The sequence below is a fragment of the Streptomyces sp. NPDC127177 genome (assembly GCF_042672475.1).
Classification (GTDB): Bacteria; Actinomycetota; Actinomycetes; order Streptomycetales; family Streptomycetaceae; genus Streptomyces.
This window is the reverse complement of record NZ_JBHXUW010000048.1, coordinates 1-57671: the sequence shown is the minus strand read 5'-3', so window position 1 is coordinate 57671 and position 57671 is coordinate 1. Positions and strand designations below refer to the sequence as shown.

39 protein-coding genes and 1 tRNA gene (1 of these 40 running past the window's edge) are annotated in these 57671 nt (G+C 70.7%); 24 read left to right on the top strand and 16 right to left on the bottom strand.

Features of this window, described 5'->3' with window-relative positions; translation table 11 throughout:
- From ACFVJX_RS26525 to ACFVJX_RS26500, 6 genes are all read right to left on the bottom strand, one after another.
- Positions 1-907, bottom strand: partial view of a DUF2264 domain-containing protein gene (locus ACFVJX_RS26525; protein ID WP_384131110.1) — the beginning only. It extends 995 nt beyond the left edge of the window; the window shows 907 of its 1902 coding nt (coding positions 1-907); its start codon is at positions 905-907; its stop codon lies off the left edge, out of view.
- The gene (locus tag ACFVJX_RS26520; RefSeq protein WP_384131107.1) at positions 904-1935 is read right to left on the bottom strand and encodes a hydroxyacid dehydrogenase; all 1032 of its coding nucleotides are present in this window, start codon (positions 1933-1935) and stop codon (positions 904-906) included. The genes ACFVJX_RS26525 and ACFVJX_RS26520 overlap by 4 nt, the downstream gene beginning before the upstream one ends.
- Before the next feature lie 39 nt (positions 1936-1974).
- Complete coding sequence (locus ACFVJX_RS26515; RefSeq protein WP_384131104.1) at positions 1975-2850, bottom strand: carbohydrate ABC transporter permease; 876 nt, start codon at positions 2848-2850, stop codon at positions 1975-1977.
- Complete coding sequence (locus ACFVJX_RS26510; RefSeq protein WP_384131102.1) at positions 2847-3848, bottom strand: carbohydrate ABC transporter permease; 1002 nt, start codon at positions 3846-3848, stop codon at positions 2847-2849. Before ACFVJX_RS26510 ends, ACFVJX_RS26515 begins: the two co-directional genes overlap by 4 nt.
- A 48-nt stretch (positions 3849-3896) precedes the next feature.
- Positions 3897-5258: an ABC transporter substrate-binding protein gene (locus tag ACFVJX_RS26505; RefSeq protein WP_384131099.1), complete on the bottom strand. Its 1362-nt coding sequence runs from the start codon at positions 5256-5258 to the stop codon at positions 3897-3899.
- A 102-nt stretch (positions 5259-5360) separates the two neighbouring features.
- Positions 5361-6515: a substrate-binding domain-containing protein gene (locus tag ACFVJX_RS26500; RefSeq protein WP_384131096.1), complete on the bottom strand. Its 1155-nt coding sequence runs from the start codon at positions 6513-6515 to the stop codon at positions 5361-5363.
- A 139-nt stretch (positions 6516-6654) separates the two neighbouring features.
- Between ACFVJX_RS26500 and ACFVJX_RS26495 the strand changes: the two genes are divergently transcribed.
- Positions 6655-7422 carry a sulfite exporter TauE/SafE family protein gene (locus tag ACFVJX_RS26495; RefSeq protein ID WP_384131094.1) on the top strand — a complete coding sequence of 256 codons (768 nt, stop codon included), beginning with the start codon at positions 6655-6657 and terminating at the stop codon, positions 7420-7422.
- Between the two features lie 57 nt (positions 7423-7479).
- Here the strand turns inward: ACFVJX_RS26495 and ACFVJX_RS26490 are convergent, their stop codons facing one another.
- On the bottom strand, positions 7480-9009 hold the full coding sequence (locus ACFVJX_RS26490) for an amino acid permease (RefSeq protein WP_384131091.1): 1530 nt from the start codon (positions 9007-9009) through the stop codon (positions 7480-7482).
- Positions 9010-9070: 61 nt separating this feature from the next.
- On the bottom strand, positions 9071-10078 hold the full coding sequence (locus ACFVJX_RS26485) for a hypothetical protein (protein ID WP_384131089.1): 1008 nt from the start codon (positions 10076-10078) through the stop codon (positions 9071-9073).
- 321 nt (positions 10079-10399) lie between these two features.
- Between ACFVJX_RS26485 and ACFVJX_RS26480 the strand changes: the two genes are divergently transcribed.
- The 3 genes from ACFVJX_RS26480 to ACFVJX_RS26470 are packed head-to-tail and all read left to right on the top strand — an operon-like array spanning position 10400 to position 14482.
- Complete coding sequence (locus tag ACFVJX_RS26480) at positions 10400-11833, top strand: FGGY family carbohydrate kinase (RefSeq protein WP_384131086.1); 1434 nt, start codon at positions 10400-10402, stop codon at positions 11831-11833.
- Between the two features lie 19 nt (positions 11834-11852).
- Positions 11853-13265, top strand: coding sequence for an NAD(P)/FAD-dependent oxidoreductase (locus ACFVJX_RS26475; RefSeq protein ID WP_384131083.1), 1413 nt, complete (start codon positions 11853-11855; stop codon positions 13263-13265).
- Complete coding sequence (locus ACFVJX_RS26470) at positions 13262-14482, top strand: NAD(P)/FAD-dependent oxidoreductase (protein ID WP_384131081.1); 1221 nt, start codon at positions 13262-13264, stop codon at positions 14480-14482. The genes ACFVJX_RS26475 and ACFVJX_RS26470 overlap by 4 nt, the downstream gene beginning before the upstream one ends.
- A gap of 18 nt (positions 14483-14500) precedes the next feature.
- Here ACFVJX_RS26470 and ACFVJX_RS26465 read toward each other — a convergent pair whose 3' ends face one another.
- Positions 14501-14845 (bottom strand): hypothetical protein, encoded by a 345-nt coding sequence (locus ACFVJX_RS26465; protein ID WP_384131078.1) that lies wholly within the window; start codon positions 14843-14845, stop codon positions 14501-14503.
- 172 nt (positions 14846-15017) lie between these two features.
- A complete protein-coding gene (locus ACFVJX_RS26460) occupies positions 15018-15563 on the bottom strand; it encodes a DUF309 domain-containing protein (protein ID WP_384131075.1) in 546 nt (181 codons plus the stop codon).
- A 109-nt stretch (positions 15564-15672) separates the two neighbouring features.
- On the opposite strand from ACFVJX_RS26460, the gene ACFVJX_RS26455 reads away from it, so the two are divergent.
- Complete coding sequence (locus ACFVJX_RS26455; RefSeq protein WP_384131072.1) at positions 15673-18306, top strand: ATP-binding protein; 2634 nt, start codon at positions 15673-15675, stop codon at positions 18304-18306.
- Positions 18307-18356: 50 nt separating this feature from the next.
- Positions 18357-18430 (top strand) — tRNA-Pro (locus ACFVJX_RS26450).
- Positions 18431-18503: 73 nt separating this feature from the next.
- On the opposite strand, the gene ACFVJX_RS26445 is transcribed toward ACFVJX_RS26450, so the two are convergent.
- Positions 18504-19574, bottom strand: coding sequence for an ABC transporter substrate-binding protein (locus ACFVJX_RS26445; RefSeq protein WP_384131069.1), 1071 nt, complete (start codon positions 19572-19574; stop codon positions 18504-18506).
- Between the two features lie 908 nt (positions 19575-20482).
- Between ACFVJX_RS26445 and ACFVJX_RS26440 the strand changes: the two genes are divergently transcribed.
- The 15 genes from ACFVJX_RS26440 to ACFVJX_RS26370 all read left to right on the top strand — a co-directional run bounded on the left by ACFVJX_RS26440 (position 20483) and on the right by ACFVJX_RS26370 (position 36353).
- Complete coding sequence (locus ACFVJX_RS26440) at positions 20483-21277, top strand: ABC transporter ATP-binding protein (protein ID WP_384131067.1); 795 nt, start codon at positions 20483-20485, stop codon at positions 21275-21277.
- Positions 21278-21431: 154 nt separating this feature from the next.
- Positions 21432-22088: an SRPBCC domain-containing protein gene (locus tag ACFVJX_RS26435; protein WP_384131064.1), complete on the top strand. Its 657-nt coding sequence runs from the start codon at positions 21432-21434 to the stop codon at positions 22086-22088.
- Complete coding sequence (locus ACFVJX_RS26430; protein ID WP_384131061.1) at positions 22085-22945, top strand: HpcH/HpaI aldolase/citrate lyase family protein; 861 nt, start codon at positions 22085-22087, stop codon at positions 22943-22945. Before ACFVJX_RS26435 ends, ACFVJX_RS26430 begins: the two co-directional genes overlap by 4 nt.
- A gap of 62 nt (positions 22946-23007) precedes the next feature.
- Entirely contained in the window at positions 23008-24078 is a 1071-nt protein-coding gene (locus ACFVJX_RS26425; RefSeq protein ID WP_384131058.1) for an amidohydrolase family protein, read from the top strand.
- The gene (locus tag ACFVJX_RS26420) at positions 24075-25727 is read left to right on the top strand and encodes a thiamine pyrophosphate-binding protein (RefSeq protein ID WP_384131055.1); all 1653 of its coding nucleotides are present in this window, start codon (positions 24075-24077) and stop codon (positions 25725-25727) included. Before ACFVJX_RS26425 ends, ACFVJX_RS26420 begins: the two co-directional genes overlap by 4 nt.
- A 5-nt stretch (positions 25728-25732) precedes the next feature.
- Entirely contained in the window at positions 25733-26644 is a 912-nt protein-coding gene (locus ACFVJX_RS26415; RefSeq protein ID WP_384131053.1) for an ABC transporter substrate-binding protein, read from the top strand.
- Positions 26645-26713: 69 nt separating this feature from the next.
- Complete coding sequence (locus tag ACFVJX_RS26410; RefSeq protein WP_384131050.1) at positions 26714-27892, top strand: DUF3500 domain-containing protein; 1179 nt, start codon at positions 26714-26716, stop codon at positions 27890-27892.
- Between the two features lie 34 nt (positions 27893-27926).
- The gene (locus tag ACFVJX_RS26405; RefSeq protein WP_384131048.1) at positions 27927-28805 is read left to right on the top strand and encodes a hypothetical protein; all 879 of its coding nucleotides are present in this window, start codon (positions 27927-27929) and stop codon (positions 28803-28805) included.
- A 53-nt stretch (positions 28806-28858) separates the two neighbouring features.
- Complete coding sequence (locus tag ACFVJX_RS26400; RefSeq protein WP_384131045.1) at positions 28859-29842, top strand: ABC transporter substrate-binding protein; 984 nt, start codon at positions 28859-28861, stop codon at positions 29840-29842.
- Positions 29843-29891: 49 nt separating this feature from the next.
- Positions 29892-30752, top strand: a complete 861-nt coding sequence (locus ACFVJX_RS26395; protein WP_384131042.1) for an amidohydrolase family protein — start codon at positions 29892-29894, stop codon at positions 30750-30752.
- Positions 30753-30819: 67 nt separating this feature from the next.
- Complete coding sequence (locus ACFVJX_RS26390) at positions 30820-31512, top strand: GntR family transcriptional regulator (protein WP_384131040.1); 693 nt, start codon at positions 30820-30822, stop codon at positions 31510-31512.
- A gap of 26 nt (positions 31513-31538) precedes the next feature.
- Complete coding sequence (locus ACFVJX_RS26385) at positions 31539-33128, top strand: carboxylesterase/lipase family protein (RefSeq protein WP_384131037.1); 1590 nt, start codon at positions 31539-31541, stop codon at positions 33126-33128.
- A 14-nt stretch (positions 33129-33142) separates the two neighbouring features.
- Positions 33143-34180: an ABC transporter substrate-binding protein gene (locus ACFVJX_RS26380; RefSeq protein ID WP_384131034.1), complete on the top strand. Its 1038-nt coding sequence runs from the start codon at positions 33143-33145 to the stop codon at positions 34178-34180.
- 32 nt (positions 34181-34212) lie between these two features.
- Positions 34213-35085 carry an ABC transporter permease gene (locus ACFVJX_RS26375; protein ID WP_384131031.1) on the top strand — a complete coding sequence of 291 codons (873 nt, stop codon included), beginning with the start codon at positions 34213-34215 and terminating at the stop codon, positions 35083-35085.
- Positions 35086-35123: 38 nt separating this feature from the next.
- Positions 35124-36353, top strand: coding sequence for a lactonase family protein (locus tag ACFVJX_RS26370; RefSeq protein WP_384131029.1), 1230 nt, complete (start codon positions 35124-35126; stop codon positions 36351-36353).
- Between the two features lie 25 nt (positions 36354-36378).
- On the opposite strand, the gene ACFVJX_RS26365 is transcribed toward ACFVJX_RS26370, so the two are convergent.
- Positions 36379-36552, bottom strand: a complete 174-nt coding sequence (locus tag ACFVJX_RS26365) for a hypothetical protein (protein WP_384131026.1) — start codon at positions 36550-36552, stop codon at positions 36379-36381.
- A gap of 267 nt (positions 36553-36819) precedes the next feature.
- Between ACFVJX_RS26365 and ACFVJX_RS26360 the strand changes: the two genes are divergently transcribed.
- Positions 36820-38712, top strand: a complete 1893-nt coding sequence (locus ACFVJX_RS26360) for a hypothetical protein (RefSeq protein ID WP_384131023.1) — start codon at positions 36820-36822, stop codon at positions 38710-38712.
- Between the two features lie 223 nt (positions 38713-38935).
- On the opposite strand, the gene ACFVJX_RS26355 is transcribed toward ACFVJX_RS26360, so the two are convergent.
- The 4 genes from ACFVJX_RS26355 to ACFVJX_RS26340 are packed head-to-tail and all read right to left on the bottom strand — an operon-like array spanning position 38936 to position 44077.
- Positions 38936-39613, bottom strand: a complete 678-nt coding sequence (locus tag ACFVJX_RS26355; RefSeq protein WP_384131021.1) for a 4'-phosphopantetheinyl transferase — start codon at positions 39611-39613, stop codon at positions 38936-38938.
- Positions 39610-40458: a metallophosphoesterase family protein gene (locus ACFVJX_RS26350; RefSeq protein WP_384131018.1), complete on the bottom strand. Its 849-nt coding sequence runs from the start codon at positions 40456-40458 to the stop codon at positions 39610-39612. The genes ACFVJX_RS26355 and ACFVJX_RS26350 overlap by 4 nt, the downstream gene beginning before the upstream one ends.
- A 42-nt stretch (positions 40459-40500) precedes the next feature.
- Positions 40501-42342 (bottom strand): ABC transporter ATP-binding protein, encoded by a 1842-nt coding sequence (locus ACFVJX_RS26345; RefSeq protein WP_384131015.1) that lies wholly within the window; start codon positions 42340-42342, stop codon positions 40501-40503.
- Positions 42320-44077: an ABC transporter ATP-binding protein gene (locus ACFVJX_RS26340; protein ID WP_384131011.1), complete on the bottom strand. Its 1758-nt coding sequence runs from the start codon at positions 44075-44077 to the stop codon at positions 42320-42322. Before ACFVJX_RS26340 ends, ACFVJX_RS26345 begins: the two co-directional genes overlap by 23 nt.
- Before the next feature lie 275 nt (positions 44078-44352).
- Between ACFVJX_RS26340 and ACFVJX_RS26335 the strand changes: the two genes are divergently transcribed.
- On the top strand, positions 44353-45387 hold the full coding sequence (locus ACFVJX_RS26335; RefSeq protein WP_384131008.1) for a GDP-mannose 4,6-dehydratase: 1035 nt from the start codon (positions 44353-44355) through the stop codon (positions 45385-45387).
- Positions 45388-45570: 183 nt separating this feature from the next.
- The coding region (locus tag ACFVJX_RS26330) for a type I polyketide synthase (RefSeq protein ID WP_384131005.1) at positions 45571-57671 on the top strand (12101 nt) is incomplete at its 3' end.

The following is a 57671-nucleotide window of genomic DNA, read 5'->3' as shown; positions in this document are numbered from 1 at the left end:
CGAGCGGGGTGTGTCCGGTCACCGCTCCGAGCCCGACCGCCGAACCGGCCGCGAACCGGTAGGTGAGCGAACGGCCGAAGTGGATCGGTGCCCCGTCCCCGCCGAACAGCAGCGACAGGCTCTCCAGGTGTTCACGCAGCCGCGCCCCGTAGTGCGCGGACAGCTCGGTGTCGCCCGACAGATGGGCGTCCAGCACCGGATACAGGTGCAGCGCCCAGCCGTTGTAGTGGTCGAAGGCGCGGCTGTCGCCGTCCGCGTACCAGCCCTGCCCCCGGTACCAGCTTTCCAGCAGGTCGAGCGCGCGCTCCCGGGCCCGCGCCGTCTCCGCGTCGCCGCGTCCCACCGACTCCAGGAAGCCGGCGACCGAGTAGGGGAAGAGGTACCAGTTGTTCGGGGCGGGAGTGTGTCGGAGGGAGCCGCGCAGCCACTCCTCCGCGCGGTCCTGCACCGCCGGGTCGAGCCGGTCCCAGAGCCACGGCCGGGTGAGCCGCAGCCCGATGGCGACCGAGGCGGACTCCACCATGGGCTGGCCGAAAACGGAGTGGTCGCGGATCAGCGGCCAGGACTCGGTATCGTCCCGGCCGGGTGTGCGGGTACCGGCCGCGAGCCCGTCGGCGTAGCGGTCGAGCCAGCCGTGCGGGTCCTTGCCGTCCGCGCCCGCGACCCGGAAGGCGGCGGCGAGAAAGGTGCGCGCGTACCCCTCCAGGCCGTCGGAGCGGACCCCGGACGCGGACGGGCGGCCCGGCAGGTCCAGCAGTGCGCTGCCGGGGGTGGCCCACTGCCAGGCGGCCTTCAGGAGCCCGTCCGCCGCCGCTTCCCAGTGGGCGCGGGTGTAGCCGGTGACCGGGCTCGTCGACCGGTCGTCGGCGGGGAGCTCCAGCGGGGAGTTCGGGTGCGGTCGGTTCATGCGAGGAATGCCAGCCTTTCGCGTCGTACGGGGTGGGCGAATCCGTCGCCCGCGGCCCAGCGTTCGCTCTCGCTCACGGCCAGATCGACGAGCCGCCGCCACTCGTTGCCCTGGGAGCCCGCCAGATGCGGGGTGATCAGCGCGTTCTCGCACTCCCACAGCGGGTGGCCGGCCGGCAGTGTGTCGGGGTCCGTGACATCGAGTACCGCCCGGATGCGGCCGGGTCGCAGGACGTCGATGAGCGCGTCCTGATCGACGACGGCGCCGCGCGAGGTGTTGATGAGCACGCCGTCGGGGCGCATGGACATGAGCAGTTCGCGGCTGACGAGTCCGTGCGTGGCGGGCAGCAGCGGAGTGTGGACGCTCACCACGTCGCTCCCCGTGAACAGTTCAGCGAGCTCCACCCGCCGGACACCGAGCGCCGCCGCCTCCGCGTCGGTCACGTACGGGTCGTGCAGCAGCACCCGCAGGTCGTAGGGGCGCAGCAGTTCGATGACCCGCCGCCCGATGAGCGAGGCGGACAGGATGCCCACCGTCCGGCCGTAGTTGCCGACCTCCGGGGAGCCGGCCAGCCAGTTGTCGCGGGTGCGCTCGACACGGTAGTCACGGGCCCGCTCCAGGGCACGTTTGCCGGAGAGGAGGATCATCGCCACGGTGTACTCCGCGACCGGCAGCGCGTTGGCGGCGGCGGCCGAGGACACCTCGATGCCCCTTTCCCAGCAGGCGTCGGTGATGTGCCCGCGGACGGTGCCGGCCGTGTGCGCGACGGCCCGCAGCCTTGGCGCGGCGGCCAGCGCCGCTTCGTCGATGGGCGGGCAGCCCCAGCCGGTGATGAGCAGTTCCGTGTCCGCGAGCACGGCGCGGGCCCGGTCGGTGGTGAAGTCGTCGAGTACGGGCAGCGGTGCGAGATCGCACACCCGCGAGAGCGCGGCCAGCGACCGGGCGTCCAGCAGGGCGGCCGCGGCATCCGGCTTCATGGCGACGGCGGCACGCGGCCGGCGCCGTGCGGCAGGGGTGGTGAGTGGCATCTTTCTCCTGGTGCGGGGGTGACGTGTGGACGGTCCGGGCTACTTGACGGCGCCCGCGGTGAGCCCCGACTTCCAGAAGCGCTGGAGCAGCGCGAAGGCGAGGATCAGAGGCAGGACCGCGAGCAGTGAACCCATGATCACCACTGGGTAGTACTCGGGCGAGACGGTGGCGGAGCTGTTCCAGGTGTAGAGGCCGAGACTCACGGGATACAGGTCCTGGTCGGAGAGCATCACCATGGGCAGGAAGAAGTTGTTCCAGATCGCGGTGAGCTGGAACAGGAACACGGTGACCAGGCCAGGACCGAGCATCCGCAGCGACACCCGGACGTACGTGGTGAGTTCCCCGGCCCCGTCCACCCGGGCCGCCTCCAGCACCTCGTCGGGCACGTAGCCCTGGCTGAATATCCGCCCCAGGTACACGCCGAACGGATTGAACAGCACCGGGATGAAGACCGCCCAGAAGGTGTTGACCAGGCCGGCCCGGGACGCCATCAGGTACAGCGGGAGCGCCAGTACGGTCTGCGGCACCATCACCGCCGCGAGGACCAGGCCGAACAGCTTCTCCTTGTGCGCGAAGCGGTACTTGTCGAAGGCGTACCCGCAGGCGATGCTGATCAGCGCGCCGAGCGCCGCGCCCAGCAACGCGTACAGCAGGCTGTTGCCGTACCAGCGCCCGTAGATCCCGCCGTCCATCGCGAACAGGTCCTTGAGGTTCTGCGTGAAGGAGAAGTGGTCGAGCGAGAGCACGTCGCTGCCGAACAGCGCGTCGCGGTCCTTCGACGCGGCGAGCACCAGCCACAGCACAGGCAGCAGTGTGTACAGCACCGAGACGCCGACGACCAGGTTGACGACGGAGCGCCCCAGCAGCCGGGGACGGCGGACGGCCGCGGTGCGGGTGGGGATCGTCGCGCTCATCGGGCGTCCTCCTCGGGGGCGTTGGAGCGGTTGGTCCAGCGGGTGACGCCGTAGGAGAGCGCGATCGTGAGGACCAGCAGGACGACCGAGGCCGCGGCGGCCAGGCCGTAGTTGTTACGGGTGAACGCCGCGTCGTAGATGTACATGCTGGGCGAGAACCGGGAGTTGATCATCGGTGTCGCCTGGCTCAGCAGCATGGGCTCGGTGAACAGTTGGAGCGCGAAGATCAGGGTGAACATCGCGACCATCACGATCGAGGAGCGCACGAGCGGCGTCTTGACCTGGAGCGCGGTACGGACCGGACCGGCACCGTCGACGACGGAGGCCTCGATGACCTCGCGCGGCACGGCCTGGAGGGCGGCGTAGAAGACCACCATGTTGTAGCCGAGATTGCTCCACAGCGCGATGTTCACGATCGACGGCACCACCGTGTGCACACCGAGGAAGTCGATCGTGATGTCGGCCTTGCCGAGCAGGTCGACCACCGGGCTCAGCCCCGGTGTGTAGAGGTAGAGCCAGATGACGGCGGCGATGATGCCGGGCACGGCGTGCGGCAGGAAGAGCCCGAGCTGGGCCCAGGACCGCAGCCGGACCACTCCGGAGTCCAGCAGCAGGGCGAGCGCCAGTGCGCCGATCACCATCAGCGGGATGTAGATCAGGCAGTACAGGACGACGGTGCCCAGACTTCCGAGAAAGGTGGGGTCGGTCAGCACGGCGGTGTAGCTGCGCAGGCCGACGAAGACCCTGCGCTCGGGGCCGAATCCGAGCCCCGGCTGGTCGTCGCTGAAGAAGCTGAGCCAGACGGCGGTCGCCACGGGGATCAGGAAGACCGTCACCAGAAGGATGAAGAAGGGGGTCATCAGGGCGCCGGCCGCGCCGAGTTCGCGACGCCGGGCCGACTTCCGGGTGGTGCCCGGGGCTGTCACGCGTTTCGGCGACGCGGCGGAACCCGGCGCGTCCACGGGGGCGGAAACCGTCGAGGTGAGCGGGCTGGTCATCGAATGTCACCTGCCTCTCTGCTGCTGGGAAGGGGGACGGGCTGCGGATCAGCTGCTGTGCTCGGTGGTGGACAGGCCCAGGGCCCTGAGGTCGGGCATGGTGCCCCGCTGGGCCGCGCGCACCGCGTCGAGCAACGATCCCTGTCCGCCGCCCACCCGGGCGAAGGCGTCCTGCATCACCTTCAGCGCTGCGGTCATCCGCGGCCCCCAGGTCCAGCCGTCCCGGATCTTGTGCGCCTCCTGCTCGAAGAGGGTGTAGATGTCCTGACCGCCGTAGTAGCCGCGGTCGAAGGCCTTGCGGCCGGCGGCTACGAGGCCGGGGGCGGCCGGGTACTGGCTGCTCGCTCCGCTGGAGAGCCTGGCCCGCAGCGCGTCGGGATGCGAGACCTGCCACTCGATGAACTCCAGGGCCGCCTCCGGGTGGTGGCTGTCCCTGGTGACCGCGAAGGTCGATCCGCCGTGGGTGCCGAGCCCCGCGTCCGACGGGTCCCACTGCGGGAGCGGTGCGATGGCCCACTTGCCCTTCTGGCCGGGATGGGCGTTCATCTGGGCCCCGGCGTCCCAGGCGCCGCTGAGCCGGGTCAGGACCTTGCCGGTGCTGACCTGGGCGTCGTACTGCCTGCTGTCCACCGGGTTCATGTCGACCAGGTCCTGGTCGATCAGCCGTTGCCAGTACGCCGCCACGCGGCGGGTGGGTTCGTCGGCCAGCGAGACGTTCCACGCCCCGCCCCCGGTGTCGAACCACTGGGCACCGGCCTGCCAGGCGAACGCGGCGAACTGCGGCGCGCCGTCCGTCGCGAAGGCGGTCAGCCACCGGCCGGGCGCCTTGCGGCGCACGGTGCGGGACGCCTCCTCGAACGCGTCCCAGGTGCGCGGGACCTCGATGCCGTACTCGGCGAAGAGGTCCGTGCGGTAGTGCATCACCATCGGTTCGACGTCGAGCGGCAGGCTGAAGACGCGCTTCTCGAACGTGGTGAGGCCCAGGGCCTGCGGCAGCAGTTTCGCCCGCAGCCCGTCGCTCAGCAGGTCGGTGAGCTCCAGCGCGACGCCGTCGATGGCGAAGCCCGGGACCTGGGGGTATTCGATCGTCGCGACGTCCGGGGCGTTGCCTGCCCTGGAGGCGTTGCTGAGCTTCGCGTATCCGCCCTGACCGCCCGTGGGGATCTGCTGGAAGTCGACCTGGATCGTGTCGTGCGTCCGGTTGAACGCGTCCACCACCTCCTGGCTGCCGCGCAGGGCGGACCAGAAGGTGATGTGCGTGGCGTTGCGGCCGGCCTTGTTGCTGACGGTGCTGGTCCTGCTCGTGCTGTCCGACCCCGACGTGCCACCGCTGCAGGCGCTCAGCGCGCCCGCCAGCGGTACTGCGGCCATCGTGCCGAGCACGGATCGACGGCTCTGTCGACCGGGCATGGGCGCCTCCCGCGGCTCCTGAATGAGGACACGGGGAATCCTGTTCGGCTGATCGGTAGCGGTCAATACATCGATCAGAAGAAAATTAAAGCGGTCAAACGGTCAGTCCGTGGTGGGGGTGATCGCCCGTGCCGAACCGCGCACCTTCAGCTCGGGCAGCAACTCCGTCCGGCGCACCGGGCCGGAGGCCCCCGCGGCACCGGAGAGACGGTGGAGCAGCAGTTCGGCGGCGGCCCTGCCGACCTCCGCCTTGGGCGGCGCGACCGCGGTCAGCGGCGTGCTGCCGAGGGCCGCGACCACATCGTCGTACGCCACGACCGAGCAGTCCCGGGGCACCTGCACCCCACTCTCGGCCAGGCGCTGCACCAGCATCAGGGCGTCCACATCGCCGTGCAGCACCGCCGCCGTGGCGCCGCGTTCGCGCAGCAGCGCAGCGAGATCCGGTGCGTGGCCGCCGGCCCCGGGGGAGACGGGGGCCGGCCCCGCGCCGGACGGGCCGGGGCCCGGCACCGCGTCCGGCGAGCTCAGCACCACCGTCCAGTCCACCACCTCCGGGCGGCCGGCCGCTATCTCGGCGAACGCCGCGCGCACGGTGCGTGCCGTCGGGCTGTCGTCGCGCGCAGCCAGCACGATCCGGCGGTGGCCCAGTGACACCAGGTGCTCCACGGCCAGGTGAGTCCCGTACCAGTGGTCGGAACAGACCGAGTCCAGTGCGTGCAGCGCGCTGCCCGGCCGGGGCCGCCGCTCCATCAGCACGGTCGGCACCCCCACGTCCGCCAGCCAGCCGTAGTCCTGCTCCTCCGACAGGGCGTTGCGCCAGCGCGGGGCGATCAGCAGCCCCCGCGCCCCGTCCGCGAGGGCCCGCTCCACCAGCGGCCGTTCGGCATCGGGCGACTGCGAGGCGATGTGCAGGGCGATCCGGATCCCGGACTCCTCAAGCACCGACCGGGCGCCGTGCAGCGTCTCGTACAGGTACGAGTGCCGCTCCGGAACGACCAGCGCCACGGCGCCGCCCTCGGCTGCCGGTTCGCCCCCGCGCGGACCCGGCAACGCCGCGAGCCCCACCGGATCGCGCAACGGCCTGGCCACTCCGTGACCGCGCCTGAGCCGCCCCGCCCGGGTCAGCTCCTCGACATCCCGCCGTACCGTGACCACGGAGACGTCCAGCTCGGCGGCGAGCACGCTGACCTTGACCGGACCGCGCGACTCCACCACCGCCATGATCCGCTGACGCCTGAGTTCAACCGGCTCCCGCATGCTGCTGGCCCCCTCGCCGTACCGCTGTGCGTTGTGCGTTTGAACGCTTCGTGTGAGCGCTTGGAGCGCAGCATAACCATGCGGGCCCGCGGGCTGGGCGCAGGCCGAGAACCATGGGGGATTACGATCTGTTCCTGGCATGGACACCCTCACCCTTTGGCAACTGGCGGCACTGGCCGCGGCATCCGCGCTCGTCGGCTTCTCCAAGACGGCGGTCAGCGGCGCCAACACGATCAGTCTCGCGGTGTTCGCGGCGGTGCTCCCCGCCCGTGAGTCCACCGGAGTGCTGCTCCCGATCCTCATCGCGGGTGATGTGCTCGCCGTGCTCACCTACCGGCGCCACGCGCACTGGCCGACGCTGCTGCGGCTCTTCCCCGCCGTCGCCGCCGGCGTGGTGGCGGGCACCCTGTTCATGGTGTGGGCCGATGACGCCGCCGTGCGGACCTCGATCGGAGGGATCCTGGTGTTCATGGCGGGGGTCACCGTCTGGCGGCGCCGCACGGCGGCCGGGAGCGAGGAGCCGGCGGCGGACACCGGGCCGCCCGCCGCCGCCGAGCGGCTCAAGGCCCGCTCGTACGGGGTGCTCGGCGGATTCACCACCATGGTCGCCAACGCGGGCGGCCCCGTCATGTCGCTTTATCTGCTTTCCGCCGGGTTCCGCAAGCTCGGCTTCCTCGGCACCTCCGCGTGGTTCTTCCTGATCGTCAACACGTCCAAGGTGCCCTTCAGCGTCGGCCTCGGGCTGATCGACGGGCAGTCGCTGCTGCTGGACGCCTGCATGCTGCTGTTCGTGCTCCCCGGCGCCTGGATCGGCCGCAAGTGCGTGGACCGGATCAACCAGACCCTCTTCGAACGCCTCGTCATCGGCGCGACCGTGCTGGGCGGTCTCCAACTGCTGCTGAACTGACGGCGGCCCTCCCGGACCGTGATCCGGAAGGGCCGGCCGCAGGCCTGGGGACGGAGGTCAGATGATGCCTTCCTCGATCTCCGCCTGCTCACGCGCGTTCCCGTACGCCGACGGCGTGCTGTAGGAACGCCGCGCGACGAACCACCACACGGTGGCCAGCACCAGCACGACGACCAGCGCGATCGACGCGTAGTTCATCGAGTCGATCGTCACCGGCGAGGACTGCGGCAGCAGGAACAGCACCGTCACGATGGCCACCCACACCACGGCGATCCAGCCGACCGGCTTCGACCAGCGGCCCAGGTGCCACGGCCCGCGCTCGAAACGGTCACCGGCGCGCAGCTTCAGGAAGATCGGGATGGCGTACGCGGGGGTGATCCCGATGACGTTGATCGCGGTCACCGCGCCGTACGCCGTCTCCGAGTACAGCGACGGCACGGCGAGCACACCGGCGACCACGACCGACAGCCACACCGCGTTGACCGGCGTCTGGGTGCGGGCGCTCACCTTGCGCCAGAGCGCGGAACCCGGCAGCGCGTTGTCCCGGCTGAAGGCGAACACCATCCGGCTGGCGGCGGCGACCTCGGCGTTCCCGCAGAAGAGCTGTGCCGCGATCACGATCAGCAGCATGGCCGTGGCGCCCGAGGTGCCCAGCGCGTCGATCAGGATCTGGGCCGGCGGCACCCCGGTGGCACTGTTCTGGGTGCCCGCGTAGTCCTGGATCGCGAACGTCAGCCCGGCCAGCAGCACGAAGCCGGCCAGCCACGACACCCAGATCGCGCGGACGATGCCACGGGCCGCGGAGACCGAGGCGTTCGAGGTCTCCTCCGACAGGTGGGCCGAGGCGTCGTAACCGCAGAAGGTGTACTGCGCCAGCAGCAGGCCGATCGCCGCCACGTAGAGCGGGTTCTCCCAGCCGGTGTCGTTGACGAACTCGGTGAAGACGAACGAGGGGGACTGGTGGTGCGAGGGCACGATCGCCAGAACGGAGACGATGACGGCGACGCCGACCAGGTGCCACCACACACTGATCGAGTTGAGCACGCTGACCAGCCGCACACCGAACAGGTTCAGCACGGCGTGCAGCAGCAGGATGCAGAGGAAGATGACCATCGTCTTGCCCGGAGTGGGCGAGAATCCCCACTGCAGATTCATCAGCGCGCCGGTGAACAGTGCGGCGCCGTAGTCGATACCGGCGATCGCACCGAGCAGTCCGAGCAGATTCAGCCAGCCGGTGTACCAGCCCCACTTGCGGCCGCCGAGCCGGTCCGCCATGTAGTACAGCGCCCCGGACGTCGGGTACGCACTGGTGACCTCGGCGAGCGCCATGCCCACGCAGAGCACGAACAGGCCGACCCCGGCCCAGCCCCACAGCATCACGGACGGCCCGCCGGTCGACATGCCGAAGCCGTAAAGGGTCATGCAGCCGGACAGGATCGAGATGACGGAGAAGCTGATGGCGAAGTTGCCGAAGCCGCCCATCCGGCGTGCGAGCACCGGTTGGTAGCCCAGCTCGCGCAGCCGCTGCTCCTCGTCCTTCGGCGCGTCGGCCTCGGAACCCGTGTGGGTCGAGGTGGGTATGGACATGGGGGGACCTCCGTGAGCGGTGACGGTGCGGGGGACAGTGAGGGGGTGCCGGGGTTCCGGCTCAGCCGTGCGGCCCACGGCCCGGTTCGCGTTCGGCGGCCAGGGCGCGGCTGCGGGCGCGGAGGAAGACCTCCTCGGCGCCGGCGGGATCCTTGGGGGATCGGGTGCGGTACGCCCAAGGCAGCGAGGTGAAATAGGGGCCGAGCTCCCTGAACACCGGTGCCGCGTCGGCGAACTGGAGCGCGCCCCACAGGGCGTGCGCCAGATGGTTCAGGTCGAGCAGGGTATGGCTGGGCGGGGGCGTGCGACGGAACCAGTGGTGCAGGGCGCGGACGGCGTCGCGTTCCGCGTCCTCGGTGACCCAGTGCAGGTCCAGCGCCTTCTCGTGGCCGCGTTCGCGGCGGTAGCGCTCGACCCGCACGTACAGCGGAAGCACGTGGAGCGCGGACCCGTCGGGCGCCGAAGAGGACGCCCACTGAACGAAGTTGACCGCTTCGGAGAGAGAGCCGCCGGCCTTGCGCGCATAGACGAACTGGAGCATCCGGTGGTAGGCCTCGCGGTTGTACGGATCGCGTTTGTCGGCCTCCGCCAGCAGACCCCAGGGGCCCGGGAAGAGCATGGGGCCCGGCGGACGCAGCCGGTGCTCCTCCAGCCGCTGGCGCTCGTCGAGCTGGGAGAGAGCCAGCAGGCACACCCAGGGGACCGGGTCCGCGGGTGAGGCGTGTGCGGCCGAGCGGCATGCCTCCCACGCCTGCTGCCACAGCTCCTGCGCGCGGTGATGCCCCTCGCGATGGGCACGGACGGCCCGCTCCACGACGACCCGGGCGTGCATCACGGCTGCCGCGACACTCCGGGGCTCCTCGACCAGCCAGGCCTGTACCGCGTCCGAGCCCGCGGCGACCGCGCCGAGCACCTGGGTGCGCTGGGTCCACAGCGTCCAGTCCGGAGTGCTCTCCAGCAGATCGCGCATGGAGAGCCAGCGACCGGTACGTAAATCCTGTAATGCGGAACGGAGTTCGTTGTCGTGGCCGGCCGGATGGTAAACCGGCCGGAAATCACTGTTGGCCATGGACGCGCTCGGGGCATGGTGTCGGTCTCATCGATCCTCAAGGACGTGGGGGGCGGAGCAGCTGTTGAAATATGAACTGCTGTAAAGCGTCCGGTTGTTGTTCGGCGGTGAGTGTAGAGCCCGTTGCGCCTAACCCCCGAATGATCCGTGGATCTTATTCAAGTCGATTGAGTAAACCGGAGGTTGAGCGATAGCGGAGAGTTCTGGACGTACGCCTTGCGGGTGCTTGACGTAACCGCTGGGCTGCACCACCCTGGGTTCCCGCAGCCGAAGATCATGATTCCGTTCAAGCGCCGGAGTTCGCGTGCCATTGGAGAGCCGATGACGAATCCGGTGCTTGCCGTGGACCAGGGAACCTCCGGCACGAAGGCGCTGGTGATCTGTCCGGAGCGTGGCGTGATCGGTTCCGCTTCGGCTCCGGTACGGCCCCGGTTCGGCGCGGGCGGAGTCGTCGAGGCGGACCCCGCGGAGCTGTTCGACTCGGTCGTCGACGCCGGGACGCGAGCCCTGGCCGAAGCTGGTGAACCGGCCGTCGCCGTCGGGCTCGCCAACCAGGGCGAGACCGTGCTCGCCTGGGACCCGGACACCGGCCGCCCGCTCACCGACGCGATCGTCTGGCAGGACCGGCGGGCCGCCGGAATCTGCGCTGAACTCGCGGACCGAGAAGATGAGTTGCGTAAACTCACCGGACTTCCGCTCGACCCGTACTTCGCCGCCCCGAAGATGGCCTGGGTACGCCGTGAGCTGACCCGCGAGGGAGTCGTCACCACCAGCGACTCCTGGCTGGTCCACCGGCTCACCGGGGAGTTCGTCACGGACGCCGCGACGGCCGGGCGTACCCAGCTGCTCGACCTCGACAGGGCCGGCTGGTCGGCCCCGGCCCTCGACATCTTCGGCCTGGGCGGCGAACGGCTGCCGTCGGTGGTCGACGCCGCCGGAGAGTTCGGCACCACGACCGCCTTCGGGGGCGAACTCCCCCTGACCGGACTCCTCGTCGACCAGCAGGCCGCCCTGCTGGCCCAGAGCGCACTGGAGCCGGGCACCGCCAAGTGCACCTACGGCACCGGTGCGTTCCTGCTGGCCCAGACCGGCGGGGTCCCACGCCGCAGCTCCACCGGACTGGTCAGCTGTGTGGCCTGGCGGCTCGGCGGGCGGACCAGCTACTGCCTGGACGGCCAGGTGTACACGGCGGCCTCGGCGGTGCGCTGGCTCACCGACCTCAAGGTGATCGACGGAGCCGCCGACCTGGACCCGGTCGGTGGCTCCGTCCCCGACTCCGGCGGCGTCACCTTCGTACCGGCGCTCGCCGGACTCGCCGCTCCCTGGTGGCGCGGAGACCTGCGGGGCTCGGTCACCGGACTGGGCCTGGACACCACCGCGGGACATCTGGTGCGCGCCCTGTGCGAGGGCATCGCCGCACAGGTCGTCGAACTGGCCGAGGCGGTGGCGACCGATCTGGGCGCACGCCCCGAGGTGCTGCGCGTGGACGGGGGACTGACCCGTTCCGCGCTGCTCATGCAGACCCAGGCCGACCTGCTGCAACGCCCCGTCGAGGTGTCCGCGCTGCCCGATGTCACCGCGCTCGGGGTGGGCGCCCTGGCCCGGATCGGCCTCGATCCGGGGCTCCCGCTCGGGCAGGCCGTACCCGCTTGGGAGCCGGCCGCGGTGTACGAGCCGCGGATCGGCCCGGACGAGGCGGCCGAGCGGCTCGCCCGGTTCCGCGCGGCGGTCGGTACTCTGCTGGAGCGGTCGTGACCGCTGACGGGGCGGGCCGATGACGTACACCGTCACACGGGCCGGCCAGCCGCTGCCCGGAGGCCCGCCGTACGACGTCACGGTCATCGGCGCCGGAGTGGTCGGCACCGCGATCGCCCGTGAGCTGGCCCGCTACCGAGTCCGTACCGCCCTCGTCGAGGCATCGGACGACATCGGCAACGGCACATCGAAGGCCAACACCGCCATCCTGCACACCGGATTCGACGCCGTACCCGGCTCGCTGGAGGCCAGGCTGGTACGCGAGGGGCAGCGCACGCTCGCCGCGTACGCCGCCGGGACGGGCATCCCCGTCGAACGCGTCGGCGCCCTCCTCGTCGCCTGGGACGAGGAGCAACTCGCCGCGCTGCCAGACCTGTTGGCCAAGGCCGAAAAGAACGACTACCACGCCGCCCGGCTGCTGGACGCGGACCGGCTCGCCGAACTCGAACCCAACCTGGGGCCCGGCGCGCTCGGCGCACTGGAGATCCCCGACGAGTCGGTCATCTGCCCCTGGACGACCCCGCTCGCCTTTGCCACCCAGGCCCTGCTGGCCGGAGTCCACCTGCACCTGGACTGCCGTGTCACACACATCGGGTCCGGGCCCGGCCTCCACACCCTGACGACCAGCCGCGGCCCGATCCGCACCCGTCAGCTGATCAACGCCGCAGGGCTGCACGCCGACGAGATCGACCGCCTCCTCGGGCACGACACCTTCACCGTCACACCACGCCGCGGACAGCTCATCGTCTTCGACAAACTCGCCCGCGATCTCGTCCACCACATCCTGCTCCCCGTGCCCACCGCGGCGGGCAAGGGTGTTCTGGTGGCACCGACCGTCTTCGGCAACGTCCTGCTCGGCCCCACCTCCGAGGACCTCGACGACAAGACCGCCACCGAATCGACCGGGCACGGGCTCGCGCAGCTGCGGGAGAAGGGCCGCAGGATCCTGCCGCGGCTGATCGACGAGGAGGTCACGGCCGTCTACGCGGGACTCCGGGCCGCCACCGGGCACGAGGACTACCGGATCAAGGAGTACCCGGACCTGCGCTACATCGCCGTGGGTGGCATCCGGTCCACCGGGCTGACCGCCTCCATGGCCATCGCCCAGCACGTCGCCGGGCTGCTCGCCCGGACCGGCCTCGACCTGGGCGCCCCCACCGAACTGCCGCCCCTCACCCTGCCCGGCCTCGGCGAGGCGACGGACCGCCCCTACCTGGACGCCGCGCTCATCGCCCGGGACCCCGCCTACGGAACCGTGGTCTGCCACTGCGAACGCGTCACCGCGGGCGAGATCCGTGACGCGCTGGACTCCGTACTGCCGCCCCGCTCGGCCCAGGCACTGGCACGCAGGACCCGGGCGGGCAACGGGCGCTGTCAGGGCTTCCACTGCGGCGCCGGCCTCCGCGCACTGATCGAGGGGACCCCGTCATGACCCGCCGCGAGCGGACGGTGGATGTGCTGATCGTCGGGGCGGGCCCGGCCGGACTCGGTGCGGCGGCCGAACTCGCCGCATCGGGGGCGCGGGTCGAGGTCCTGGAGCGGGACCGGAGCGCGGGCGGCATCCCACGACACTGCCACCACGGCGGCTTCGGCAGCCGCCGCGGCGGCCTGAGCGGGCCCGAGTACGCCCGGCGCTGCACGGCCGCCGCCGAGCGGGCCGGCGCCACCCTGCGTACCGGAATCACCGTCACCGGCTGGGCCGGCCCCCGCACCCTCGACTCCACCGGGCCGGGCGGACTGGAACGGATCACGGCCGGCGCCGTCCTCCTCGCCACCGGCGCCAGGGAACGCCCCCGCAGCGCACGGCTCGTCCCGGGCACCCGCCCGGCCGGCGTCTACACCACCGGGGAACTCCAGCAGGCCGTCCACCTGCACCACCAGTACATCGGTACGCGAGCGGTGGTCGTCGGCGACGAACCGGTCAGCCGCACAGCCGCCGAAACCCTGCGCGCCGCCGGGGTCGAGGTGGCCGCCCTGGTGACCGGCGATCCGCCGGCCCCCCTCGCGGCACTGCACCGGAGCCGGCGTGCCCCGGTGCTCAGCCGCACCACCGTGACCGGCCTGACCGGGCACGGGCGGCTCACCGGTGTCACCGTGCGCCACCAGGACGGCCGGACCACGACGCTGCGCTGCGACACCGTGGTCTTCACCGGGGACTGGATCCCCGAACACGAACTGGCCCGGCGCGGCTCCGTGCCCCTGGACCCGGGGACCCGGGGCCCCGCCCACGACGCCTCGTACCGCACCGGGGAGCAGGGCGTCTTCGCCGTCGGGAACCTCCTGCACGCCGTCGAGAGCGCGGACACCGCGGCGGCCGAGGGCCGGGCCGCCGCCGCCCCGGTACTGCGCCATCTGGCCACGGGATCCTGGCCCGCCCGGCGCCCGGCACTGGCGGTATCGGCCCCGCTGACATGGATCGCGCCCAATCTCATCGCCCCCGACGGCGACCGGCCCCTGAACAACCGCTTCGTACTGCGCACCGAGCAGCGGCTGACCACCCCGCTGCTCGTGGTCCGTCAGGAAGGGCGGGTGCTGCACCGGCAACGACTGCTGCCGCCGGCCCGGCCGGGCCACCCCTTCCACCTGTCCGCCGACTGGCTCGACCGTGCCGATCCGCGGGGCGACACCGTACGGGTCACCGTGCACTGACGTCACGGCGGCGGTGGATCAGGGAATCAGCAGCCAGTCCGAACCGATCGCCGCCACCAGACCGATCCCGAGCAGCCAACTGCCCAGCCGGGTACGGCCGTTCCTGCTGAGCTCGATCACGATCCCGCACAGGATCAGCGCCAGTCCGTAGACGCCGACCACCAGCACGGAGGACCTGCTCGCGATCCGAAGCCCCAGGACCACCGCCATCGCGGCCATCCCGACCGAGGACAGGACGATGCGCAGACGTCTCGCCTGACGCGGCGTCAGTCGTCGCTCCTCGGCCTCGGCTCCGGGTGCGGCTTCGGCCTCGGGTGCGGGTATCGGGGTGTCCACGGCCTGGTCCTGGTCAGAAGTGCTCATGAGGCGGGATGGTAATAGCTTCGCGCGGCCCTGTTCACCGCTCTCGGTCAAGGGGAGGGAAAGTGCGCGGGAGGGAAACGACGCGTACCCACGCCTACGGGACAGCTCCACGGGACAGCTCCACGGGACAGCTCTACGGGACAGCTCTACGGGACAGCTCTACGGGACAGCTCTACGAGCTGCCCAGCAGGCGCGGCGCCTCCTCGGCCGCGTCGACGGGCCGGGCGCCCGCCGCCTCCACCCGCCCCGCCAGCTCCCGGGCCCAGCTGATCAGCGCACCGACGGCGATCCCGTGCGCCGAGGGGGCACAGGAGCCGCCGGAGGAGACCGCGTCCCCCGACGCGACGGGGCCCTCGCCCCCCGTGAACTCCGCGAGCGCCGCCCCGCCCCGGCGCAGCAACCGCGCCCCGCCCGTCACATTGCCCCGGGCGGCATGGGTCAGCCCGACCGCCAGCTGGGCCAGCCCGCGCCACAACTCCCGTTCCGCGTCGGGGCCCGACTTCCACGCATCCTCGAACACCTCGTGGGCATGGAACGGCATCCCGGCGTCGAGCAGCCGCTGCGCCTCGCGCACGGTCTCCTCCGGAGTGCGGACCACACCCTCCGGCTGCCGCTCCACACCCGGTGATCCGTACGGCAAGGGGCGCCCCAGCCCGTCGCGGGGGCGCGCGTTGTGCGCCCGGCCTTCGGTGTCCCGGTCCCTGCGAGTCTCGTCCACCCCCCGATTGTGCCCCGTACCTGCGGTGAACTCCCCGAAGCACTGTTGGTGGGCCCCCGCGCACGACTATTCTCGGCAGTTGTCCGTACCACTTTGGGGGAGGGTAGGCATGAAACCGTCCCGGCCGCTGTACGAGCGCGAACCGGAACTCGCCGCCGCCGCGCAAGCCGTCGACGCACTCTGCGGCGCACAGGCGTCCGGCGGGCTGCTGATCTTCAGCGGTGACGCAGGCATCGGCAAGACGGCGCTGCTGGCCGAGATCCAGACCATGGCAGCCGACCGGTGCACCGTCTGGTCCGCACGGGGCGGCGAGACCGTCACCTCCGTCCCGTTCCACGTCGTACGCCAACTGCTCCAGCCCGCACTGGACCAGCTCCCCATCGACGACGTACGCGCCCTGTTCGGATCCTGGTACGAGATCGCCGCACCGGCCCTGGGACTCGTCGAACCGACCGGCCCGCAGCCCGATCCGCAGGGTGTGCGCGACGGTCTCGACTGGGTCGTCTCCCGGCTCGCGTCCCGGCTGAGCCACCGCCCGCTGCTGCTCGTCATCGACGACGCCCACTGGGCCGACGGCGAGTCCCTCGCCTGGCTCGCCTCGTTCACCGCCCGCCTCGGCGAACTTCCGGTCCTGGTCGTCCAGGCGCACCGCCCCGAGGAGCTCGCGGCCCGGGAGGCGGCGCGCACCGCCGCGGGCGGCCACCCGGCACAGGTCCGGGTCGCGCTGCGGGCCCTCACACCGGAAGCCACCGCCGAACTGGTCCGCGCGGGTCTGGGCGAGCACGCCGACGACCCGTTCTGCCGCGAGGTGTGGGCCGTCACCGGCGGCAACCCGTACGAGGCCGTCGAGCTCGTCGCCAAGGTCCAGGACCGCGAACTGGCGCCGCTGGAGGAATCCGCCGGTCTGCTGCGCGAACTCGGCGCGTCGGCCCGCGGCAGCGGACTCGTCGCCCGGCTCGAACGGCTCGGCACCAACGCGAACCGGTTCGCCTGGGCCGCCGCCGTCCTCGGCACCGACATCTCCCAGGACCTCGCCGCCACCCTGGCCGGCATGAGCCCCGCCGAGGCGGCCGACTGCACGGCCCGGCTGCGCGAGGCCCGCATCGTCAGCGGCTTCGACCCGCTGGAGTTCGTGCACCCGCTGATCGCCACCGCCGTCTACCGCTCGATTCCGCCGGCCACCCGCACCGCGATGCACGGCAGGGCGGCCTGGGCGATCACCCGGGCCGGTCTCGGACCCGCCGCTGCCTCCCGGCATCTGCTCGAAGTCCACCCGGACGACGACCAGGAGCTGGTCGAGCAACTCCGCGCGGCCTCGAACCAGCACCTCGCGGTCGGCGCCCCGGAGGCAGCCCGCCGCTGCCTCGAACGGGCGCTCCAGGAACCACCGCGCCACGATGTGCGCGCCACCCTGCTCTACGAACTGGGCTGCGCCACGCTGCTCAGCTCACCGCCCACCACCGTGCAGCATCTGCGGGCCGCGCTCGACCTGCCGGGTCTCGCCGACGACCTGCGGGTCGACGCCACGTTCCGGCTGGCCGCCGCGCTGTCCCACAACAACCAGCTGAAGGAGGCGGCGCTCGCCCTCGCCGCCGAGGCCGAGCGCACCGCACCCGGCCCCGGCCTGATGCGTCTGCAGGCCGCGCACTTCCTCTGGGAAGGCATGCAGGCGACCGAGGAGGACGGACCGGGCCGCTCGCGCCGGCTCGCCGCCAACGCCGACCACCTCGCCGGCCGGGACAACGCCGAGCGGGCGCTGCTCACCCTGCGCGCCTTCGACGCCATGCTGCGCGGCGAGAACTCCCAGCTGATCGTGGACCTCTGCGAGCGCGCTCTGGTCAACGGGCACCCCGCCCGCGGTCTCGGCTGGACCGATACGGAATGGGGCTTCGAGCTCCCCACCCTGCTGGGCATCACCTACGCCTTCACCGACCAACTCGACCGGGCGGAGGAGCTGTTCGGCGAGGCCGTGCGCGCCTTCGAGATCTCCGGCTGGAGCGGCGCCCACCTGGCCTTCGCCCATACGCTCCTCGGCCTGGTCCACCGCCGACGCGGCCGCCTCGCCGAGGCCGAGGGCTTCCTGCGCGAGGGCCTCCGCCTCGCCGACCGTGTCGGCAGCGGCCTGCCCGTCCACTGGGACGCCGCGTGTCTGCTCATCGACACCCTGCTGGCGCGCGGCCGGATCACCGAGGCCCGCAAGGTCGCCGACCAGTACGACTTCGGGCTGCCCTACCCGAGCGCCATGGTGCTGCCCGACGCGCCGTGCGTCCGGGGGCGCCTGCTGCTCGCCGAAGGCCGTATGAAGGAAGCGGTCACCGAGCTGGAAGCCGCCGGTCAGGCCCTCGAACCGCGCGGCAGGTTCAACGGCATCTGGGGCCCGTGGGCCGGCGACCTCGCACGCGCACTGGCCGAGGAGGACCGGGGCCGCGCAGCCCAGCTCGCCAACTCGGCGCGGGTGCACGCCGAGCGGTTCGGAACGGACACCGCGATCGGCGAGGCACTGCGCTGCGTCTCGCTCTTCGCACCCCCGGAGGAGGCGGCGCACCTGCTGGGCGAGGCGGTCCGCCATCTGGAGGCGTCCCCGTCCAACTACGAGCTCGCCCTCGCTCTCGTCGACCACGGCATCGCGGCCCGCTCGCCGAGGCAGCTCGCACGGGCGTACAAGCTGGCGACCGCCTGCGGCGCGGAATCCCTGGCGACCCGCGCCCAGCAGGCACGGGCGTCGATCCGGTCCACCGAGTGAGGTAATGTTTGTCCTGCGCAGCCGCCCGGTGACATCCGGACGATCTGTAGCGGGACGTGGCGCAGCTTGGTAGCGCACTTGACTGGGGGTCAAGGGGTCGCAGGTTCAAATCCTGTCGTCCCGACTTGCAAGAGTCGAGGTCAGGGCCGGTTTCGGAGAAATCCGAAACCGGCCCTTGATCTTTTTCGGGGAAGCCGTCACAGGTAGTCGTTGGTCCAGGCGCCCGTCTTGATCTCGGCTGATCCGGGCAGGGCGCCCAGCTCGATCACGAACTGGAGCGTGTACTTCCATGTGCCCTTGTCCATGTCTGCGTAAATGGGCCAATCGACTTCCTCGACACTGGCCCGCATCACCGGGTCGGGGATGCCGGGCATCGCTTTTCTGACCGCGGGCACGATGTCCGGGTCGTCCACGTGCAAGTTCAGGTAGGCCGAGCCCTGTTCCACCGCTGTGAGGAATTTCCTGACCGTCGGGGCGTGCTGGTCGGCGTAGGCCTCACGGGTCACCACCACCTGCCCGTAGCCGGCGTAGGAACCCGACCATTCATGCACCGTCTGCGAGTCCGCTACGACCACGCCGTCTCCGGCAGCCTGGATCCGTAACGGGAGCGGCTCCGAGGTGACGAACCAGTCGATCCGGCCGTCGGCGAGCGCCGCCCGGTCCTCGGTGGGGCTGGACAGGGACACCCACGAGACCTCGTCGAGGCCCACGGAGCGGTTCTTGAGGAACATCCCCGCCTCCGCCTTCGTGTTGGCTGAGCTGTAGCCGCCGGCTGAGCCGACGAGAGCCTGGGCCACCTTCTTGGGTGACGTGCTGGACGTGAGTGAGTGCCGCGTCGCGAACTTCTTGCTCACGACAAGGCCGAGCGGGTTGCCCAGCCCGTCTGCGCCGATCGCGATCTCGTCGTGTCCCTCTGCCTCCGCTGACAGGAAGTTGGTGGGGCTGGAGTTGAGGAACTGGAGCGAGCCGGATTCCAGGGCCGGTGTTCCGCCGGCCGCCGTCACATGTACGAACGTGACCTTCAGTCCCTGCTCACGGAAGAAGCCGCGGGCATCCGCCACCCGCAGGGGCGCATCGAAGATGTTGCCCGCCACGCCGACAGTGACCTGTTGCGCTTCGTCGGAGCCGGGACTGCTGGAACCACCGCACGCTGCCAGCAGGACCCAACCGAGCGCCACGGTGGTCGCGACCACCATCCTTCCGGGGGAGAGCGGCACCGGCCTGCCGTCGGCGGAGGCCGAGGTGGCCTGTCTGAGGCGGTACTCCATGCTTCTCCTGTCACCAAGTCCTGTGGATGGGGACCGGCCGTCGGTGCCCGGGGGAACTGGCGAGCTCACGTCCGGCTCGCTGCCCCGGGCGATCCGTCCGACGGCGCCCCCCGGGAGTGCGGCTTCCGATGCCGCCGAGCCGCGGCCCTTGTCGCCACCTGCGCCGCCATGGCTCGTGCCATGCCCCAGGTGAGATCAGCGCTCCACGAGGGAACAGTCCACGAGGGAACATCGATTGTCCGACAAGCGGTGCGTGGAATCTAACAGCAGCATCGTCGCGCTTCAAGGGGCCGGGAGAGGGGCTCGTGCTGCCCTTGGCCGGCAGTTCCTTGGCTGCCTCGTCCTGGCCTGGTGCATGTCGTCGGATCGGTGTCTCCATGGCGCCCGCGGGGGAGTGCGGCGTCCTCGGTGCGAAGGTGAGGCCGGGTGGCAGGAGTCCTGGGGGGAGCACTTGTTTGTCTGACGATCCGAGTCGCGTAACGATAGAAATCGGGTGATTGTGACCGTGTCGTGGGGCCGCGCGGTGCGGCTGCGGCTTCCCCGCTCCGGCGTCGACCCGTCCCGCGCGTGGGCACTCTGCGTGGTCGATCCCTTGTGCTCCGCCCATAACGAGCTCTTGTCGGACAGTTCTCCGGCGGGTAACTCGAGTTTCCTGTGAGTGAAAGCTTCTTCCTGCGCACTTCTTGTGCGGCCCGAGTGGCGGTGTTAGCTTCCCCTCATCGGTTGTCAGACAATCTGGCGGTGCCAGGGTTGCCGATGACTGATTAGCAGGAGAACCAGGTCGGCCTGGACGCTCGTTCGCGTGCGGCAGGAGACCACCTTCACAGCACCGCCATCCACAAACGCCGCCACTGGCGCGAGCGCACGGCCCCGCTTCATCTCTTGCGAGGACGGCCGAGGAGACAGATATGTCGACCACACAGCGCAACTCCCATGCGGAGGCACTCCGTTTGGACCACGTCACGCTGGAGTTTCCCGGGACTCACCGACCGGCGATCGAGGACGTGTCGTTCAAGGTCGATCGCGGCAAGGTCGTGGCCGTGATCGGGCCCAGCGGGTGCGGGAAGAGCACCATCCTCAACCTGGCCGCCGGACTGCTCACCCCCACGCAGGGCCAGGTGCACTACGCCGGAGAGCCGGTCACCGCCGTCAACTCGGACGCCGCGTACGTGACTCAGCAGTCCCACCTGCTGCCCTGGCTGAGCGTCCGGTCCAACATCGGTCTGGCGCTGAAGTTCCGCAAGGTGCCCAAGGAGGAGCGCGAGGAGCGCGTCGCCCAGTGGGTCGACCTCGTCGGCCTGACCGGTTTCGAGCAACACTTCCCCCGGGAGCTGTCGGGCGGAATGCAGAAGCGCTGTGCGATAGCGCGGGCATTGATCTACAACCCGTCCATCGTGCTGATGGACGAGCCGTTCGGGCCGCTCGACGCCATCACCCGGCTCGAGCTCCAGCAGGAACTGCTCAACATCTGGCGGGAGCAGAACGGGACCCTGATCTTCGTCACGCACGACCTCAACGAGGCCATCTACCTCGCGGACGAGGTCGTCGTGATGTCCAAGGGGCCCGGCACGATCCGCCGTGTCATCCAGGTCCCCTTCGAACGCCCGCGACAGATCGGCTCGCTCGTAGAGTCACCCGAATTCTCGGAGCTCTACAACGACCTCTGGAGTCTGTTCGCCGCGGAGCGTAAGGCCGCCGCGTAACGCGGTCACGCCCCGCAGCCGGAGCCGGCTGCCCGCACGGGCCCTGCGGTCCGATATGCCCGGAGCTCCGCGTCCCAAGCCACCATGCCGGTTGTGCCGTCACGCCCTCGTGTCCGTCTGACGTCGCGCCTGCCGCCGAGTGAGGTTCAAAGTCTTGATATCGATCACGGAAGAGATCGTCGTACCGAGTCCGCACGAACGTGTCTGGGAGGTCATCTCCGATCCCTCTGCCGTCGTGTCCTGTATCGGTGGCGCCGAGCTCGGTCCTTCGCACGACGACGGATCCTTCGACGGGACCCTGGCGATCAGGTTCGGCGGGCTGCGGGTCAAGTTCGCCGCCCGGGTCTCCCTGGACCTGGACGAGTCCACACACGAGGGACGGCTGACGGCCCGAGGCGCGGACGGTCAGGGCGCCACCCGGTTCAGTGCCGGCGCCACTTTCCGGGTCGTCGAGGGGGACGGCCCCGGCACCTCGCGGGTCTTCTGCGACGGGGAGATCAAACTCAACGGCAAACTCGCCAAGTTGATCGAGTCGGGTGCGGGGATGGTGGTCTCCAGGATGACGAAGGAGTTCACCGACCAGCTGGTCCAGAAGTGCGCGGCGACTCCTGCCGAGCCCCTCGCTGTCGCGGCCGCCGAGCCGCTCGCCACCGCATCCGACGGGGCGCAGCCGGTCCGGCCCCGGCCGGCCGGCCTCTTCGCCCGCCTGCGCGAGTGGTGGGCGGGGCGGCGGTCCAGACGCGCGGGGCAGCCGGCGCGGCTTCCTGAGGGCAGGTCGGCCGAGGCACTCGACCGGGGAGGTCGGCGATGACAACGTCCAGGCTCAACAAGGTGATCGGCGCCCTGGACGCGGGGCAGCACGTCTTCGCGACCTTCTCCGCGGCCGATCCGACGTCGGCGGTCGAGCTGAGCAACTCGGACTACGACGCCGTGGTGTTCGAGATGGAGCACAAGCCCTGGGACATCAACGCGCTCAAGGACAGCTTCCAGTACCTCCTGAACAGGCGCAGGGTCTTCGAGGCGGACACTCTCGCGCCGGACGTCACCCCGATCGTCCGCATCCCGGCCAACGGTGCGGAGAAGGCCCAGTGGCACGCCAAACAGGCCCTCGACCTCGGTGCGTTCGGCATCATCTGGCCGCACATCTCCACGGTGGAGGAGGCCCGTAACGCCGTGGCCGCCTGCCGCTACCCGCGGCTGCCCGACGCGCCCCGCTACGAGCCGGCCGGTCTGCGAGGGGACGGCCCGCACGCGGCGACACGGTACTGGGGCATCTCGAACATCGAGTACTACGCCCGGGCCGACGTGTGGCCGCTCGCCCCGGACGGGGAGATCCTGGTGGGCCTCATGATCGAGGACCAGCTCGGCATCAAGAACCTGCCGGACATCCTCGACCGGGTGCCGGGCATCGGGCTGGTGCTGATCGGCGAGGGCGACATGAGCCAGGAACTGGGCTTCCCCCGCCAGTACGAACACCCGCGCGTCCTGGAGTGCAAGCGGCGGATCCTCGACATCTGCGGTGAACGCGGAGTCGCCGTGGGCCACCCGCACGTCACCGCCGGCAACGTCAAGCAGGTACTCGACGACGGCTACCGCTTCCTGATGTCGGCGCCGGTGCGCACCTACCCCGGCCTGCACAGGGCGAGGGAGCTGACCGGCCGCGGCTGACGGGCCTATCCGCCCCGGCCGCGCAGCACGTCACCACCGCATCGCGAGTTTCGGAGTACTTCATGATCATCGACAGTCATGGCCACTTCACCACGGCGCCCCCGGCGCTGGGGGAGTGGCGGGAGAAGCAGATCAAGGCGTTCGAGGAGTCCGGCGCCAGGGTCTCGCCCGACGAGCTGCACATCGGCGACGACGAGATCCGCACCGCCATCGAGGGCGGGCAGCTGAAGCTGCAGACGGAGCGCGGCACCGACCTGACGGTCTTCTCACCGGGCGCGGGCAAGATGGCGCATCACTACGGCGACGAGCGCACCAGCCTCGACTGGTCGCGCGTCAGCAACGACCTGATCGCCCGCGTCTGCGGCCTCTTCCCCGAGCGGTTCGTGGGCGTGTGCCAGCTCCCGCAGTCCCCGGGCGACGCACTGGCCGCGTCCGTAGGCAACTCGGCCGCCGAACTGGAGCGCTGTGTTGCGGAGTTGGGCTTCGTCGGCTGTCTGCTCAACCCGGACCCGTCGGACGGCTACTACCAGGCGCCGCCGCTCACGGACCGGGTCTACTACCCGCTCTACGAGAAGATGACCGAGCTCGACGTCCCCGCGATGATCCACGTCGCGATGTCGAGGAACCCGGCGATGCAGGGCACCTGCGCCCACTACCTCGCCGGCGACACCGCGGCGTTCATGCAGCTGTGCGAGTCCGACCTGTTCAAGGACTTCCCGACGCTGAAGCTGATCCTGCCGCACGGCGGCGGAGCCGTCCCGTACCACTGGGGCCGCTACCGCGGAATGATGCAGGACCGCGGCCGGCCGCCGCTGGAGGAATCGGTCCTGCGCAACGTCTACTTCGACACCTGCGTGTACCACAAGCGCGGCATGGAGCTGCTGCTCGACATCATCCCCGCGCGGAACGTCCTGTTCGCCTCGGAGATGATCGGCGCCGTCCGCAGCGTGGACCCGGAGACCGGGCGTCGGTTCGACGACACCAAGTACACCCTCGACTCCATCGACAGCCTGAGCGACACCGACCGGCAGGCGGTGTACGGAGGCAACGCGCTCCGGGTCTTCTCACGGCTCGACGGCGTCCTGAAAGCGCGGGCGACGGCCGCGGCGAACGTGAAGGAGTACCGGAAATGAAGGTCTACGAAGCCCTGGCCGAGGCGTTCGTCAAGGAAGGCACCAGCGATGTCTTCGGCATGATGGGCGACGCCAACATGCGCTGGATGGCCGCGCTCGCCGACCGCGGTGTGCGGCTGTACGAAGTGCGGCACGAGGGTTCCGGCCTCGGGATGGCGGACGGCTGGGCACGTGGTTCGGGACAGCCGGGCGTGGTCACCACGACCAGCGGCCCCGGCGTCTCGCAGCTGGCCACCTCGATGCTCTGCGCGAGCCGGGCGGGCACCCCCCTGGTCGCCTTCTGCGGGGAGACCCCGCTGGGTGACGAGGGTGCCACCCAGTACCTCGACCAGCGGCGCTTCGCCGCCGCGATCGAGTGCGAGTTCATCCAGGTGACCCGGCCGGAGAACGCCCAGGAGGCCGTGCGGGACGCCTTCTACCTGGCGCGGACGAAATCCAGGCCGGTCATGATCAGTGCGCCCTTCGACGTCCAGGTCGCCGACATGGACGACTACGACGAGAACTACGTACCGTCCACCGCCCTGATCGAGAAGTCCCGGCTGCTGCCCGACCCGGACAGGGTCCGGGCCGCCTGCGACCTGATCCAGGATGCCGAGCGCGTGGTGATCATCGCGGGGCGGGGTGCGCGTGGGGCTGACTCCGGTGAGGAGATCCTGGCTCTCCAGGAGCGGACCGGCGCCCTGCTGGCCACCACTCTGCAGGCGAAGAACTGGCTGTGCGACCGCACCGACTTCCACGTCGGCCTGTCGGGCCTGTTCGGCGACAAGCTGTCGATGGAGCTGTTGCAGGAGGCCGACTGCGTGATCGCGGTGGGTGCCAGCCTGAACCACTACACCATCGAGAGCGGCTACCTCTATCCGGAAGCCGAGTACATCCAGATCGACACCGCCCCGCACCTGGTGATGGGCAACGGCAAGGGGGCGGACTGCTACCTGCAGGCCGACGCGGTCACCGCCCTCGGCGAGCTGACCCGGGTACTGGAGGAGCGGTCCGTCCGGCTGGCGGGTTACCACACCGACCAGGTCCGGAAGCATCTGACCGGCCGGCTCCAGCAGCCCGAGTACGTGCGGGAACCCGGCCGGCTCGACCCGCGCGAGGCCATCTGGATCCTCGACCACGAACTCCCGGGCGAGATAGGCCTGGTGCTGGGCAGCGGACACCAGACCGACTTCGGCACCATGCTCTTCCAGCGCTCCCGTGACGTGCTCTCCAACTACGGCATGTTCGGCGCCATCGGGCAGGCCCCGCTGATCGCCATGGGCCAGATGGTCGCCAGGGGCAACAGGCCCGGCTTCGTGGTCGAGGGCGACGCGAGCTTCATCATGCATCTGTCGGAGTTCGAGACGGCGTGCCGGTACGACATCCCCCTGCTGGTCGTAGTGATGAACGACCAGGGCCTCGGCGCCGAGTACCACAAGGCGAAGGCGAAGGGACTCGACCCGGAGCTGGCGACCATCTCCACGCCCGAACTGGGCACGGTCGCACGGTCGCTCGGCGGCGGCGGAGCCACTGTCCGCACCGCGCAGGAACTGCGCGACGCACTGGCCGAGTACGTGCGGGCCCCCCGGCCCACCGTGATCGACGTCCGAATCACCCGCGAGGTGCTGAGCACCCCGTACCGCCGTATCCAGTACGGCGAGGACGTGTGAGCCGGATGAGCGGGACACACACCACCGCACCGCTCACCGTACTGCTGGGCGACTACCCGCACACCCGGCCGCTGAAGGACGGGACCATCCCCGTGGAGGGGGTGGGATGCCGGTACCTGGAGTCCTCCCCGCTGCCACCTGCCTTCGCCCGGATGGTCCGCGAACTGGCCTACGACATCTGCGAGATGCCCATGGCCACCTACCTCCAGGCACGGGACGCCGGCATCCCGGTGACCCTGCTGCCGGCGGTGCTGGTGGGAAGCACACACCACCGTTCCCTGACCCGGCTGCCGGAAGGGCCGGGTACCACCCCTGCCGATCTCGTCGGCGGGCGTGTGGGTGTGCGCGCCTACGGCCAGACCACCGGACTGTGGGTGCGCGGCTGGCTGCGGGAGGAGTACGGGGTCAGGTCCTGCGATGTCACCTGGGTGACCACCGAGGACGTCCACGTCGCCCAGTACGTCAACCCGGCGAACGTGGAACGGTCGGGGGCCGGGCGGGTCGTGGACCTGCTGCGCTCCCACGACGTCTGCGCGGCGGTGCTCGGCCCGAAGGCCATCGGCGGACAGGGCGCCGGACTCGTCCCGCTCGTGGCGGACGCCGAGAGCGCCGGACTGGCCTGGGCGGAGCGGCACGGGACGGTCCCGGCGAACCATCTGCTGGTGGTGCGCGACGACGTCCTGCGTACCCGTCCGGATTCCGTGCTCAATTTCTACCGGGCTCTGAAGAAGGCGATCGCGCAGACCGCGGGCGAGCGGGACGGCTCTCCGGCTGGGCGCGCGGTCACGGCCGGGTGGAGCGCGTCGCTGAACGCCTGCCTGGAGATCGCCGGACGTTACGCCCTGGAGCAGGGCCTCATCGGCCACCAGGTCGATGTCGCGGCGATCGAGGAGCAGACGGCCTTCCTCGACAGGTGAGAAGACAGCCGGCACCGGTGCGCCGCCGGGCGGCGCACCGGTGAAGGAACAACGAGAGGAGGAGCAGCGATGCTGGAGCCAGTAGGGCTGCGCAAGCGGGGCAATCCGCCCACACGCAAGCCGGAGATCTGGACGCCCGACCTGCTCGACAAGGTCGCCTGGCGGGTGAAGGCGGCCAACGAGCCCTTCCGGGGCGTGGCCACGTCGGACGGGATCCAGCCGGGACTGTTCCCGCTGCGCGACACGGGCGCGGACGTCAGCAAGGTGTACGGGGCGGCGGAGGACTACCTGGCGGGCCTCACGGAGGAGCAGCTCGCCGAGGGCCGGTTCCCGATGGACGACGTGAGCTGGCGCCACTGGAACAACGGCGCCCGGTACTTCCTGCGCCACGGGCTCCTGCTGGAGGAGTTCGACGGAGCAGGGCGAGAGCGGGCCCTGGCGGTCATCCGGGCAAGCCTCAGCGCGGACGGTTACCGACAGACGGTCGACCTGATGCGACTCAACCTCACCATCGGCGAGCTGAGCGACAACACGCACGGCCTCAACGAGTGGCTGTACTGGTTCTCCCTCTACGGCGAGCCCGAGAACGGCGGCCCGTGGGGGTGGCAGCTCGACGGACACCACGTCAACATCAACTGCGTGTTCGTCGGGGACCAGATGGTCCTCACCCCCACCTTCCTGGGCGCCGAGCCGGTGGTCGCCGGATCCGGGAAGTACGCCGGGACCGTGGCCTTCCGGGGCGAGGAGGCACTCGGCCACGAGCTGTTCACCCGGCTCGACGGCCGGCGCCGGGAGCGGGCCGTCATCGCGGACACGATGCCGCCCGAACTGTTCGCCGGGGCCTTCCGGGACAACTTCGAGCTGAACTACCAGGGTCTGCGGCTGAGCGAGATGTCCGCCGGCCAGCGCGACACAGCGCTGCAGCTCATCGGCCTGTACGTGAACCGGGCCGACGACCGCCACGCCCGGGCGCGCATGGAGGAGGTGCTTGCCCACCTGGGGGACACCCGCTTCGGCTGGGCCGGGGATCCCGACGGCACCTTCTACTACCGCTTCCACAGCCCGGTGATCCTCATCGAGTTCGAGCACATGGCCGGCGTGCTCTTCGACAACGACTCCCCCTCACGCCGGCACATCCACACCATCGTGCGCACCCCCAACGGCAACGACTTCGGCGTCGACCTGCTGCGCCGGCACCACGAGCGGCACCACGGGCCGGGTGCGGCGCACCCCGGCCGACAGACCTGAGAACCCCGCTTCCCGCACATACGAGGAGAGAGAAATGAAGTTGGTGCTCGGCCGTGACGATCTCGCGGCAGCCGCGCTGTCGGCGGCCCGCGAAGCGGGTTCGGAGGCGGAGCGGGTCGACATCAAGCCGGTCCACAAAGCCTCCCGCGGTTTCGTGAACGAGTCGGACGTGGATCTGTGCGAGCTGGCGATCGTGACCGTTCTGCAGGCCCTCGCCTACGGCAAGCCGGTGCTGCTGCTGCCCGTCACCACCCTGGGACGCCACCAGCACCAGACGTTGGTGACCCTCGGCAAGCTGTCGGCCGCCGACGTGGAGGGGCACAGCGTCGGAGTCCGCGCCTGGAGCCAGACCACCGGCGTGTGGATGCGTGGATTCCTCACCGAGCAATACGGCATCGACCTGCGCAAGGCCGACTGGACGACGTACGAGGGTCATCACGTCAGGGGCGCTGAGGACCCGTCCTGGGTGCAGCGGGCCCCGCAGGGGACCAAGCTGCCGGCGGACTTCCTGGAGGGCCGGGTCGACTTCGGGATCATGGGCAACGAACTGCCCGCCGACGACCGCATCCGCACCGCCGTGGACAACGCCCACCAGGTCGCCGAGCAGTGGTCGAAGGACCAGGGGTTCATCCCTGTCAACCACGTGGTCGGCGTGTCCGAAGCCGCCGCCGCCGAACACTCCGCCGCGGTCCTCGCCGCTTACGACGCGATGCGGTCGGTACTCACCGCCGACGAGGAGGGCGGACCGGTCGCCCTGCACCCCGTGGGCTTCGAAGGACTGCGCGCGGCGTTCACCAAAGCGGCCGCCTACGCGCTGGAGCAGGACGTGATCCCGCGCGCGGTGGACTACGACGAACTCGTCGAACGGTCCTGCGCGGCATTCGGCGTCCCGCCGTCACGCCTCGGCGGTTGAAATCCGCGCCACGGACCGCCGGACCGGAAATCAGAATCAGCAAAGGACAGGCTATGGACAAGCTCACGGTGGTTCTCGGAGAGTTCCCGCACGCGCGGCCGCTGCTGGACGGCGACACGGAGACAGCGGGATTCCTGGTCGAGCCGGTGGAGGTCAAGCCGGTCATCGGCGCCTACCGGCGGATGATCCGGGACCTGGAGTTCGACGTGTGCGAGTTGGCACCGGTCTCCTACCTGATGGCACGCCAGGAGGGGATCGCGCTGACCGCGGTGCCGGTGTTCCTCAACAGGCGCTTCCACCACGGCGACGTGCAGTGCGCCGCCGGCTCCGGCATCCGCGTGCCGAAGGACCTGGAGGGACGCAGGGTCGGGGTGCGCGCCTACTCGGTGAGCACCGGAGTGTGGGTGCGCGGCGTCCTGCGCGACGAGTACGGGGTCGACATCGACCGGATCACCTGGGTGGTGGACGACGACGACCACATCGAGGGCCGCGTCCCGGCCAACGTCGAACGGGTCACCGACGGGCGCTCGCTGGGCGAACTGCTGCGCGCCGGAGAGATCGACGCCGCCCTGACCGGGAACGCCGGGACGGGACGGGCGGGCGCGCCCAAGGCCGGCTGGACGGCGGCGGCCGAACCGGAGACCGCAGGCGACGACGGCCCCTACCCGCTCTTCCCCGAAGCCGGCGCCCTCGCCGTGGATCACTACCTGCGCACCGGTGTCTACCCGCTGCACTCGCTGATCTCGGTGCGCACCGAGCTCGTGGAGCGCGATCCCGGCCTGCCGGCCAAGCTGTACGCCGCGTTCGCCGAGAGCAAGCGCCGTCACCTCGCCGCCCGGCCCCAGTGGTCGGCCGTGCCCCGGCTGGCCCGTCAGGGCCGCGCGATCGGTGGCGACCCCGTCCCCTACGGCATCGAGGCCAACGAGCCGAGCCTGAACGCGATGGTGCGGTTCGCGAAGGACCAGCACCTGCTCGACGCGGACTTCCCCACCGACCCGCGCGCACTGTTCGCGGCGGGCGAATACCCGGACGCCTGAGCCGGTCCGGACAGAACACACCGAAGACAGAAGACACAGGGAGCACCACGTGGACGTCGTCGACGCACACTGCCACATCATCTCCGAGGACCCGGCCAGGTACCCCGAGGCCCCGATCGGGGGCAAACAGTCCCAGTGGGCCGCCACCCGGCCGGTGACAGCCGAGGGGCTGATCAGCCGCATGGACGGGACCGGCATCGACCGGGCCGTCCTGGTCCAGGCCACCACGAACTACGGCTACGACAACTCCTACGTCCTCGACAGCTGCCGACGGTGGCCGGAGCGCTTCACAGCCGTCGGCACCGTCGACCCGCTGCGCCCGGACGCCGCCACGAACCTCAAGGCCGCGGTCGGCGAAGGGGGCCTGGCCGGCGTCCGGCTGTTCACCAGCGGCAGCACCGTGCCGACCCAGGGGGAGTGGTTCGTCGCCCCGGAGACGTTCCCCTTCTGGGAGCAGGCCGGGGAGCTGGACCTGCCCGTCTGCCTCCAGATGCGCCTCGGCCCGGCCACCGCACAGCTGGTGGAGCTCCTGGAGCGGTTCCCGGGCGTCAAGGTGCTCCTCGACCACATCGGCTATCCCGACATCGCCGCATCGCCCGCCCGCGCCGGGGCCGAAGTCGCGGAACTCGCTGTCCACCCCGGCCTGCACCTCAAGCTCACCCACCGCAACCTCGAACGGCTGCGGGACGCCGGAGAGCAGGCCGGAGAGTTCCTCGGACCGGTCGTCGAGGCGTTCGGAGCGGAGCGGATCGCCTGGGGGTCGAACTGCCCCGCGGCCGAGCAGTCGCTGCCGGAACTCCTCACCCTCGCGCAGGAGGTCCTGGCGGGGCTGCCGGAGCGGGACCGGCAGGCGATCTTCGCGGGGACGGCCCGGCGCCTGTACCCCTTCCCCGGCGAGCACGGAAGCTGACCTGCCATGCCGTCGGCTACTGTTCCGGCCTCAGTTCTCATTCCCATGGAAGACAAGGGCGGTCGAGGTGGACAGCGAAAGCATCGGTGCCGAATCCGGAGCGAAAGCATCGGGCACCCGCTACAGCCATGCCTACGAGGGGCTGCGCTCCTTGTTGCTGTCGGGCAGTATCGCGCCCGGCACGCGGCTCACCGAGGCGGACCTCACGCGGATGTTCGACGTGTCACGGAGCACGATGCGCACCGCACTGGCGCGGCTGACGCAGGAGGGCTACGTCACCGGCGAGGTCAACCGTGGGGTGCGCACCAGGAGCTTCTCCGCCGAGGAGGCGGCGGACATCCTGGAGGCCCGGGAGATCCTGGAGTCGGCACTCGCCGGCAAGGCGGCGGAACGGGCCACGGCCGAGGAGGTCGCAAGGCTGCGCGACACCCTTCAGGAGATGGAGGAGTCGCAGTCACGCGGCGATCAGGATGCCTACTCGCGTGGCAATCGCAGCTTCCACCAGCAGGTCAAACTGGCAGCGCACCAGGCGACCCTGGCCCGCGCCTACGACACGCTGCTCTACCCACTGGTGATGCGCCAGTACCGCAACCTCTCCGCGCAGCACCCGCGATCCGGGTCGCTGGAGGAGCACCAGACCATCCTCCTCGCCATCGTCACGCGCAATCCCGACGCGGCTGTCGCGGCGATGCGCCATCACGTCGGCTCCGCCCGCAGGGCGTTGCTGCTGGACAAGTCCCCGATGCCGCCGGTCACCTGACCGCACACGGGGGCGGAAAGCACCCCATGCGCCACACGGTTGACACCGAAGCGGGGCCGGTCGAGGGCATACCGTGCCGGGACCGCGCCGTCACCGTATTCCGAGGCATCCCGTATGCCGCCCCGCCGGTCGGAGACCTGCGGTGGCGGCCACCCCGGCCGACCGCGCGCTGGGAAGGCGTCCGACGCGCCGACCGGTTCGGGCCCATGTGCCCGCAGGCGCCGACCGACGCGGCCGCGACCGGTGTCGACGTGCCCATGAGCGAGGACTGCCTCAGTCTGAACATCTGGACGGGGTCGCCCTCCGCCGCCGAGCTGCGCCCCGTCCTCGTGTGGATCTACGGGGGTGGATTCCGCGAGGGTACGGGGGCCCACCCCCGGTATGACGGCGAGAACCTCGCGCGCAACGGCCTCGTCGTGCTCACCTTCAACTACCGCCTCGGCGCATTCGGATTCCTTGCCACACCGGAACTGAGCGAGGAGTCCGGACACGACGCCTCCGGTAACTACGGGCTGCTCGACTGCGTCGCCGCCCTGCGCTGGGTACGCGACAACATCGCGCACTTCGGCGGCGACCCCGGCCGCGTCACCATCGCCGGCCAGTCCGCGGGAGCGGGCATGGTCAACTTCCTGGCCATGTCCCCGCTCGCCAGGGGTCTGTTCCATCGTGCGATCGCACAGAGCCACGCCCGCTACGCACGCGATCCCGAACTCCGCTACATGTCCACCTCCTACCGGCCGCAGCCCGAAGCGGAGAGCGCCGGGGACCGATACGCAAGGGCACACGGCGCGCACACCGTCCGCGACCTGCGGAACCTGCACTGGCGGAAGCTGGTCGACGGGCACCACCCGCTCGACACGGCCGTCGACACCGGTGGTCCGGCGGGGCCGCCTCTGTTCCGTCCCGTCGTGGAGGGGTGGGCACTTCCCGCCGGCTACGACGAGACGTACTTCAAGGGCCTGCAGAACGACGTCGACTATCTCACCGGGAACAACCTCGACGAGAGCGGCGCCATCCCGGAGACCCTGGTCGCCGCCGTGCGTGCCGGGCGCCAGAAGGCCAGGCCCGGCTCGCCGCCGGTCAACGTGACCCTTGAACAACACGTCACCTCTGCCCGGCGGAAGTTCGGGCCCTTCGCCGAGGAGTTCCTGCGGCTGTACCCGGCCGGCACGGATGACGAGGCGGCAAGGGCGAGCAGCCTCGCGGCACGCGACAACTCCCGCATCTCGACCGCCCTGTGGGGCTCGGACTGGACGCTCCACGCCACCGGCACGGTGCGCTCCTACTTCTGGACCCACCGCACACCGGCTCCGGATTCCGGACCGAGGCGGGCCGGTCACGGTTCGGAGATCGACTACGTCTTCCACAACCCCACCGGCGGCACCGGTGCGTGGACCGCGGAAGACCACGAGATCGCCCGAACACTGGCCGGCTACTGGACCAACTTCGTCGCCACGGGAGACCCCAACGGAAGCGGCCTGCCCCATTGGCCGGCCTTCTCACCGGACTCCACCACCGTCATGGAGATCGGCGCGCGCTTCCGCACGATCCCCGTCTCCGATCCAGTCCGCACCGAGTTCTGGATTCGGTTCTTCGCCACTCAGCAAGCCTGGTGAACAAAGGAGTTCCCATGAACCACCGCACGAACCGCTCGTCCCTCGCACTGGCTGTCTCCGTGATCTCCGGCGCAGCGCTCCTGACCGCCTGCGGCAACGACGGCTCGTCGTCGGTCGGCTCGGACGGCAAGACGACCGTCTCGGTCGGCGTGAGCGGCAACGTCTTCGACCTGTCCATCCGGTTGGCCGACGAGGCCGGTTACTTCGACAAGCAGAACATCAAGATCAAGTACGTGACGCTGACCGCCTCCACCGGCACCTCGGCCCTCCAGTCGAATTCGGTGCAGTTCCTCAACTCCAGCCCGACCAGTTTCCTGGCCGGCCTCAGCAAGGGCCTGCCTGAGCTGGCCGTCGCGACGAACGGCGGAGGGAACCCGCTCGGAATCGTCGTCAGCACGGCGTTCGCCAAGAAGCACAGCCTGACCGCGGACAGCCCGGCGGCAGAGGTGGCCAAGGCGCTGGCCGACTCGACGGCCGGCGCCAGCTCCGCGAACACCAAGGCCGAAGCAGGAATCTTCCTCAAGGCGCACGGTGTCGACCCGGCCGAGCTGAAGTGGGTCTCGCTACCGAGCCCGGCCGCAGACAAGGCCGCACTCACCAAGAACGAGGTCGACTGGTTCATCACCTCGGAGCCGATCCCGCTCCAGGTCCAGCACGAGGGCGACGGCATTGTGGTGGCCAACCCCGAGAAGGTTCCCGAGTGGGGCGCGGCCAAGGCCGGATACGGCCAGGTCGTGGTCGTGAAGAAGGACTACGCGAAGAGCAATTCCGCCCTGGTCAAGGGATTCGCCACCGCCGTGCAGCAGGCGACCACCTACCTCGACACCCATGCCTCCAACGACAAGGCCGTCACGGCGGCGGCGCGCGAGAGCCTGCCGGGCATGCCCGACGACGTGCTGAGCGCGGCCGTGTCGGAGGTGGATTGGCCCAAGACCGCGCAGATGGATGCCGCGGGATGGAAGACGACCGTCGCCTTCGTGAAGGACGGCATAGGCGCGGTGCCGGACGCGAGCGTGTCGGCCGACAACTGGACCAACACGTACCTGCCGTGACACGGCCGAACCCAACCGGAAGGGAGAAGACCATGGCAACCGTCACCGACAAAGCCGTGACCGAGTCCGAGTCCGAGTCCGAGACGCCGGCCCGGCCCGTCAGGAAGGCAGGCGCCGGCTGGCAGAGCACGGGCTCCGTCATCGCGCTGCGCATCCTCGTGATCGTGGCCGCCCTCGTCCTGTGGCAGTTGATGAGCGGTCCTGTCGTACCCGAGTACGCGGTCAGCAAGCCCACCGAGGTGTACGACGCGCTCACGAACATGCTCGGATCCGCCGCCGGGTGGAACGACATCAGGGTGACCACCGTGGAGGTGCTGGCCGGTTTCGGTCTCGGCGTCGCCGCGGGGACGGTCATGGGCCTCGTACTGGGCTCCTTCCCGCTCCTGGGACGCGTTCTCGAACCGCTCGTCGCGGCGGTCAACGGCATCCCGAAGATCGCACTCGCCCCACTGTTCCTGCTGTTCTTCGGCATCGGCCCCTGGTCGAAGATCACCATCGCCATGACCGGTGTCGCCTTCGTGGTCTTCTACAACATCTATCTCGGCCTACGGATGCGCGAACGTGAACTCGTCGAGGTCGTCCAGGTGATGGGCGGGCGCAGGCACCATGTCCTGGGCTATGTGACGATCCCGACGCTCGCAGCGCCGTTCTTCGCCGCTCTCAAGACCGGTGGGCCGCTGGCCATCCTCGGCGTCATCGGGGGAGAGTTCATCGCCTCGTCCGAAGGTGTCGGACATGAACTGTTCACAGCCGCCCAGAACCTCGACGCGGCCTCCGAATTCGCCGGCCTCATCGTCCTCGTCGTGCTGACCCTGTCGCTCAACGGGGTACTCACCGGACTCGACACCTACGCGCTCAAGCGCCTCGGCCTCGCGGCCCGCCGCCGGCCCCGGACCAAGCGCTGAACCGTACCCTCACCGACACGTGAAAGGGCAGTTCCCCGATGAACGAAGCTCCGCACGTCTCAGCCGGTCCCACGCCGGGCGAGGAGTCATCGCCCCGGCGACGGCCCTCCCGCAGGACCGTCCTGGCAGCGGCCGTCGCGGCGTCGACCGCGACCGCCGTGCCACTCCTCGCCGGCACGTCGGCCGCCGCCCCACCGGAGAGGCACCGCGGTCAGGATCTGCTCTACATCGGCACCTGGGGCCGGAACGAGGTGCACGCCGTACGATTCGACGCCGTCCGCGGGACCATGAGCCCTCTCGGGGCCGTGGCGGACGTCAGCTCGAACTGGGTAGCGGTACACCCGACCCGGCCGGTTCTCTACGCGGCGGGCGGCGAGCCGGGCGGATTCATCCGCACCTTCCGTATCGACGACGTCTCGGGAGCTCTGCGGAAGACCGGCGAGATCCAGACGCAGGCGATCCCGGGCGGCAGCGGTGGGCTCTCGTACATCGGGCTCAACGCGGACTCGGACACCCTCCTGGTCGCCGACTTCGCCAGCGGCTCCGCAGCGACTGTGCCCATCCATCCGGACGGCCGGCTGGGCGCCGTGGCCTCCAGCGTGCAGGACACCGGCTCGGGGCCCAACCCCCGCCAGGCCGCCCCCCACACGCACCACGTGGTCATCGACCCGAGCCGCAGGTTCGCCCTGGTCGCGGACTTCGGTGCGGACCGGGTGTTCGTCCGGGGCTACGAACGGACCACACGCCGGCTGTCCCCCGGCGACAGCGCATACGCGACGGCACCGGGGTCGGGCCCGCGGCGCCTGGCCTTTCACCCCAACGGGTGGACGGTGTACCTGCTGAACGAACTGACGGCGGACATCGAGGTCCTGCGGTGGGACGCCCGCACCGGCGCCCTGTCTCCTCGCCAGCTCCTGACGACGAACGCCCCGGGCCACTCGGGCACCACCAGCGCAGCCGAACTGGCGGTCAGCGGCGATGGCCGCCACGTCTACACGTCCAACCGCGGCGACAACGCCCTGGTCGTCTTCTCCGCCGATCCGCGGACCGGTCTGCTCACCGAGGCCCAGCGCCTGCCGTGCGGAGGTGAAACACCCTGGAGTTTCTCCCTGCACCCCGGGGGACGGTGGCTGTTCGTCGCGAACGAAGCGAGCGGAACGGTCAACCTCTTCCGGGTGGACCCCCGATCCGGTCAGCTCACGGACACCGGGACGTCCGTCGACATCCCCACTCCCGACTGCATCAGCGTCCGCACGGCGCGCCGCTGAGGGGATCGACCCGCCTCCGGGCACGTCACGGATGCCGCCGGGCCCCATCGGACCCGGCGGCATCCGTGATGTCCCGGAGCCCCCGCCGCCCGCCGTCAGGAGAGACCGGTCGCTCCAGTCGCATCACGGCGGCGTCGAGCGTGACCTTCTCCGCGTCGGAGAAGTCGGCCAGGCGCGACAGGCCTTGGTTGTTGGACAATCGGTGGCCCACCTTTGCGAGTTGGGGCTCCAAGTGCCATGTTTTTGCAGGATGTCTTGTGATGATTTTTCCTCGGTGTTACGTTCACGCCCAACTTGTTCGACAATCCATGCGGCGGGCGCATGTGACCCACGAACCGAGCGGCACCTGGGACCCAAGCTGAGTCGCAGCTGACATGGCCATCCCACAGAGCCGGCGAACACCTCGTGCGCGGAGATCCTTCCGTGCGGTCGCGCGTCCCCCGACAACGAAAGGACCCGGACAGCGATGTCATCCGACATGAAGCGTCGAGCGTTCCTCGCGACCGGTGCGGCCGTCGCCGGAGTCGCACTCCTTCCCAAACCCTTCGCTGTGGCGGCAGCCTCATCCGGCAAGAAGGGCGTGATGCTGATGAACCGGATCGGTCCGTCCGGGTCAACCCTGTGCATCGCGAACGCCGACGGTTCGAACGAGCGCCCGCTGCTGCGGAGCGCGGCATTCGATCACCACGCCGCCTTCTCCGCCGACGGTGCGTCGGTGTTCTTCACATCCGAGCGCACCGGTGACGGGAACTCCTGCCTCTACCGGGCCAAGGCCGACGGATCGGACGTCCAGCCACTGGTGGTGAGTTCGGCCATGAACGACTGGGCCGTGCCGTCGCCGGACGGCAGGAAGGTCGCCTACGTGTCCACGAGCGGGGACCACAGGACACACATCTGGCTGCTCGACCTGAGCACGAACAAGCGGACCAACCTGACCGGGACGGCGGCCCTCGCCGGCGATCCCGCCAGTCCCGACGGCCACTTCCGCCCGTCCTGGTCGCCCGACGGCCAGTGGATCGCGTTCTCCAGCGACCGCAACACCGCGTGGCGCGGCCACGACAACGGCACCGGCTGGGAGCACACGCAGGAGCTGAGCGTCTACGTCATCCGACCCGACGGCACCGGATTCCGCCAGGTCGCGACCCGGGACGGATACTGCCTGGGTTCACCGAAGTGGTCGCCCGACGGGTCTCGGATCGTCTTCTACGAGATCACCGTCGAGGGAACCTGGGGTGCGCACCGGCCGGAGGCCATCGGGACCGTGGAGTCCCAGATCGTCTCGGTCGACGTGGTCACCGGTGCTCGTGTCGAGCACACCACCGGCCCCGGCCTCAAGGTCGCTCCGCAGTACGTGGGCGCGACCGAGATCGGCTATCTCGTCAAGGGCGGGGACGACGAGGGGCTGGCCTACGCCGGGGGTTCGCAGCCGTCGGTCAAGCGGGCACTGCGCTCTCCCGTCTGGTCGCCGGACGGCACATCGGTGATCTACGAGAAGCTCGACCACACGACACGCACCCTCGACGCCCCGCTCCACAGCTGGGACCCGGACTGGGACTACCGCTTCTGTGACGTGTTCCCCGCGCTGTCCAAGGACGGGCGCCTCGCGATCACCAGCAAGCAGCTCGGCAACTCCTCGATCGTCACCATGCGCCCGGACGGGTCGGACCAGAAGGTCGTCTTCGACACCGCCACTTCGGGTCTCGATCCCGTCCTCGTCGAGCACGGCCTGGGCGGCGCGTTCCGGCCCACCTGGTCACACGACGGCAAATGGATCGCGTTCGGTCTGGGCGGCTGGTTCCAGTCACGCGCGACAAGCACGGCGGTACTGGTGCGGGTGCCCAGCGACGGATCCTCGCACCAGGTGCTCACTGACGGCTCGACCAACGCCGGCTTCCCGAGCTATTCGCAGGACGGCAACAAGATCGTCTACCGCGTGTGGGGTGAGGAGAAGGGGCTGCGCATCCTGGACCTCAAGACCGGGACGACGACCGTCCTGACCACGGAGTCGGACAACCTGCCCGACTGGTCCTGGGACGGCAAGCTCATCCTCTTCACCCGCAAGACGGGCCCCACCAACTTCGATGTATGCACCATCAAGCCGGACGGAACCGGCCTGAAGGTGCTCACCACCAGTGGCGCGAACGACGGCCACGCGGTCTGGAACTACGACGGCCGCATTCTGTACAACAGCGGCATGCACGGCTTCCGCGAAGAAGCGGCGCTCTACGACGACACCTTCCAGCCCTACGGCCAGATCTTCAGCATGAAGGCGAACGGCTCCGACAACAAGATGCTGACGGACAGTCAGTGGGAGGATTCGATGCCGCTCTGCCTCACGCAGGACGTCCTCTCGACATAGCGGAAGGGCGCGGCGGGTGGCCGTGCCCTTCCACTATGTCGAGTGACGAAGACACGTCCACGCGCCGCATCCCGTTGGGCGCGCGGTGCTGTCGCGAGGGGGGACGGGGACGCCCTCGTCCCCCCTCGTCAGCGGCCACCCGAAGCGGCTGCGGTGAGGCGCTGCTCGCGCTTCGGCTTCCGGCGACCGGCCGGTCCGCCACCTCGGGGCCCGGACGCACACGTCAGGCCGGGGCGGGGCGCCGGGGCAGGTGGATGGCTGTGGCCAGCAGACCCTGCTCCGTGGTCCAGCGTCCTTCGAAGTCGCCGACGCGACGGCCCTGCACCAGCGGGCCCTGCACCAGCAGACGGGCCCGGAAGGTGTGTCCGGCCGGTGCGAAGGTGATCTCCGCCTCCGAGAAGTCGAGTTCGCGTCCCGTGAGCGGATACCAGACCTTGAAGACGCTCTCCTTCGCGCTGAAGAGAAGCCGGTCCCAGCTGACCCCGGGGCGACCGGCAGCCAGTGAGGCGACCCTGCTGCGCTCGCTCGGCAGCGCGATCGCTTCGAGGACGCCGTCCGGCAGTGGCGCGTTCGGCTCCCCGTCGATGCCCAGTCCGACCGTGTCCTCGGCCCTTGCCAGGGCGACGGCCCGGTAGCCGAGGCAGTGCGTCATGCTGCCGACGACCCCCTCGGGCCATCGGGTCGCACCCCGGGGGTTCGGCAGCAACGCCACCGGCGGGAGGCCCAGTTCGCGCAGCGCGCGCCTGGCCAGGAAGCGTACGGTCGTGAACTCGCGCTGCCGCTTGGGCACCGCCTGCGCGATCAGGGCCTTCTCCTCGGGGAAAAGTTCCTCGCCCGGCTCGTGCGCGTCGTCGTAGGACACGGCGGTCATGACCCCGGGGGGCAGCGCGTCGTGGATCACCGGAAGGCCTGTGCGGTGCGCACCGGAAGGATCCTGCGCAGGGGTTCCCGCGGCGGGCGCTTGCGCCATTCGCGGGGGTAACCGACCGAGACCTCCTCGAATCGCACCCCGTCGTGCCGGGTGACCCGGGGTATGTGCAGATGCCCGTAGACCACGGCGGCGGCGCGGAACCGCACATGCCACTCCGCTGTCAGGTCCGTGCCGCACCACTGGGCGAACTCCGGGTAGTGCAGGACCCGGGTGGGGTCGCGGACCAGCGGATAGTGGTTGACCAGGACCGTGGGCAGGGACGGGTCGATGCCCGCCAGCCGGCGCTCGGTCTCCTCGGCACGTGAGCGGCACCAGGCGGCCCTGCTGGGGAAGGGGTCGGGATGCAGGAAGTACTCGTCGGAGCAGACGATGCCCGCTTCGTGGGCCAGCCGCAGTGACTCCTCGGCCGTCGTGGCGCCGGGGGCCAGGAACGAGTAGTCGTAGAGCACGAACAGCGGCGCGACCACGACCGGGCCGTCGGCGCCCCGCCAGACGGGGTAGGGGTCCTCCGGTGTGTCGATGCCCAGTTCCCGGCAGAGCTCGACCAGGTGGAGGTAGCGCTTCTCGCCCCGCAGGTCGCAGGGGTCCTGCGGGTGGGTCCACAACTCGTGGTTGCCCGGCGCCCAGATCACCCGGGAGAAGCGGTCGCTGAGCAGCCGCAGTGCCCACTCGATGTCCGCGTACTTCTCCGCCACATCGCCTGCGACGATCAGCCAGTCGTCCTGCGAGGTGGGGCGCAGCTTGTCGACCAGTGCGCGGTTCTCGTCGTACACGACATGCAGATCACTGACGGCCAGAAGGTTTCCGTCGGGCACGGTGCGGTCCTTATCGGTCTCGTTCGCGGGGTCCGGTGTGTGTCATCGGTCGTCCGACGCGGTCGCGGCCGGCAGTTCCGGATCTCCGCCCGTACGCGCGTCGTAGAGGCGAGCGTAGGCGCCGCGCGCGCGAATCAGTTCGTCGTGGGTGCCGCGCTCGGTGATCCGCCCGGACTCCATGACGACGATGACGTCCGCGTCTCGGATGGTGGACAGGCGGTGCGCGATCACGAAACTGGTCCGGCCCGTGCGCAGCGTGTTCATCGCCCGCTGGATGAGGACCTCGGTGCGGGTGTCCACGGAACTGGTCGCCTCGTCGAGCACCAGCACCGCGGGCTCGGCGAGGAATGCCCTGGCGACGGTGATCAGCTGTGTCTCGCCCGCGCTCAGCCCACCGGACTCCTCGTCCAGGACGGTGTCGTAGCCGTCCGGCAGCGTTCGGATGAAGCGGTCCGCGCAGGTGGCCTCCGCCGCGGCGACGATCTCCTCACGGGTGGCCCCGGCGCGCCCGTAGGCGATGTTCTCGGCGATCGTGCCACCGAACAGCCAGGCGTCCTGGAGCACCAGGCCGAACCGGGAGCGCAGGTCATCGCGGGTCATCGTCGCGATGTCCGTGCCGTCGAGGAGGATCCGGCCCCGGTCCACCTCGTAGAACCGCATGAGGAGATTGCCGAGTGTTGTCTTGCCCGCGCCGGTGGGCCCGACGATCGCCACCGTGCTGCCGGGCTCGACACTGAGGGAGAGGTCCTCGATCAGCGGGGTGTCGTCCGAGTAGCGGAAGCCCACACGGTCGAACTCCACCCGCCCGCCGGAGGGCCCCGGGCGTACGGGATGCTCGGGGTCGGGGCTCTGCTCCTCCGAGTCGAGCAGGGTGAACACCCGCGCGGCGGAGGCGATTCCGGACTGGAGACGGCCCGCGACGGAGGCGACCTGGACGATCGGCTGGCTGAACTGCCGCGCGTACAGGATGAACGCCTGTACGTCACCCAGCGACAGTTCGCCGCTCACCACCTTCTGGGCACCCACCACCGCCACGGCGACGTAGCCGAGGTTGGCGATGAACATCATGGCGGGCTCGATGGCGCCAGAAGCGAACTGGGCCCGGGTTCCGGCCCGCAGCAGCGCGTCGTTGTGGGCGTCGAACTGCCGCTCCACCTCCTCGCGCCTGCCGAAGCCCCTGACCAGTGAGTGGCCCGTGCAGACCTCCTCGACCTGCGCGTTCATAGCCCCGTTGGCGGCCCACTGGTCCGTGAAGCGGGGCTGGGCGCGCTTGCTCATCCAGGCGGCTATCAGGCCCGAGACCGGAATGCTGACCAGCATGATCAGTGCGAGCTGGGGCGAGATCACCAGCATCAGGACGAGCATGATGACGATGGAGAAGACGGAGGTGATCAGTTCGGCGAGTGTCTGCTGAAGGGTCTGCTGAAGGTTGTCGACGTCGTTGGTCGTACGGCTGAGCACCTCGCCCGCCGGATTGCGGTCGAAGTAACGCAGCGGCAGACGTCCGAGTTTGGCCGCGGCCCGCTCCCGCAGATCGAAGACCACCCTTTGTACGACGGCGGCAACGAGCCGCCCCTGCACCAGCATGAACAGGGAGGCCGCGACGTACAGCACGAGCAGGAGGAGCAGGACCTCTCGGATCCCGGCGAAGTCGAGGCCGGACCCGTCGCCCACGCCCGCGGAGGCCGTGCCGCCCACCAGACCGTTGACGATCAGATCGGTGGCCCGGCCGAGGAGCAGCGGGCCGAAGGCGTTGAGCGAGATCCCGATGATCCCGACGGCGAGTGCCAGGGCGATACGTGGGCGGTGAGGCCGGAGCAGCCCGGTCAGCCGGCGGCCGGCGTCGGGGGACTGCCCGCTGTCAGGGCCGGCCGACGAGACCATGCGCGGTCTCCTCCTCGGTGAGCTGGGACAGGGCGATCTCGCGGTAGGTGGGGTTGTCGCGCAGGAGTTCGTCGTGCGTGCCCGTGCCCACGACACGTCCGCCGTCGAGGATCACGATGCGGTCCGCGTCGCGGACCGACGCCACCCGCTGCGCGACGGTGATCACCGTCGATCGCGCGGTCTCCGGGGCGAGAGCGGTACGCAGCGCGGCATCCGTCGCGTGGTCCAGTGCGGAGAAGCAGTCGTCGAAGAGGTAGACGGCGGGGCGGCGCACCAAAGTGCGTGCTATGGCCAGTCGTTGGCGCTGACCGCCGGAGACGTTCGTGCCGCCCCGGGCGATCTCGGCGTCGATTCCTCCGGGCATGGCCGCGACGAACGTGTCGGCCTGGGCGATCCGCAGGGCGTGCCACAGTTCCTCGTCCGTGGCATCCGGCGCTCCGAAACGGAGATTGCTCGCGACGGTCCCGGAGAACAGATACGGCCTCTGCGGAACGAACCCCACGGTGTCGCGCAGGACTTCGGGTGCCAACTGCCGCACGTCGGCACCGCTGACCCGCACCGACCCCCCGGTGGCGTCGAACTGCCGCAGCACGAGGTTCAGGAGCGTCGTCTTGCCGCTGCCGGTGGAGCCGAGCACGGCCACGTTCTCGCCGGGACCGGCCACCAGGTGAATGCCCTGGAGTACCGGCTTCTCCGCGCCGGGGTAACGGAATTCGGCGTCGCACAGTTCGAGACGGCCCACCGCGTCCGGTGACGTCGCGACCGGCCGGGCCGGCGGCGTGACGCTCGCCGCGGTGTCCAGGACCTCCTGGATCCGGGCGGCCGACACCCTGGCCCGGGGCACCGACAGGAACACGAAGGCGACCATCACCACCGACATCAGGATCAGTGAGAGGTACATCAGGAACGCGCTGAGCGCGCCGACGCGCATCGCACCGGTGTCGATGCGGTGCGCGCCCACCCACAGGACGGCGACCATGAAACCGTTCATGAGCAGCAGGACCACCGGCAGCATGGTTGCGATCAGGCGGGCGACCCGCTGCGAGACGTCGAACAGTTCCTCGCTCGTCCGGGTGAACCGCTCACGCTCGTAGCCGTCCCGGACGAAGGAGCGCACGGTGCGCACCCCGGTGATCTGTTCGCGCAGCAGCCGGCCAAGCCGGTCGAGCGAGGTCTGCATCCGCCCGTAGAGGGCGCCCATCCGGGCCAGCAGCAGCCCGAAGGCGACGGCGACGACCAGCACGAGTACCACCAGGACCAGCGCCAGCGGCACGTCCTGCTGGAGTGCCAGCGCCACGCTGCCCAGACACATCAACGGTGCGGCCACCACGATGCCGAAACCGGACTGGGCCAGGGTCTGGACCTGCTGGACGTCGTTGACCGTCCGGGTCAGGAGCGACGGTGTCCCGAACCTGCCCACCTCGCGGGCGGAGAAGTCCAGGACCTTGCGGAAGACGGCGGAGCGCAGGTCACGCCCCATCGCCATCGCGGTACGGGAGGCCAGCGACACGGCGCCGAGTGCCGCGGCGACCTGGACCAGCGCCACCGCCACCATGACGGAGCCGAGCCGTGTGATGTAGCCGCTGTCCCCGGCCAGCACGCCGTTGTCGATCAGAGCGGCGCCCAGCGTCGGCAGCAGCAGGGTGCCGAGGATCTGCATCAGCTGGAGCAGCACCAGCAGGCCGGTGGGGCGCCGGTAGGGACGTACGCGGGTACGCAGAAGTCTGAACAGCACGGAATGACACTCCGGTCGACGGAGCCGGCTCGGGCGCCGACGGTCACAGTGCACCGCACCCGCGTCCCGAAAATCACTAGTGTTCGGCGTCTTTCGGCGTTCGGTGCCCGGCGGCGACTCGTGAATTCCCTAGTAAGCCCCGAATTTCTTGACACTGCGGTCGGCGGCTTGCGAGCGTGCCGATGTCTATCGTCCGGACAGAAGCGTATTCGATGCTGGGTCGTCGACCGAGCTGTGCGTTTGGGCGGTCTCTCTGTGGTCCAGAAGGGGTTCGTATGACCAAGCGTGCGCTGATCACCGGTATTACCGGGCAGGACGGTTCTTATCTGGCCGAGCATCTCCTGTCCGAGGGCTACCAGGTCTGGGGGCTGAACCGGGGGCAGGCGAACCCGCGCAAGTCCCGGGTGAGCCGACTGGTCTCGGAGCTGTCGTTCGTGGACGGCGATCTCATGGACCAGGGCAGCCTGGTCTCCGCCGTCGACACCGTGCAGCCGGACGAGGTGTACAACCTCGGCGCGATCTCGTTCGTGCCGATGTCCTGGAAGCAGGCCGAACTCGTCACCGAGGTCAACGGCATGGGCGTGCTCCGCGTCCTGGAGGCGATCCGGACGGTCAGCGGGCTCGGCGGCTCGCGCACCGCCGGGAAGAACGGCCAGATCCGCTTCTACCAGGCCTCCTCGTCGGAGATGTTCGGCAAGGCGGCCGAGACCCCGCAGCGTGAGACCACGCTGTTCCACCCGCGCAGCCCGTACGGCGCGGCCAAGGCGTACGGGCACTTCATCACCCGTAACTACCGTGAGTCGTTCGGGATGTACGCCGTCTCCGGCATGCTGTTCAACCACGAGTCCCCCCGCCGCGGCGCCGAGTTCGTGACCCGGAAGATCTCGCTGGCCGTCGCCCGGATCAAGCTCGGCCTCCAGGAGCAGCTGAACCTCGGCAACCTCGACGCGGTACGGGACTGGGGCTTCGCCGGCGACTACGTCCGCGCGATGCACCTCATGCTCCAGGCCGACGAGCCGGACGACTACGTGATCGGCAGCGGCACCATGTACTCCGTGCGTGACGCCGTCCGCATCGCCTTCGAGCACGTCGGCCTGGACTGGCAGGACTACGTCGTGGTCGACCCCGCCCTGGTCCGCCCCGCCGAGGTCGAGGTCCTGTGCGCGGACAGCGGGCACGCCCAGGCCGCGCTCGGCTGGAAGCCCACCGTCGACTTCCCCGAGCTGATGGCCATGATGGTCGACTCCGACCTGAACCAGGTCTCCAGGGAACACGAATACGGGGACCTTCTGCTGGCTTCCGGCTGGTAGAGGACCGAAGGACCGCGAAGAACTAGGGAATTCCCGTAGCGGTCCGTAAGAGACTCGCCACATGGCTTCCGGATAAGACTGCGAAGCCATGTGGCTTTCTATTTTTCGCATTGCACGGCGAGCGCGAGATGCCCCCGCGTGATTCATGTTCGGCCGCTGGCTGTCGAGATGGGTTGAGTTGAGATGGACAACGAACAGAAGCTCCGGGACTACCTCAAGCTGGCTACCGCTGACCTGCGACGGACCCGGCAGCGGGTCTCCGAGCTGGAGGCGGCGACGCAGGAGCCGATCGCCATCATCGGCATGACCTGCCGCTATCCCGGTGGTGTGAGCAGTCCGGAAGACCTCTGGCGGTTGGTCGAGTCCGGCGGGAACGGCATTTCGGCGTTCCCCACCGACCGCGGCTGGGACACCGAGGCACTCGGCTCGTCCAGTACCGCATCCGGCGGCTTCCTCCATGACGCGCCCGCGTTCGACGCGGACTTCTTCGGCATCTCGCCCCGCGAGGCCGTGGCGATGGACCCCCAGCAGCGCGTCGCCCTCGAATCCGCCTGGGAGGCCTTCGAGCGCGCCGGCATCGACCCGTCCTCGGTCAAGGGCAGCCGGACCGGCGTGTTCATGGGTGCGATGGCGCAGGACTACCGGGTCGGCCCCGCCGACGGCGCCGAGGGCTTCCAGCTCACCGGCAACACCGGCAGCGTGCTGTCCGGACGCATCTCCTACACCTTCGGCACGGTCGGCCCCGCCGTCACCGTGGACACGGCCTGCTCCTCATCGCTGGTCGCCGTCCACCTCGCCACCCAGGCCCTGCGCGCGGGGGAGTGCACCCTCGCCCTGGCCGGCGGGGTCACCGTCATGTCGAGCCCCGGCACCTTCATCGAGATGGGCCGCCAGGGCGGTCTCTCCGCCGACGGCCGCTGCCGCTCCTTCGGTGACACCGCCGACGGCACCGGCTGGGCGGAGGGTGTGGGCATCCTCGTCCTGGAGCGCCTTTCCGACGCCCGGCGCAACGGCCACGAGATCCTCGCGGTGGTACGCGGCACAGCCGTCAACCAGGACGGCGCGTCGAACGGCCTCACGGCCCCCAACGGCCCCTCCCAGCAGGAGGTCATCCAGCAGGCCCTCATCAACTCCCGGCTCTCCGCCGCCGAGGTCGACGCCGTCGAGGCGCACGGCACCGGCACCACCCTCGGTGACCCGGTCGAGGCGCAGGCCCTCCTGGCGACCTACGGTCAGGGCAGGGACGAGGACCGGCCGCTGCTGCTGGGCTCGGTGAAGTCCAACATCAGCCACACCCAGGCCGCGGCCGGTGTCGCCGGTGTCATCAAGATGGTCATGGCCATGCGGCACGGGCTGCTGCCGCGGACCCTGCTCGCCGACGAGCCCTCCTCGCACGTCGACTGGTCCCAGGGCGCCGTACGCATCCTCACGGAGAACTCTCCGTGGCCCGAGACCGGCGCTCCCAAGCGCGCGGGCGTCTCCTCGTTCGGCATCAGCGGGACGAACGCCCACACCATCGTCGAGCAGGCCCCACCGGCCGAGGTCGAGGCCGAGGACGGTGCCGAGACCGTGGCGAGCGGCGAGCGGCCGGGCACCGTGCCGCTCCTGGTCTCGGGACGGACCCCGGAGGCACTGCGCGCCCAGGCCGCCGCACTCCTGTCGGCCCTGGAGGCCGACCCCGCCGCGACCGTTCTGGACACCGCGTTCTCGCTGGCCACCACACGCGCAGGCTTCGAGCACCGTGCGGTGCTGCTCGCCGCCGACCGCGAGGCCGCACACGCCGCTCTGGCCGCACTGGCCGACGGCAGCGAGGCGCCCGGCCAGGTGCGGGGCACCACCCGGGGCGACGGCAAGCTGGCGATCCTCTTCAGCGGCCAGGGCTCCCAGCGTCCGGGCGCCGGCCGCGAACTGCACGCGCGGTTCCCCGTGTTCGCCCAGGCCTTCGACGACGCCTGCACCGCCATCGACCCGCTGCTGGACCGCCCGCTGCGCGAGGTGCTCTGGGGCGACGACCCGCAGGCGCTGAACCGTACCGAGTACGCACAGCCCGCCCTGTTCGCTGTCGAGGTCGCGCTCTACCGCCTGGTGGAGTCCTGGGGCGTCAAGCCCGACCACCTGACCGGCCACTCGATCGGCGAGATCACCGCTGCCCATGTCGCCGGGGTGCTGTCCCTGGGCGATGCGGCCACGCTCGTCACCGCCCGCGGGCGGCTCATGCAGGCGCTGCCCGATGGCGGCGCGATGATCGCCGTGGAGGCGACCGAGGACGAGGTCGCCCCGCTGCTGGCCGGCCACGAGGACACCGTGTCCGTCGCCGCCGTGAACGGGCCGTCGGCGCTGGTACTGGCCGGTGAGCAGGGCGCGGTCACCGACCTCGCCTCCCGGCTGGAGGCCGAGGGCCGCAGGACCAAGCGGCTCCGTGTCTCGCACGCATTCCATTCACCGCTCATGGAGCCGATGCTCGACGAGTTCCGCACGGTGGTGGAAGGCCTGTCCCTCCAGGCCCCGCTGGTGCCGTTCGTCTCCAACGTCACGGGCGAGCCGGCCACCGTCGCCCAGGTGACCTCCGTCGACTACTGGGTGGACCACGTCCGCCGCGCCGTCCGCTTCGCCGACGGCATCGACTGGCTCGTCTCCCACGGTGTGAGCGACTTCCTGGAGCTCGGGCCCGACAGCGTGCTGTCCGCGATGACTCAGGACTGCCTGGAGGCGAAGGGGACCGACGCCCACGCCGTGTTCCCGGCCCTGCGGCAGGACCGTCCGGAGACCCTCACCCTCACCACCGCGCTCGCCGGACTCCACGTACGCGGTGTCACCGTCCGCTGGGCGGACTACTTCGCCGGCACCGGAGCGCGCCGCCACGACCTGCCGACCTACGCGTTCCAGCGCCGCCGGTACTGGCCCAAGGGCGCAGGAGCCCACGGCGGCCCGGCCGAGCTCCGGGCCGCCGGGCTCGGCGCCGCCCACCACCCGCTGCTCGTGGCCGCCGTCTCGCTCGCCGACTCCGAGGGCGTACTCCTCACCGGCCGCCTCTCGCTCCAGTCCCACCCGTGGCTGGCCGACCACCGCGTCCAGGGCACCACACTTCTCCCCGGCACGGCCTTCCTGGAACTCGCCATCCGCGCGGGCGACGAGGTCGGCTGCGACCGCGTCGAGGAACTGACCCTGGCCGCACCCCTCGTTCTGCCCGAACAGGGCGGTGTGCAGGTTCAGTTGTGGATCGGCAACCCCGACGACTCCGCACGCAGGACCGTGGACGTCTATGCGCGGCCTGACGAGAACGAGGAGGGGGCCTGGACGCGGTGCGCCACCGGCGTACTGGCCGTCGGGCAACCCGGCAGCCAGGACAGCACCCCCTTCGACGCCACCGCCTGGCCGCCGGCCGGGGCGGTGCCGCTGACCGTGGAAGGCGTCTACGACCGGCTGGCCGACGACGGCTTCGTCTACGGCCCCGTGTTCCAGGGACTGCGGGCCGCCTGGCGGCACGACGGCGACGTGTACGCGGAGGTCGTACTGCCCGAGGGCGGTGAGGCCGACGCGGACGCCTTCGGTCTGCACCCCGCTCTGCTCGATGCGGCACTCCACGCGACGTCCTTCGTCGAACTCGCCGCCGAGAGCCGCGGCCGAGTTCCCTTCTCCTGGGAGGGCGTGACCCTGCACGCCACCGGGGCCAGTGCCCTGCGGGTGCGGCTGTCGCCCACGGCCGGGGACGCCGTGTCGATCAGCGTCGCCGACACCGCCGGCGAAGCCGTGGCCCTGGTGGAGTCGCTGGTGCTGCGTGCGGTCGGCGACCCGCGGACCGACATCGCCGCCGTGGCTGCCCGCGACACACTGTTCGGCCTCGACTGGATTCCCGTACAGCAGTCGGCGGCCCCCGCCTCCGTCGCGCTGGTGGGCCCCGACCCGTTCGGGCTGGCGCGGACGAACGACCTCGCCGCATACCCGGACCTCGCGGCCCTGGCGGCGGCCGAGGGCGCCGTGCCGGACGTCGTCCTGTGCGCCCTCGACGGCGAGCCCGCAGCGCCGGACACCGACGCGGCGCTGACCGCCCACGCCCTGACGGCCGTTGCCCTCGCCGCGGTGCGGGACTGGTCCGCGGACGAGCGGCTGGCCGGTTCACGGCTGGTGTTCGTGACCCGCGGGGCGGTCTCGGGCCACGATGTGGCGGCCGCAGCCGCCTGGGGCCTCGTCCGGTCGGCGCAGTCGGAGAACCCGGGCGCCTTCGGCCTGGTGGACCTGGACCCCGCGGAGTCCGTGCCGTCGTCGCTCCCGGTCCTCGGGCCGGACGAGCCCCAGCTGATCGTGCGCGACGGCGTCGTACGCGCCGCACGACTGGTTCGCAGGGCGCTCGGTGACCTCACCTCCGCGGACCCCGTCTGGGCGGCGGGTGAGGGCAGTGTGCTGATCACGGGTGGTACGGGTGGTCTGGGCGCTGTGGTGGCCCGGCATCTGGTGGCGGAGCACGGTGTGCGGCGGCTGCTGTTGGTGAGCCGTCGCGGACTGGCCGCCGAGGGCGCCGAGGCACTGGTCGACGAGCTGACGGAGCTGGGCTCCGAGGCCGTGGTCGAGGCGTGCGACGTCTCAGACCGGCAGGCGCTGGAGCAACTGCTGTCCCGGCACGAGGTGTCGGCCGTGATCCACACGGCAGGGGTGCTGGACGACGGTGTCGTCACCTCCCTGACACCGGAGCGGCTGGACGCGGTCCTGCGCCCGAAGGCTGATGCGGCATGGCACCTTCATGAGTTGACGCGTGATCAGAACCTCTCCGCTTTCGTGGTGTTCTCCTCGGTCGCCGGAGTGATCGGAAGCCCGGGACAGGGCAACTACGCCGCGGGCAACGCGTTCCTGGACGCCCTGATGGAGCGTCGCAGGGCGCAGGGCCTGCCCGGCGTCTCGCTCGCCTGGGGCCCGTGGGACAGCACCGGCGGCATGACGGGCACACTGGCCGGGTCCGAGACGGACCGCCACGCCCGTTCAGGGGTAAGGGCGCTGACGGTCGAGCAGGGCCTCGCGCTGTTCGACGCGGCGACGGCCGGCGGGGAGCCGCTCGCCGTTCCCGTACGACTGGACCTGCCGGCCCTGCGTGCGCAGGGCGTCGTCCCGCCGCTGCTGCGCTCACTGATCCGCACCCGCGCCCGTCGCGCGGTCGTCGCCGGATCGGGCACCGCCGGTGACCTTGTCCAGCGGCTGAACCGGCTGGACGGGGAGGAGCGCCTCGACCTGCTGCTCGACCTGGTGCGCGGTCAGGTCGCTCTCGTCCTCGGCCACGCGGGCGGCGAGGACGTCGACGCCGGACGCGCCTTCCGTGAGCTGGGCTTCGACTCGCTGACGGCGGTGGAGCTGCGCAACCGGCTGAACGCCGTCACCGGACTGCGGCTGCCCGCCACCCTGGTCTTCGACTACCCGACCGTGCGGAGCCTGGCCGGATACGTCCTGGACGAACTGCTCGGCACGGAGGCCGCCGGGCCCGCCGGCGCACCCGCCGTCTCGGCCGTCGACGACCCGATCGTGGTCGTGGGGATGAGCTGCCGCTACCCGGGCGGGGTCGCCTCGCCGGAGGACCTGTGGCGGCTGGTCACCGAAGGCGCCGACGCCGTGTCCGGATTCCCGACGAACCGCGGCTGGGACATCTCGTCGCTCTACCACCCGGACCCGGACCACCCGGGAACCGCCTACACCCGCTCGGGCGGATTCCTGCACGACGCAGGCGAGTTCGACCCCGAGTTCTTCGGCATGAGCCCGCGTGAGGCCCTGGCCACCGACTCGCAGCAGCGTCTGCTGCTCGAAGCCTCCTGGGAGGCGGTTGAGCGGGCCGGCATGGACCCGCTGTCGCTCAAGGGCAGTGCGACCGGTGTGTTCACCGGAGTCATGTACAGCGACTACGGCGCGGTGCTGGCGGCCCCCGAGTTCGAAGGCTTCCGGGGCGGCGGCAGTTCGGCGAGCCTGGCCTCGGGCCGGGTCTCGTACACCCTGGGTCTCGAGGGCCCGGCGGTGACGGTGGACACGGCGTGCTCGTCGTCGCTGGTGGCGATGCACTGGGCGATGCAGGCGCTGCGCAGTGGTGAGTGCTCGCTGGCGCTGGCCGGTGGCGTCACCGTGATGTCCACTCCCTCGGTGTTCATCGACTTCGCCCGTCAGCGCGGACTCTCCCCGGACGGCCGGTGCAAGGCGTTCTCCGAGTCGGCCGATGGTGTGGGCTGGTCGGAGGGTGTCGGGATGCTGGTGCTCGAGCGGCAGTCCGACGCGTTGCGCAATGGTCACGAGATCCTTGCGGTGGTACGTGGATCGGCGGTCAACCAGGATGGTGCGTCCAACGGTCTGACGGCGCCCAACGGCCCGTCGCAGCAGCGGGTCATCCGCCAGGCGCTCGCCAGCGGTGGGCTCGGGGCCGAGGACGTGGACGTCGTCGAGGCGCACGGCACCGGCACCACGCTCGGCGACCCGATCGAGGCACAGGCGCTGCTCGCCGCCTACGGCCGGGACCGGGACCCGGAGCGTCCGCTCCTCCTCGGCTCGGTGAAGTCCAACATCGGCCACACCCAGGCCGCCGCGGGTGTCGCCGGTGTGATCAAGATGATCATGGCGATGCGCCACGGCGTGCTGCCGCAGACCCTGCACGTCGACACCCCCTCCTCCCACGTGGACTGGTCGCAGGGCGCGGTGGAGCTCCTGACCGAACAGACCGCCTGGCCCGAGACCGGCCGCCCGCGCCGGGCAGGCATCTCCTCGTTCGGTATCAGTGGCACCAACGTCCACACCATCATCGAGCAGCCGCCGACCGACGCGGTCCCGAAGGCCGGCACGCCCGGCCGCGAGCCCGGCACCGTGCCGTGGCTGATCTCCGGCAGGTCCCGTGACGCCCTGCGCGGCCAGGCGGCCCGGCTGCTCTCGTACGTCCAGGCACAGCCCGGACTGGACCCGGCCGACGCGGCGTACTCGCTGGCCACCACGCGCACCCGCTTCGACCGGCGCGCCGCGGTGGTCGCGGGCGACCGCACCGCACTGCTGCGCTCCCTCGCCGCGCTGGCCGAGGGCCGCCCCGACGCCGGAGTGATCGAGGGGGAGGTGGCGCGGCGCGGACGCACCGCGCTGCTCTTCACCGGCCAGGGCAGTCAGCGTCCCGCCATGGGGCGCGAACTGTACGAGCGGTTCCCGGTGTTCGCCGAGGCACTGGACGAGGTGTTCGCCGAGCTCGACCCCCGTCTGGACCGTCCGCTGCGCGAGGTGCTGTTCGCCTCGGAGGGCACCGACGAGGCAGCCCTGCTGGACGAGACCGGCTGGACCCAGCCCGCCCTGTTCGCGGTCGAGGTCGCACTGTTCCGTCTCGTACGGTCCTGGGGTGTCAAGCCGGACTTCGTCGCCGGGCACTCGATCGGTGAACTCGCCGCGGCCCACGCGGCGGGCGTCCTCTCGCTCGCCGACGCGTGCACCCTGGTCGCGGCCCGCGCACAGCTCATGCAGGCGCTGCCCACGGGCGGGGCGATGGTCGCGGTCCGCGCGACCGAGGACGAGGTCACGCCGCTGCTCGCCGGTCGCGAGGACGCCGTCTCGATCGCCGCGTTCAACGGACCCGACTCCCTGGTCGTCTCGGGCGACGAGGACGCGGTCCTGGACGTCGCCGCGACATTCGAGGCGCTCGGCCGCAAGACCAGGCGGCTGCAGGTGAGCCATGCCTTCCACTCGCCGCGGATGACCGCCATGCTCGACGCGTTCCGTACCGTCGCCGAGCAGCTGACCTACCATCCGCCACTGATCCCGCTGGTCGCCCACCAGGGCGACGCCCAGGCCACCGCCGAGCAGGTGTGCTCGGCGGACTACTGGGTGGCCCACGTCCGTGACGCCGTCCGCTTCGCCGACTGTGTGCGCACCCTGCGCGACGCCGGGACGACCACCTTCCTGGAGATCGGCCCCGACGGGCCGCTCTCCGCGATGGCCCAGGACACCCTCGGTGACTCGTACGACGCCGAGTGCGTCCCGCTCTGCCGCGCTGACCGGGGCGAGGAGATCGCGGTCACCGGCGCCCTGGCACGGCTCCATGTCCGCGGCGTCACCGTGGACTGGCCGGCCTACTTCTCCGGCACGGGAGCCAGGCGGGTCGATCTGCCCACCTACGCCTTCCAGCACGCGTACTTCTGGCCGCAGCTGCCCCCGATCTCCCTCACCACGGGCACCGACCCCGCCGACCAGCGCCTCTGGGCCGCGGTGGAGCGCGGTGACGCCGATGAGCTGGCCGCCGTTCTCGGCCTGGGCGAGCAGGAGCACGACTCCCTCGGCACCCTGCTGCCCGCACTGACCTCCTGGCGCCGCGGCAACCGCGAGAAGACCCTCCTCGACACGGTGCGCTACCGCGTGGAATGGACCCGGCTCGGCAAGCCGGCCGCACCGGTCCTCGACGGCACCTGGCTCGTCGTCACGGGGGACACCTCCGCGCAGGGCGCCGAGACCCTCGTCGAGCAGACCACCGCCGCGCTGAGCGCCCACGGCGCACGGGTGCGCCGCGTCACCCTGGACGCCGGGTGCGCCGACCGGCAGGCGATGGCCGCACGTCTCGAAGCCACCGAGGACTTCGACACCTCGGCCAACGTGCTGTCCCTGCTCCCGCTGGACGAAAACCCCTCGGCCGACTACGCCCCCCTCACGGACGGCCTCGTACTCACGCTCGCCCTCGTCCAGGCGCTGCACGACACCGGCTCGCACGGCCTGCTGTGGACGGCCACCGGCGGAGCCGTCTCCACCGGCCCGGCCGACCCGGTCAGCCGCCCCGCCCAGGCCGCTGCCTGGGGGCTCGGCCGCACCGTGGCCCTGGAGCACCCCCGGCTGTGGGGCGGACTCGTCGACCTCCCCGGCAGCCTCGACGAGCGGGCCGCGCAGCACCTCGCGAGTGTCCTCGCCACCAAGAACACCCCCGACGGCGAGGACCAGGTGGCGCTGCGCGCCTCCGGTGTCCTGGGCCGACGCCTCGTCCGCAGCACCCCCGAAACCCTGCCCGCAGAAGGGGAGTTCACCGCCCGGGGCACCATCCTGGTGACCGGCGGAACCGGTGGGCTGGGAGCGGAGACCGGCCGTTGGCTGGCCCGCTCCGGCGCCGAGAACCTCGTCCTGCTCAGCCGCCGCGGCGCGGACGCCCCGGGCGCCGACGCCCTCCGCGCGGAACTGGAGGAGCTGGGCGCCCGCGTCGAGATAGTCGCCTGCGACTCGGCGGACCGGGACGCCCTGGCCGCCGTGATCGACGCGGTCCCGGACGATCTGCCGCTGACCGGCGTGGTGCACACCGCGGGGGTCGGGCAGTACGGCCCCCTCGACCAGCTCACTCCGGCCGAATTCGCCGAACTGACCTCCGCCAAGCTCGCGGGCGCCGCGCACCTGGACGCCCTGCTCGGGGACCGCGAACTCGACCTCTTCGTTCTCTTCGGCTCCATCGCCGGCGTCTGGGGCAGCGGTGGGCAGAGCGCCTACGGTGCCGCCAACGCCTACCTCGACGCTCTCGCCGAGCACCGGCACGCCCGCGGGCTGACCGCCACCAGCGTCGCCTGGGGCCCCTGGGCGGAGGCCGGCATGGCCACCGACGAGGCCGTCTCCGGCGCGCTGCGGCGTCAGGGCCTCGGCTTCCTGGAGCCCGGCCCCGCCATGACCGAACTGCGCCGCGCCGTCGTCCGCGGCGACGTCACCGTCACCGTCGCCGATGTCGACTGGGACCGCTACGCGCCGGTCTTCACCGCGGCCAGGCCCAGCGCCCTGCTCACCGGCCTCCCGGAGGTCGCGGACGCGGCGGCCGAAGAGGAGGACGGCACCGCCTCCGAGTTCGTCACGCGGATACGCGCCCTGGCCGAACCCGAGCAGGTCCGGCTCCTGTCCGACCTGGTACGAGGTGAGGCCGCCGCCGTTCTCGGCCACAGCTCCGCCGACGGTGTGCCCGAAGGCCGCGCCTTCCGGGACATCGGCTTCGACTCCCTGACCGCCGTCGAACTGCGCAAGCGGCTCTCCGGCACCACCGGGCTCACCCTGCCGAGCACGATGGTCTTCGACTACCCGACCCCCTCCGAGCTCGCCCAGTACCTCCTCGCCGAGATCCTCGGCGCCGTGCTCGACGTGGCCGGACCCGTCGCCACCGGGGCCACGGACGACGAACCCATCGCCATCATCGGCATGAGCTGCCGCTTCCCCGGCGGCGCCGACTCACCGGAACAGCTCTGGGACCTGGTCACCGAAGGCGCGGACGCGGTCACGGAGTTCCCCGTCAACCGCGGCTGGGACGCCCAGGCGCTCTTCGATCCCGATCCGGACCGTGCGGGCAAGACCTACTCCACGCTGGGCGGCTTCCTGCACGAGGCCGACGCGTTCGACCCGTCCTTCTTCGGGATCTCCCCGCGCGAGGCACTGGTCATGGACCCCCAGCAGCGACTGCTGCTGGAGACCACCTGGGAGACCTTCGAGCGCGCCGGGATCGACCCCGCCGACGCCCGGGGCAGCCTCACCGGCACCTTCATCGGATCCAGCTACCAGGACTACGGACTGGGCGCGGGGGACGGCGCCGAGGGCCACATGGTCACCGGCAGCATCCCGAGCGTCCTGTCCGGCCGGATCTCCTACGTCATGGGTCTGGAAGGCCCCGCCGTCACCGTCGACACGGCCTGCTCCTCGTCGCTGGTGGCCCTGCACCTGGCCTGCCAGTCCCTGCGCAACGGTGAGTCCACCCTCGCCGTCGCGGGCGGCGCCACGATCATGACCACTCCCGCTCCGTTCATCGCCTTCAGCAGGCAGCGGGCGCTGGCCCAGGACGGGCGCTGCAAGGCGTTCGCCGAGGACGCGGACGGTATGACCCTCGCCGAGGGCGTCGGCATCCTGCTGGTCGAGCGGCTCTCCGACGCCCGGCGCAACGGGCACCCCGTCCTCGCCGTGATCCGCGGGTCGGCCATCAACCAGGACGGCGCGTCCAACGGTCTCACCGCCCCCAACGGCCCCTCCCAGCAACGAGTGATGCGTCAGGCGCTGGCCAACGCCCGCCTGGCACCCTCGGACATCGACGTGGTGGAGGCGCACGGCACCGGCACCCCCCTCGGCGACCCCATCGAGGCGCAGGCCCTGCTCGCCACGTACGGCAGGGACCGCGACCCGGAGCGTTCGCTGCTGCTCGGCTCGGTGAAGTCGAACATCGGTCACACCCAGTCCGCCGCAGGCGTCGCCGGCGTCATCAAGATGGTGATGGCGCTGCGCCACGGCAGGCTGCCGCGCACCCTGCACGCGGAGAGCCCCTCGCAGCACATCGACTGGTCCTCCGGAGCCGTACGGCTGCTGCACGAGCCCACGGACTGGCCGGAGACCGGCAGGCCGCGTCGTGCCGCCGTCTCGTCCTTCGGGATCAGCGGCACCAATGCCCACACCCTGCTGGAACAGGCACCCCCCGCAGACGAGTCGGACGAGAGCCCGGCCATCGAGCCCGTCCCCGTCGCCGGCGGTGTGGTGCCGTGGATGCTGTCGGGCAGGACCGGCACCGCACTGCGCGGACAGGCGCAGAAACTGATCGCGCATCTGGAACTCGCGGACGGTGCTCCGCGGCCGCTCGACACCGGTTTCTCCCTCGTCGCGGCACGCGCCGTGTTCGAGCACCGCGCGGTCGTGGTCCCCGCCGGCGGCGCCGACCCGGTCGAGGCCCTTCGGGCGATCGCCTCCGACGGAGCGTCGGCGGTGACGGCCCGTGGTGTGGCTGATGTGGATGGGCGGACGGTGTTCGTCTTTCCTGGTCAGGGTTCGCAGTGGGTGGGTATGGGTGCGCGGTTGTTGGATGAGTCGGTGGTGTTTGCGGAGCGGATTGCTGAGTGTGGTGCTGCGTTGGGTGAGTTCACTGATTGGTCGTTGGTGGATGTGTTGCGTGGGGTGGAGGGTGCGCCGTCGTTGGAGCGGGTGGATGTGGTGCAGCCTGTGTCGTTTGCGGTGATGGTGTCGTTGGCGGAGTTGTGGCGTTCGGTTGGTGTGGTGCCTGGTGCGGTGGTGGGGCATTCGCAGGGTGAGATTGCGGCTGCGGTGGTGGCGGGTGGGTTGTCGTTGCGTGATGGTGCGCGGGTGGTGGCTTTGCGTAGTCAGGTGATTGGGCGTGTGTTGGCGGGTGGTGGTGGGATGTTGTCGGTTGGTTTGCCGGTGGGTGAGGTGGAGGGCCGGTTGGGTGTGTGGTCGGGGCGGGTGTCGGTTGCGGCGGTGAATGGGCCGCGGTCGGTGGTGGTGTCGGGTGAGGCTGGTGCGTTGGATGAGTTGGCTGAGGTGTTGGGTGGGGAGGGTGTGCGGGTTCG

Coding starts and splice junctions, on each gene's coding strand:
- ACFVJX_RS26405 (WP_384131048.1), top strand. CDS start 27,927: ATGAAGTTGGTGCTCGGCCGTGACGATCTCGCGGCAGCCGCGCTGTCG.
- ACFVJX_RS26445 (WP_384131069.1), bottom strand. CDS start 19,574: ATGGAGTACCGCCTCAGACAGGCCACCTCGGCCTCCGCCGACGGCAGG.
- ACFVJX_RS26375 (WP_384131031.1), top strand. CDS start 34,213: ATGGCAACCGTCACCGACAAAGCCGTGACCGAGTCCGAGTCCGAGTCC.
- ACFVJX_RS26410 (WP_384131050.1), top strand. CDS start 26,714: ATGCTGGAGCCAGTAGGGCTGCGCAAGCGGGGCAATCCGCCCACACGC.
- ACFVJX_RS26515 (WP_384131104.1), bottom strand. CDS start 2,850: ATGAGCGCGACGATCCCCACCCGCACCGCGGCCGTCCGCCGTCCCCGG.
- ACFVJX_RS26415 (WP_384131053.1), top strand. CDS start 25,733: ATGAGCGGGACACACACCACCGCACCGCTCACCGTACTGCTGGGCGAC.
- ACFVJX_RS26500 (WP_384131096.1), bottom strand. CDS start 6,515: ATGCGGGAGCCGGTTGAACTCAGGCGTCAGCGGATCATGGCGGTGGTG.
- ACFVJX_RS26465 (WP_384131078.1), bottom strand. CDS start 14,845: ATGAGCACTTCTGACCAGGACCAGGCCGTGGACACCCCGATACCCGCA.
- ACFVJX_RS26520 (WP_384131107.1), bottom strand. CDS start 1,935: ATGCCACTCACCACCCCTGCCGCACGGCGCCGGCCGCGTGCCGCCGTC.
- ACFVJX_RS26400 (WP_384131045.1), top strand. CDS start 28,859: ATGGACAAGCTCACGGTGGTTCTCGGAGAGTTCCCGCACGCGCGGCCG.
- ACFVJX_RS26385 (WP_384131037.1), top strand. CDS start 31,539: ATGCGCCACACGGTTGACACCGAAGCGGGGCCGGTCGAGGGCATACCG.
- ACFVJX_RS26425 (WP_384131058.1), top strand. CDS start 23,008: ATGATCATCGACAGTCATGGCCACTTCACCACGGCGCCCCCGGCGCTG.
- ACFVJX_RS26485 (WP_384131089.1), bottom strand. CDS start 10,078: ATGGCCAACAGTGATTTCCGGCCGGTTTACCATCCGGCCGGCCACGAC.
- ACFVJX_RS26370 (WP_384131029.1), top strand. CDS start 35,124: ATGAACGAAGCTCCGCACGTCTCAGCCGGTCCCACGCCGGGCGAGGAG.
- ACFVJX_RS26440 (WP_384131067.1), top strand. CDS start 20,483: ATGTCGACCACACAGCGCAACTCCCATGCGGAGGCACTCCGTTTGGAC.
- ACFVJX_RS26490 (WP_384131091.1), bottom strand. CDS start 9,009: ATGTCCATACCCACCTCGACCCACACGGGTTCCGAGGCCGACGCGCCG.
- ACFVJX_RS26420 (WP_384131055.1), top strand. CDS start 24,075: ATGAAGGTCTACGAAGCCCTGGCCGAGGCGTTCGTCAAGGAAGGCACC.
- ACFVJX_RS26455 (WP_384131072.1), top strand. CDS start 15,673: ATGAAACCGTCCCGGCCGCTGTACGAGCGCGAACCGGAACTCGCCGCC.
- ACFVJX_RS26480 (WP_384131086.1), top strand. CDS start 10,400: ATGACGAATCCGGTGCTTGCCGTGGACCAGGGAACCTCCGGCACGAAG.
- ACFVJX_RS26510 (WP_384131102.1), bottom strand. CDS start 3,848: ATGACCAGCCCGCTCACCTCGACGGTTTCCGCCCCCGTGGACGCGCCG.
- ACFVJX_RS26380 (WP_384131034.1), top strand. CDS start 33,143: ATGAACCACCGCACGAACCGCTCGTCCCTCGCACTGGCTGTCTCCGTG.
- ACFVJX_RS26495 (WP_384131094.1), top strand. CDS start 6,655: ATGGACACCCTCACCCTTTGGCAACTGGCGGCACTGGCCGCGGCATCC.
- ACFVJX_RS26475 (WP_384131083.1), top strand. CDS start 11,853: ATGACGTACACCGTCACACGGGCCGGCCAGCCGCTGCCCGGAGGCCCG.
- ACFVJX_RS26335 (WP_384131008.1), top strand. CDS start 44,353: ATGACCAAGCGTGCGCTGATCACCGGTATTACCGGGCAGGACGGTTCT.
- ACFVJX_RS26470 (WP_384131081.1), top strand. CDS start 13,262: ATGACCCGCCGCGAGCGGACGGTGGATGTGCTGATCGTCGGGGCGGGC.
- ACFVJX_RS26345 (WP_384131015.1), bottom strand. CDS start 42,342: ATGGTCTCGTCGGCCGGCCCTGACAGCGGGCAGTCCCCCGACGCCGGC.
- ACFVJX_RS26505 (WP_384131099.1), bottom strand. CDS start 5,258: ATGCCCGGTCGACAGAGCCGTCGATCCGTGCTCGGCACGATGGCCGCA.
- ACFVJX_RS26360 (WP_384131023.1), top strand. CDS start 36,820: ATGTCATCCGACATGAAGCGTCGAGCGTTCCTCGCGACCGGTGCGGCC.
- ACFVJX_RS26430 (WP_384131061.1), top strand. CDS start 22,085: ATGACAACGTCCAGGCTCAACAAGGTGATCGGCGCCCTGGACGCGGGG.